The 56,969-nt window shown below is 41.1% G+C and carries 55 protein-coding genes; 23 read left to right on the forward strand and 32 right to left on the reverse strand.

Annotation, left to right across the window (positions count from 1 at the left end; genetic code table 11):
* Positions 1-480: 480 nt before the first annotated feature.
* From CWC16_RS13710 to rpmH, 23 genes are all read right to left on the reverse strand, one after another.
* Positions 481-2,274, reverse strand: coding sequence for a choice-of-anchor I family protein (locus tag CWC16_RS13710; RefSeq protein WP_138541932.1), 1,794 nt, complete (start codon positions 2,272-2,274; stop codon positions 481-483).
* A gap of 158 nt (positions 2,275-2,432) precedes the next feature.
* Positions 2,433-3,038, reverse strand: a complete 606-nt coding sequence (locus CWC16_RS20260; RefSeq protein WP_249929256.1) for a DUF1240 domain-containing protein — start codon at positions 3,036-3,038, stop codon at positions 2,433-2,435.
* Entirely contained in the window at positions 3,035-3,850 is an 816-nt protein-coding gene (locus CWC16_RS20265) for a hypothetical protein (protein ID WP_249929257.1), read from the reverse strand. The genes CWC16_RS20260 and CWC16_RS20265 overlap by 4 nt, the downstream gene beginning before the upstream one ends.
* 207 nt (positions 3,851-4,057) lie before the next feature.
* On the reverse strand, positions 4,058-5,416 hold the full coding sequence (gene glmU, locus CWC16_RS13725; RefSeq protein WP_138541933.1) for a bifunctional UDP-N-acetylglucosamine diphosphorylase/glucosamine-1-phosphate N-acetyltransferase GlmU: 1,359 nt from the start codon (positions 5,414-5,416) through the stop codon (positions 4,058-4,060).
* A gap of 248 nt (positions 5,417-5,664) precedes the next feature.
* Positions 5,665-6,084 (reverse strand): F0F1 ATP synthase subunit epsilon, encoded by a 420-nt coding sequence (locus tag CWC16_RS13730; protein WP_138541934.1) that lies wholly within the window; start codon positions 6,082-6,084, stop codon positions 5,665-5,667.
* A gap of 13 nt (positions 6,085-6,097) precedes the next feature.
* Positions 6,098-7,483 (reverse strand): F0F1 ATP synthase subunit beta, encoded by a 1,386-nt coding sequence (gene atpD / locus CWC16_RS13735; protein WP_138541935.1) that lies wholly within the window; start codon positions 7,481-7,483, stop codon positions 6,098-6,100.
* 33 nt (positions 7,484-7,516) lie between these two features.
* Entirely contained in the window at positions 7,517-8,377 is an 861-nt protein-coding gene (gene atpG, locus CWC16_RS13740) for a F0F1 ATP synthase subunit gamma (RefSeq protein WP_055016219.1), read from the reverse strand.
* Positions 8,378-8,437: 60 nt separating this feature from the next.
* Entirely contained in the window at positions 8,438-9,979 is a 1,542-nt protein-coding gene (gene atpA / locus CWC16_RS13745) for a F0F1 ATP synthase subunit alpha (protein ID WP_055016218.1), read from the reverse strand.
* Positions 9,980-9,993: 14 nt separating this feature from the next.
* Entirely contained in the window at positions 9,994-10,527 is a 534-nt protein-coding gene (gene atpH, locus CWC16_RS13750; RefSeq protein WP_138541936.1) for a F0F1 ATP synthase subunit delta, read from the reverse strand.
* Between the two features lie 16 nt (positions 10,528-10,543).
* Positions 10,544-11,014: a F0F1 ATP synthase subunit B gene (gene atpF / locus CWC16_RS13755; protein WP_004588072.1), complete on the reverse strand. Its 471-nt coding sequence runs from the start codon at positions 11,012-11,014 to the stop codon at positions 10,544-10,546.
* 42 nt (positions 11,015-11,056) lie between these two features.
* Entirely contained in the window at positions 11,057-11,290 is a 234-nt protein-coding gene (gene atpE, locus CWC16_RS13760) for a F0F1 ATP synthase subunit C (RefSeq protein WP_004588071.1), read from the reverse strand.
* Positions 11,291-11,341: 51 nt separating this feature from the next.
* Positions 11,342-12,199, reverse strand: a complete 858-nt coding sequence (gene atpB, locus CWC16_RS13765) for a F0F1 ATP synthase subunit A (RefSeq protein ID WP_055016216.1) — start codon at positions 12,197-12,199, stop codon at positions 11,342-11,344.
* 14 nt (positions 12,200-12,213) lie between these two features.
* On the reverse strand, positions 12,214-12,594 hold the full coding sequence (locus tag CWC16_RS13770) for an ATP synthase subunit I (protein WP_055016215.1): 381 nt from the start codon (positions 12,592-12,594) through the stop codon (positions 12,214-12,216).
* Positions 12,595-12,736: 142 nt separating this feature from the next.
* Positions 12,737-13,663 (reverse strand): ParB/RepB/Spo0J family partition protein, encoded by a 927-nt coding sequence (locus CWC16_RS13775; RefSeq protein ID WP_138541937.1) that lies wholly within the window; start codon positions 13,661-13,663, stop codon positions 12,737-12,739.
* 20 nt (positions 13,664-13,683) lie between these two features.
* The gene (locus CWC16_RS13780; RefSeq protein WP_004588067.1) at positions 13,684-14,469 is read right to left on the reverse strand and encodes a ParA family protein; all 786 of its coding nucleotides are present in this window, start codon (positions 14,467-14,469) and stop codon (positions 13,684-13,686) included.
* Between the two features lie 14 nt (positions 14,470-14,483).
* Positions 14,484-15,104: a 16S rRNA (guanine(527)-N(7))-methyltransferase RsmG gene (gene rsmG, locus CWC16_RS13785; protein ID WP_138541938.1), complete on the reverse strand. Its 621-nt coding sequence runs from the start codon at positions 15,102-15,104 to the stop codon at positions 14,484-14,486.
* 15 nt (positions 15,105-15,119) lie between these two features.
* Positions 15,120-17,009: a tRNA uridine-5-carboxymethylaminomethyl(34) synthesis enzyme MnmG gene (gene mnmG, locus CWC16_RS13790; protein WP_138541939.1), complete on the reverse strand. Its 1,890-nt coding sequence runs from the start codon at positions 17,007-17,009 to the stop codon at positions 15,120-15,122.
* Between the two features lie 426 nt (positions 17,010-17,435).
* Positions 17,436-17,885, reverse strand: a complete 450-nt coding sequence (mioC, locus tag CWC16_RS13795) for an FMN-binding protein MioC (protein ID WP_055016211.1) — start codon at positions 17,883-17,885, stop codon at positions 17,436-17,438.
* Between the two features lie 902 nt (positions 17,886-18,787).
* Positions 18,788-20,152: a tRNA uridine-5-carboxymethylaminomethyl(34) synthesis GTPase MnmE gene (gene mnmE / locus CWC16_RS13800; protein ID WP_055018543.1), complete on the reverse strand. Its 1,365-nt coding sequence runs from the start codon at positions 20,150-20,152 to the stop codon at positions 18,788-18,790.
* Positions 20,153-20,287: 135 nt separating this feature from the next.
* Positions 20,288-21,922, reverse strand: coding sequence for a membrane protein insertase YidC (gene yidC / locus CWC16_RS13805; RefSeq protein ID WP_138541940.1), 1,635 nt, complete (start codon positions 21,920-21,922; stop codon positions 20,288-20,290).
* A gap of 8 nt (positions 21,923-21,930) precedes the next feature.
* On the reverse strand, positions 21,931-22,206 hold the full coding sequence (yidD, locus tag CWC16_RS13810) for a membrane protein insertion efficiency factor YidD (RefSeq protein WP_004588061.1): 276 nt from the start codon (positions 22,204-22,206) through the stop codon (positions 21,931-21,933).
* 125 nt (positions 22,207-22,331) lie between these two features.
* Entirely contained in the window at positions 22,332-22,757 is a 426-nt protein-coding gene (gene rnpA / locus CWC16_RS13815; RefSeq protein WP_029772813.1) for a ribonuclease P protein component, read from the reverse strand.
* A 7-nt stretch (positions 22,758-22,764) separates the two neighbouring features.
* Positions 22,765-22,899, reverse strand: a complete 135-nt coding sequence (rpmH, locus tag CWC16_RS13820) for a 50S ribosomal protein L34 (protein ID WP_004335215.1) — start codon at positions 22,897-22,899, stop codon at positions 22,765-22,767.
* Positions 22,900-23,515: 616 nt separating this feature from the next.
* On the opposite strand from rpmH, the gene dnaA reads away from it, so the two are divergent.
* The 7 genes from dnaA (at position 23,516) to CWC16_RS13855 (ending at position 33,208) form a co-directional block, all read left to right on the forward strand.
* Positions 23,516-24,907: a chromosomal replication initiator protein DnaA gene (gene dnaA / locus CWC16_RS13825; protein WP_138541941.1), complete on the forward strand. Its 1,392-nt coding sequence runs from the start codon at positions 23,516-23,518 to the stop codon at positions 24,905-24,907.
* 13 nt (positions 24,908-24,920) lie between these two features.
* Positions 24,921-26,024, forward strand: coding sequence for a DNA polymerase III subunit beta (gene dnaN, locus CWC16_RS13830; RefSeq protein ID WP_004588058.1), 1,104 nt, complete (start codon positions 24,921-24,923; stop codon positions 26,022-26,024).
* A 14-nt stretch (positions 26,025-26,038) separates the two neighbouring features.
* Entirely contained in the window at positions 26,039-27,133 is a 1,095-nt protein-coding gene (gene recF / locus CWC16_RS13835; protein ID WP_024032132.1) for a DNA replication/repair protein RecF, read from the forward strand.
* A 12-nt stretch (positions 27,134-27,145) separates the two neighbouring features.
* Positions 27,146-29,572 (forward strand): DNA topoisomerase (ATP-hydrolyzing) subunit B, encoded by a 2,427-nt coding sequence (gene gyrB, locus CWC16_RS13840; protein ID WP_138541942.1) that lies wholly within the window; start codon positions 27,146-27,148, stop codon positions 29,570-29,572.
* 140 nt (positions 29,573-29,712) lie between these two features.
* Complete coding sequence (glyQ, locus tag CWC16_RS13845) at positions 29,713-30,615, forward strand: glycine--tRNA ligase subunit alpha (protein ID WP_138541943.1); 903 nt, start codon at positions 29,713-29,715, stop codon at positions 30,613-30,615.
* A 2-nt stretch (positions 30,616-30,617) separates the two neighbouring features.
* A complete protein-coding gene (gene glyS / locus CWC16_RS13850) occupies positions 30,618-32,687 on the forward strand; it encodes a glycine--tRNA ligase subunit beta (protein WP_138541944.1) in 2,070 nt (689 codons plus the stop codon).
* Positions 32,688-32,758: 71 nt separating this feature from the next.
* Entirely contained in the window at positions 32,759-33,208 is a 450-nt protein-coding gene (locus CWC16_RS13855) for an early set domain-containing protein (protein WP_138541945.1), read from the forward strand.
* Between the two features lie 226 nt (positions 33,209-33,434).
* Here the strand turns inward: CWC16_RS13855 and tusA are convergent, their stop codons facing one another.
* From tusA to fadB, 3 genes are all read right to left on the reverse strand, one after another.
* Entirely contained in the window at positions 33,435-33,674 is a 240-nt protein-coding gene (tusA, locus tag CWC16_RS13865; RefSeq protein WP_104641681.1) for a sulfurtransferase TusA, read from the reverse strand.
* A 249-nt stretch (positions 33,675-33,923) separates the two neighbouring features.
* Positions 33,924-35,093 carry an acetyl-CoA C-acyltransferase FadA gene (gene fadA / locus CWC16_RS13870; protein ID WP_055016201.1) on the reverse strand — a complete coding sequence of 390 codons (1,170 nt, stop codon included), beginning with the start codon at positions 35,091-35,093 and terminating at the stop codon, positions 33,924-33,926.
* Positions 35,094-35,097: 4 nt separating this feature from the next.
* Complete coding sequence (gene fadB / locus CWC16_RS13875; RefSeq protein ID WP_138541946.1) at positions 35,098-37,257, reverse strand: fatty acid oxidation complex subunit alpha FadB; 2,160 nt, start codon at positions 37,255-37,257, stop codon at positions 35,098-35,100.
* A gap of 295 nt (positions 37,258-37,552) precedes the next feature.
* Between fadB and CWC16_RS13880 the strand changes: the two genes are divergently transcribed.
* The 8 genes from CWC16_RS13880 to CWC16_RS13915 all read left to right on the forward strand — a co-directional run bounded on the left by CWC16_RS13880 (position 37,553) and on the right by CWC16_RS13915 (position 45,197).
* On the forward strand, positions 37,553-39,439 hold the full coding sequence (locus CWC16_RS13880; RefSeq protein WP_138541947.1) for a transglycosylase SLT domain-containing protein: 1,887 nt from the start codon (positions 37,553-37,555) through the stop codon (positions 39,437-39,439).
* A gap of 184 nt (positions 39,440-39,623) precedes the next feature.
* The gene (pepQ, locus tag CWC16_RS13885; RefSeq protein ID WP_138541948.1) at positions 39,624-40,946 is read left to right on the forward strand and encodes a Xaa-Pro dipeptidase; all 1,323 of its coding nucleotides are present in this window, start codon (positions 39,624-39,626) and stop codon (positions 40,944-40,946) included.
* Positions 40,947-41,032: 86 nt separating this feature from the next.
* Positions 41,033-41,647, forward strand: a complete 615-nt coding sequence (locus CWC16_RS13890; protein ID WP_138541949.1) for a YigZ family protein — start codon at positions 41,033-41,035, stop codon at positions 41,645-41,647.
* A 50-nt stretch (positions 41,648-41,697) separates the two neighbouring features.
* Positions 41,698-43,149 carry a TrkH family potassium uptake protein gene (locus CWC16_RS13895; protein WP_055016196.1) on the forward strand — a complete coding sequence of 484 codons (1,452 nt, stop codon included), beginning with the start codon at positions 41,698-41,700 and terminating at the stop codon, positions 43,147-43,149.
* Between the two features lie 29 nt (positions 43,150-43,178).
* Positions 43,179-43,841, forward strand: coding sequence for a PilZ domain-containing protein (locus CWC16_RS13900; RefSeq protein ID WP_055016195.1), 663 nt, complete (start codon positions 43,179-43,181; stop codon positions 43,839-43,841).
* 461 nt (positions 43,842-44,302) lie between these two features.
* The gene (locus CWC16_RS13905) at positions 44,303-44,515 is read left to right on the forward strand and encodes an EF-hand domain-containing protein (protein ID WP_055016194.1); all 213 of its coding nucleotides are present in this window, start codon (positions 44,303-44,305) and stop codon (positions 44,513-44,515) included.
* Between the two features lie 143 nt (positions 44,516-44,658).
* Positions 44,659-44,871, forward strand: coding sequence for an EF-hand domain-containing protein (locus tag CWC16_RS13910; RefSeq protein WP_055016193.1), 213 nt, complete (start codon positions 44,659-44,661; stop codon positions 44,869-44,871).
* 110 nt (positions 44,872-44,981) lie between these two features.
* Positions 44,982-45,197, forward strand: coding sequence for an EF-hand domain-containing protein (locus CWC16_RS13915; RefSeq protein ID WP_138541950.1), 216 nt, complete (start codon positions 44,982-44,984; stop codon positions 45,195-45,197).
* Between the two features lie 86 nt (positions 45,198-45,283).
* On the opposite strand, the gene trkA is transcribed toward CWC16_RS13915, so the two are convergent.
* From trkA to def, 4 genes are all read right to left on the reverse strand, one after another.
* The gene (gene trkA / locus CWC16_RS13920; protein WP_055016191.1) at positions 45,284-46,660 is read right to left on the reverse strand and encodes a Trk system potassium transporter TrkA; all 1,377 of its coding nucleotides are present in this window, start codon (positions 46,658-46,660) and stop codon (positions 45,284-45,286) included.
* A gap of 74 nt (positions 46,661-46,734) precedes the next feature.
* Positions 46,735-48,030 (reverse strand): 16S rRNA (cytosine(967)-C(5))-methyltransferase RsmB, encoded by a 1,296-nt coding sequence (rsmB, locus tag CWC16_RS13925; RefSeq protein ID WP_138541951.1) that lies wholly within the window; start codon positions 48,028-48,030, stop codon positions 46,735-46,737.
* Positions 48,023-48,976 (reverse strand): methionyl-tRNA formyltransferase, encoded by a 954-nt coding sequence (gene fmt, locus CWC16_RS13930; RefSeq protein ID WP_138541952.1) that lies wholly within the window; start codon positions 48,974-48,976, stop codon positions 48,023-48,025. Before fmt ends, rsmB begins: the two co-directional genes overlap by 8 nt.
* A gap of 21 nt (positions 48,977-48,997) precedes the next feature.
* Positions 48,998-49,504, reverse strand: coding sequence for a peptide deformylase (gene def / locus CWC16_RS13935; RefSeq protein ID WP_055016188.1), 507 nt, complete (start codon positions 49,502-49,504; stop codon positions 48,998-49,000).
* A gap of 119 nt (positions 49,505-49,623) precedes the next feature.
* On the opposite strand from def, the gene CWC16_RS13940 reads away from it, so the two are divergent.
* The 6 genes from CWC16_RS13940 to hemF all read left to right on the forward strand — a co-directional run bounded on the left by CWC16_RS13940 (position 49,624) and on the right by hemF (position 54,553).
* Entirely contained in the window at positions 49,624-50,745 is a 1,122-nt protein-coding gene (locus CWC16_RS13940; protein ID WP_055016187.1) for a LysM peptidoglycan-binding domain-containing protein, read from the forward strand.
* 31 nt (positions 50,746-50,776) lie between these two features.
* Positions 50,777-51,868, forward strand: a complete 1,092-nt coding sequence (gene dprA, locus CWC16_RS13945) for a DNA-processing protein DprA (RefSeq protein WP_055016186.1) — start codon at positions 50,777-50,779, stop codon at positions 51,866-51,868.
* A gap of 1 nt (position 51,869) precedes the next feature.
* Positions 51,870-52,343, forward strand: coding sequence for a DUF494 family protein (locus tag CWC16_RS13950; RefSeq protein ID WP_055016185.1), 474 nt, complete (start codon positions 51,870-51,872; stop codon positions 52,341-52,343).
* Positions 52,344-52,440: 97 nt separating this feature from the next.
* Positions 52,441-53,016 (forward strand): DNA topoisomerase family protein, encoded by a 576-nt coding sequence (locus CWC16_RS13955; RefSeq protein ID WP_055016184.1) that lies wholly within the window; start codon positions 52,441-52,443, stop codon positions 53,014-53,016.
* Positions 53,017-53,037: 21 nt separating this feature from the next.
* On the forward strand, positions 53,038-53,601 hold the full coding sequence (gene tsaC, locus CWC16_RS13960) for an L-threonylcarbamoyladenylate synthase type 1 TsaC (protein WP_138541953.1): 564 nt from the start codon (positions 53,038-53,040) through the stop codon (positions 53,599-53,601).
* Position 53,602: 1 nt separating this feature from the next.
* Positions 53,603-54,553, forward strand: coding sequence for an oxygen-dependent coproporphyrinogen oxidase (gene hemF / locus CWC16_RS13965; protein ID WP_138541954.1), 951 nt, complete (start codon positions 53,603-53,605; stop codon positions 54,551-54,553).
* Positions 54,554-54,611: 58 nt separating this feature from the next.
* Here the strand turns inward: hemF and CWC16_RS13970 are convergent, their stop codons facing one another.
* Positions 54,612-55,049, reverse strand: coding sequence for a group II truncated hemoglobin (locus tag CWC16_RS13970; RefSeq protein WP_029773006.1), 438 nt, complete (start codon positions 55,047-55,049; stop codon positions 54,612-54,614).
* A 53-nt stretch (positions 55,050-55,102) separates the two neighbouring features.
* On the opposite strand from CWC16_RS13970, the gene aroE reads away from it, so the two are divergent.
* Complete coding sequence (gene aroE, locus CWC16_RS13975) at positions 55,103-55,927, forward strand: shikimate dehydrogenase (RefSeq protein WP_138541955.1); 825 nt, start codon at positions 55,103-55,105, stop codon at positions 55,925-55,927.
* Positions 55,924-56,184, forward strand: a complete 261-nt coding sequence (locus tag CWC16_RS13980; protein ID WP_138541956.1) for a DUF1488 family protein — start codon at positions 55,924-55,926, stop codon at positions 56,182-56,184. The genes aroE and CWC16_RS13980 overlap by 4 nt, the downstream gene beginning before the upstream one ends.
* On the opposite strand, the gene CWC16_RS13985 is transcribed toward CWC16_RS13980, so the two are convergent.
* Entirely contained in the window at positions 56,167-56,703 is a 537-nt protein-coding gene (locus tag CWC16_RS13985) for a gamma carbonic anhydrase family protein (protein WP_055018531.1), read from the reverse strand. The two genes, CWC16_RS13980 and CWC16_RS13985, sit on opposite strands and share 18 nt — an antisense overlap.
* Between the last annotated feature and the right edge of the window lie 266 nt (positions 56,704-56,969).

Genomic DNA, 56,969 nt, shown 5'->3' on the forward strand with positions numbered 1-56,969 from the left:
CAGTTTCAATTGAGACTCTAATTTGTTTGCCTCGCTACCGAAGTAGGTTGGCTGTTAGAACTCAATCTGTACGAGTGCCCACACAGATGATTGCTTTATATTGTTAAAGAACGTTGCGACGTTGTCGCTAGGGATGCGTATAATACATCCTTTATTTTTCGAGTCAACACTTAATTTTAAACTTTCTTGCGATGATTTAAAACCGAAGTTTTACTTAACTCTCTGAGCAGCTCGCGCCTCGCTATGCGTTGGCGTTCCCCGTCTCAGTGGGGTCGCATTATAGGGAGATTCGAGCGGGGGTCAATGTTTTATTTCAGCTTTTTGACAAATAAATGAATTTAGTATGAAACGCATACAAATAAAGGCCTGCGGGCTGATTTTAGATTAAAAAACGCGCATGTTAAGTCGCTATTTTACAGCTAATATTTGCGCGTTAGAAAAAGCAGTACATTTAGTAATCGCTGTACTGCTTTGTTGGTTTTAATTTGCTGCAATTTGCCATACAGCTATAGAACCTGAGATCTCATTACCGATTATAAGCAGTGGCTCGCCTGTCGCACTTTGTTCGGCAGGTACAAATACCATACCTTCGGGTGCAAGGTCGCCGGTTATATCTGCCCCTTCTATTACACCACGGTTATAAAAGTAATCTTCAAATTGCACATCGTAAGGGTTGGTAATATCGTAAACCATAATCCCGCCCATGCGCTCAAGACCTATAAAGGCAAAAGTGCGTTCGTCTATCGTACCTATTGTTAGCGCTTCGGGTTCTGCGCCTTTATCATCTGAGCGTGTGTCACCTTCGTTTTCATATTCATTATTATTAAAGGCTTCGCCATGTATAGATGCAGTTATACGACCTATCTCGTCGCCTGAGTCAAACACCACCAGCCCATTACTGTCCCAAATGGTAAACGACCGTGCACCATAGGCATACAGCGATTCGTACTGGCCATCGTTATTAGTATCACCTTTTACTGTGCTTACTTTTAAACGACCAATGTCGTTATCGTCGTTATTTAAGTAATCAAAGTTTGCAGCAAGGGTTAAATCTTCAACACGGCTTTCATCTATATATGCAAGGCAACCATCGTCTTTATCGTAATCTAGACCACCTTTTGATATGCAGTCTGCCTCGTCTGTTGTATCAAAGAAGTATTCACGTGCATCACCTTCATTTGCCGACACTATAAAGTTTGCGCCTTTCCAGCTAAAACTTGAGATAGTATCTGGCTGATACACTCCATATAAGCCAGAGTATGATTTAAAATTAACACCGCCGTCTTTATCTGATGCGTCTATTTGCAAGTTAGACCAATCTTTAAACCCTAGCCCTTTTAGTTCAAGAGAGTTATCTTCTAAATTAACGATGGCTAATGCGTTATTTTCTTGAATTGATATATAGGCATATTTGTTATCTTTAGAAATGCTGACGTACTCAGGCTCTAGGTCCATAGCAACCGTTGTATTTATTTCATTTCCATTAATTGTTCGCCCTGTGGGGTTGGCAAAAACTAGCCCTTTCTCTTCAAGCTCGGTTTGTTGATTGTTATATGCAGTAAAATCAATATTGGTGGCCGTATCGGCAATTACGCCATTTTCAATACTAATAACACTGATAGAGCCCTCTGGGTCGATACTGTAATCGCCGTTAGGTTCGCCCTCATTGGCAACAACTACTTTTGCCCCATTATGACTAAAGGTCACCATGTCTGGTAAAAAGCCGGCTGTTACATTTTTAATAAACAGCGGTGCATCGCCGCTAATATTGTAAAACGCTATTTGACCCGCTTCACCCACGGTTTTTGCAGCCATTGCAACAGCCAGTAATTGGTTATTTTCATCTATTGCTATGCTGTTCGCATCGCCTGGGGTGCTATCATTTAAGTTAAGGGTAATTGCTGATGCAAGGTTAGTTGCACTCACTGTTCCTTCGTTATCTTGAACGAGTGCGGCAGTATCAAAGGCATCGGCGGGTATAATGTTCACTACTGCTTCATCACCAGAGCTATTAATAGCGTAAATCCATTTTTTAGATGCTTGATAAGCCACTATTTCAGCCGCTCCCTCAGGGCTTTGGGCATTAAGTACAGCGCGGCCTATTAAACTTATATTTAACGCAGAGTTTGCATTGGTGCCGTTAGTCCCATTTTGACCCGCTGTGCCTTGCTCCCCTTGGATACCTTGCGTGCCGTCTTGGCCGTCATCTCCATCTAGTGAGCAACCTGTTAATATTGATATGAGTGAAAGTGCTATAAGTGACCTTTTTAACATTGTTATTTTCCTTAGTGTTGTATTAGTTAAATATCAACACACAGGGATGACAACAGTATGGCATTTTTATTTATAGAATATTTAGACAATAAAAAAGCGAGTTATAAAACTCGCTTTAAATAGGGCTTGGCCTGTTACTCATTTAAGTGGACTGGCTGCTACATATTATTTATATAATCATCGCGCCTTTTTCGAGTTATTTTTATAAACTCTTTTAACTCATCAACGGAAGGTTCAATACCTTGTTGATTTTTATGTTCAAACCAATCGGTAACATCACTGATTATGACAGAGCCATCTTGTAAGCATAACTCATCGTTTTTTAACCATACATCAGGAGCACGGAATGAAGGTGCTGTATACCAACTGCAAAAACTATAGCCACGCTTTTCTATACTTGATTCTATATAGGTATTAAATGGTATAATTCCAAAAACCAAAAATAAACAACCGTAAATACCGCTTTGAATGGCTCGTTTGATAGATAACTTAAAACTAAATTTAAACAAAAATTGAATTGCTGCCATAGCAAAATAAAACCAAAACGGAATTAAGGATATTAGCAAAACTTTGCCACTGCTTTCTTTAAAGTAAAACGGGTCTTCACTGCTCATAAAAAGTAATTTATATTCATAATAAAAATTAATACCGATTAGGTAAATAATTACTAAAATAATCAACAACAATAGAATTTTAGAAAAAACTTCATTCTTGCGAGCCTCTTCGTATTGGGGCTCTAATTCTCTCCAAATTAAGAACTTCACTTGCGAGGAACCCTATTAAAAGTAGGTATAGAAAAAAAATTCTTCATAAAATCAACAGGGCTTTCTTTATAAGACTCCTCTAATTGCTGTATTTGATTATTAATTATAATTTTTTTATCTATAATATTTTTTTCAGCGATTCGAAGGCTTTTAACAACATAATCCACGTATGCTGTAGTATCTGAAAAAAACCAAGCAAATAGAAACCCTACGGATACAACGATAATTAAAGGAGCTATAGCAATACCTGCAATTAAAGTCCCACCCATGGCGATTATAGCAGAGCTTGTAGCAATAGCGGCACCAACTACTGCCATGTCGACCGCAATTCCAGCAACTAAGTCATGCCATGTTTTTTGGTCATTTAAAGCTTGGTCGATTGCATGAAATGTCACTGAAATAATTAAACTAATAACGAAGCCGGTTTTCATCGATTTGGCTGCTTCGAGCTTACCCATACCTATAGTGAATAGCTTAGGGTTACTCGCCAAATAACGGGTACCTGTAAGGTGAGCACGTATTCCAGGATAAGAGCTGATAATAATAGCAGGAGAGCCATTGTAAATTTTTATTTTAAACTTACCGAAAGCATTACCTTGGCGCTGCATTGCAGCCGCTATAATGGCTAATGCCTTCATATCATCAAATAGAGGATAAAGGCCTGCGCCTGTCTTTAAAGGATCTTTTATTCGCTCCCACATACTCGATGCTGAGTTTAATATACCATCGATCCATTCAACCGCTTCAGAACGGGATTTACCTTGTTTCATCTTTACAGAAATAATGTAATCAACAAACTCAGCTGAGTTCATTTGAATTAGAGTTACCTGATAAAATACTTTTTATTTTGCTTTGGCGTTGTCTTTCAACGATTGCCCGGCGAGCATAAGCTGACATGTAACACTTCCTTGAGTTATATTTTAATCCATTATCTAATAGTCTAATTAATTAGGAATATTTAGGCAATAAAAAAGCGAGTGTTAAACTCGCTTTAAATATTTAATAAGTAATGATCGTTACTACTTTTTAATTGGTCGTTTCCAGCCCGTTAAATTACGCTGTTTAGAACGTGCTATTGCAAGCTGCTCATCTTCAACGGTACTGGTGATCACAGAGCCTGCACCTATTGTTGCTGTTGCACCAATATTTACAGGAGCAACAAGTGATGAATTTGAACCAATAAAGGCGTTATCACCAATAATGGTTTTTGCTTTATTAACCCCATCGTAGTTACAGGTAATTGTACCTGCGCCTATATTCACTTTTTCGCCAATTTCAGCATCGCCTAAGTAACTTAAGTGGTTTGCTTTAGAACCCTTACCTAAGCGGGTTTTTTTCATCTCTACAAAGTTACCAATGTGCGAGTCTTCTTCCATTACCGCACCTGGGCGAAGACGAGCATATGGCCCAAGCGTACATTTAGCCGCTACGCTTGCATCTTCAATTAGGGTATTCGCTTTTATTACAACGTTATCGCCTATGGTACAGTTTTTAAGTACACAGTTAGGGCCTATTTGTACGTTATTACCAAGGGTTACATTACCTTCAAAAATAACGTTTATATCAATTAATACGTCTTCGCCTGTTTTAACACTGCCGCGTACATCAATGCGGGCAGGGTCGGCGAGGGTAGCACCATTTAACATTAGCTCTTCTGCTTGCCACGCTTGATAAGCTCGTTCAAGGCCTGCAAGTTGTACGCGGTTGTTTGCGCCTTCAACTTCCATTGCATGATCGGGCTGTGCTGAGGTGATTTCTACACCTTCACTGTGCGCCATAGCAACGATATCGGTAAGGTAGTACTCGCCTTGTGCATTATTGTTAGATAGATTGCCTAACCATGTTTTTAAAAGCTTGCCATTTACCGCCATAATGCCGGTGTTTACTTCGCTAATAAGTAACTGCTCGGCGCTTGCATCTTTTTGCTCAACAATACCAACAAGCTTGCCATTTTCGCGCAGCATACGGCCGTAGCCATTAGGGTTAATCAAATTAACGGTTAATACCGCTAAACCATTATTAGGTGTTGCAGCTAATAAGCGCTCAAGCGTTGATTGCTTTGTTAGCGGAACATCGCCGTATAAAACTAATACGGTATCGTCATCGTTAATATGAGGGTTTGCTTGTGCAACAGCATGGCCGGTACCAAGTTGTTCTGCTTGCAGTACCCAATTTACATCGTTATCGGCAAGTTGTTGTTGTAATAGTTCGCCGCCGTGTCCGTAAACTAAATTAGTGGTGGTTGCACCCAGTGCTTTTGTATTATCTATAACATGCTGCACCATAGGTTTACCTGCCACTTTGTGCAGTACTTTTGGTAGAGCAGAGCGCATACGGGTACCTTTACCCGCAGCAAGAATTACTGTTGTTAGAGCCATTAAAACAATTTCCTTTTTTCGTTGTTTTATTGAGTGGTTAATGAAAGTAGGTTGGTCAGATTACGCATGTCACTCCATGTATACATACTCAGCCATATTATAATAAATAATCACTGAATCTATGATAAACACACTGTTCATAATAATTACACTTATTGTAACCAGCTTTGCTAGCCGATATAAGTGTAAAGCCAAATTACAGGCACAAAAAAGCCCACATAAAGTGGGCTTTTAAAAACCGGATAGGCTTACTTACGTAATTGTTGGATTACGCGAAGTTGTGCAATAGCTTCCGCTAGTTGCATAGCTGCTTTTTGATAATCAAATTCAGCAGCTGACGCATTAGCCATTTGGCTTTCTGCATCACGTTTAGCTTGCTCTGCAGCTTGCTCGTCAAGGTCTTCACCACGAACAGCTGTATCAGCAAGTACGGTTACTATGTTCGGTTGAACTTCTAGTGTACCGCCAGCAATGTAGATGAGTTCCTCTTCACCAAACTGCTTAACTAAACGTACCATACCAGGTTTAAGGGCAGTTAGTAGTGGTGCGTGGCCGGCATTTACACCAAGCTCACCTTCACTACCAGATACTTGAATCGATTCAACTAGACCAGAGAACAAGCTCTGCTCTGCGCTTACTACGTCAAGATGTACAGTCATAGCTGCCATACTACCCTCCTAATTACATGCTTTTAGCTTTTTCTTGAGCTTCTTCGATAGAGCCAACCATGTAGAACGCTTGCTCTGGAAGAGCATCAAATTCACCGCTTAAGATGCCTTTAAAGCCAGCAATTGTATCTTTTAGTGATACGTATTTACCAGACGCGCCTGTAAATACCTCTGCCACGAAGAATGGCTGAGATAGGAAACGTTGGATTTTACGTGCACGAGATACAAGTTGCTTATCTTCGTCAGAAAGTTCGTCCATACCTAGGATTGCAATGATGTCTTTAAGTTCTTTGTAACGCTGAAGAACTGTTTGAACGCCACGTGCTGTATCGTAGTGCTCTTGACCAATTACTAATGGGTCAAGTTGACGTGAAGATGAATCAAGTGGATCTACCGCTGGGTAAATACCAAGTGATGCGATATCACGTGAAAGTACTACTGTTGCATCTAAGTGAGCAAAGGTCGTTGCTGGAGATGGATCCGTTAAATCATCCGCAGGTACGTATACCGCTTGGATTGATGTAATTGAACCCGTCTTAGTTGAAGCGATACGCTCTTGAAGCACACCCATTTCTTCAGCTAGTGTAGGCTGGTAACCTACCGCTGATGGCATACGACCAAGTAGTGCAGATACTTCTGTACCAGCAAGTGTGTAACGGTAGATGTTATCTACGAAGAAAAGTACATCGCGACCTTCGTCACGGAACTTTTCAGCCATAGTAAGACCTGTTAATGCTACGCGTAAACGGTTACCTGGAGGCTCGTTCATCTGACCGTATACAAGCGATACTTTATCAAGTACGTTTGAATCGTTCATCTCATGGTAGAAATCGTTACCCTCACGAGTACGCTCACCAACACCTGCGAATACTGAGTAGCCGCTGTGCTCGATTGCGATGTTACGGATAAGTTCCATCATGTTTACGGTTTTACCTACACCGGCACCACCGAATAAACCAACTTTACCACCTTTAGCAAATGGACATACAAGGTCGATTACCTTGATACCCGTTTCTAAAAGCTCAACTGAACTTGATTGCTCTTCGTATGAAGGCGCTGCACGGTGAATAGACATACGGTCTTCTTCGCCGATTGGGCCAGCTTCATCAATTGGCTCACCAAGTACGTTCATGATACGACCAAGCGTTGCTTTACCAACTGGAACTTGAATCGCTTCACCTGTATTTTCTACCGCTGCGCCACGACGTAAACCGTCAGTAGTACCTAGTGCGATAGTACGAACAACACCGCCACCTAGCTGTTGTTGAACTTCTAAAGTCAAACCAGCTAAATCGCCATCTGTTACTTTTAGTGCGTCATATACGGCTGGCACGTTGTCTTGAGAAAACTCAATATCTACAACGGCACCGATAATTTGGACGACCTTACCTAAACTCATGTCTATTCCTCTCGTTAATCTTTGCCTGAAGCATTAAACTGCGGCTGAACCAGAAACAATCTCACTAATTTCTTGTGTGATTGCTGCTTGGCGGGCCTTGTTATAAACAAGCTGTAACTCATCCATAAGGTCGCCGGCATTATCTGTTGCAGCTTTCATTGCAACCATACGGGCAGCCTGTTCAGAGGCAGCGTTCTCAACCACACCTTGGTACACTTGAGACTCAACAAAGCGTACAAGCAAAGACTCTAATATAGCGTCTGGGCCTGGCTCGTATAAGTAATCCCATGTGTGGGCAGATACTTCTTCTTCAGCTTTTGGCAAAGGGAGTAACTGATCTACTGTTGGCTCTTGCTTCATGGTATTAACAAAGTTGTTATATACCAGGAATAAACGGTCAATTTTACCTTCAGAAAATGCATCTAGCATAATTTTTACAGGACCAATTACGTCTTGTACTGAAGGCTTATCTCCAAGGCCTGCTTTTTTAGCAAGCACTTGACCGCCAAAACGTTGAAAGAAGCTAGCCGCTTTGCTACCTAAAGTTGCAAAATCAGCGTCTACGCCTTTTTCTTTCCACGCTTTAATGTCTAATGCAACTTTTTTAAACTCGTTTGAGTTTAAGCCGCCACATAGACCACGGTCAGTAGAGATAACAATATAACCAACTCGTTTTACTTCACGCTCTTCTAAGAACGGGTGAGTAAAATCAAGATTTGCTTGAGCAACACGACCAATTACTTTGCGTAATTTGTCAGCGTATGGACGGCTTGAAGCCACTCGTTCTTGCGCCTTTTTCATTTTAGACGCAGCAACCATTTCCATTGCGCTAGTGATCTTTTGAGTATTTTTAATACTCCCGATCTTGCTTTTAATCTCTTTTCCGCTGGCCATGACTCTCTCTCCGAATCAAGGTGTGCTTTAGTAAACTAAAGCGCACCATTAATAACTAAATTACCAAGTTTGCGTAGACTTGAACTTCTCAAGAAGTTCTTTAAGTTGCGCTTCGATCTCGGCGTTGTAGTTACCAGTTTCATTGATTTGAGCCACAAGCTCTGCGTATGTGCTACTTGCATAAGAAAGTAAAGCCGCTTCGAAATCCATAATCTTAGAGATTTCGATGTCTTGTAAGTAACCTTTCTCAGCTGCAAATAACGACAAAGACATTTCAGCAACAGACATTGGTGCGTACTGTTTCTGCTTCATTAGCTCTGTTACACGCTCACCATGCTCAAGTTGAGCACGAGTAGCATCATCAAGGTCAGACGCGAACTGCGAGAACGCAGCTAATTCACGGTACTGAGCTAGGGCTAGACGGATACCGCCACCTAGTTTCTTAACGATTTTAGTTTGTGCAGCACCACCAACACGCGATACCGAGATACCAGCATTTACTGCCGGACGGATACCTGAGTTGAATAAGTCAGTTTCTAAGAAGATCTGACCATCGGTGATAGAGATAACGTTTGTCGGTACGAACGCAGAAACGTCGCCGCCTTGAGTTTCAATGATTGGCAATGCCGTCAATGAACCAGTTTGTCCTTTCACTTCACCATTAGTGAACTTTTCAACGTAATCAGCGTTTACACGCGATGCACGCTCTAAAAGACGCGAGTGAAGGTAGAATACGTCACCTGGGTATGCTTCACGACCTGGTGGACGCTTAAGTAGTAATGAGATTTGACGGTAAGCAACTGCTTGCTTAGATAAATCATCATATACGATTAATGCGTTTTCACCACGGTCACGGAAGTATTCACCCATAGTACAGCCCGAGAACGGTGCTAAGTACTGAAGTGCCGCAGATTCAGAAGCAGATGCTACAACTACGATAGTATTTGCAAGTGCACCGTGCTCTTCTAATTTACGTACTACGTTAGCAATAGTAGATGCTTTTTGACCAACCGCTACGTACACACACTTAACGCCTGTGTTCTTTTGGTTGATGATTGCATCGATTGCTAGTGCAGTTTTACCTGTTTGGCGGTCACCGATTACAAGCTCACGCTGACCACGACCAACTGGAATCATCGCATCAATAGATTTGTAACCAGTTTGTACTGGCTCATCTACAGATTGACGCTCGATTACACCTGGTGCAATTTTTTCTACAGGTTCAAAACCGTCGTTATCTAAAGCGCCTTTACCGTCGATAGGAGCACCTAGTGTGTTTACAACACGACCAAGTAAGCCAGCACCAACAGGAACTTCTAGGATACGACCAGTTGTGTATACTTTTACGCCTTCAGTAAGGTCAGCGTATGGACCCATAACTACTGCACCAATTGAGTCACGCTCAAGGTTTAGTGCGATAGCATAACGGTTGCCTGGAAGCTCAATCATCTCACCTTGCATACAGTCAGCTAGACCGTGGATGCGGATGATACCGTCAGTAACAGATACGATAGTACCTTCGTTACGAGCTTCACTTACAACTTCGAACTGCTCAATACGTTGTTTGATCAGATCTGAAATTTCAGTGGAATTAAGTTGCATGCTCTTTTTCCCAATTACGATTGTAGTGTTGTGGCTAAGCGGTTTAATTTACCGCGTACTGAGCCGTCGATTACAGTGTCACCCGCCTTAATAATAAGGCCACCAACTACTGCAGCGTCTTCACTACAATTCAGCTTAACTTTGCGTGCGAAACGTTTTTCAAGTGTCGCTACCAGTGACTCTTGCTGCTCTGCAGCAAGAGGGGTTGCCGAAATCACATCTACATCGATTTCTTTGTCATACTCTGCTTTAAACGCAGCGAATAACTGAGCAACCTCAGGCAGTGCAATCAAACGTCTATTTTCAGCCATCACCTTAACTAGGTTCTGACCTTGTTCGTTGAGCTGCTCAGCACATAAGTTAATAAATAACTCAGCTTGTGCAGTAGCAGTAGGCAATCCAGCTAGAATGGCTGATGCTTGTTCATTGCTGGCAACTTCGCCTGCAAAAAACAACATGTCATTCCAGCTTTCAATCGTGCCTTTTTCAACGGCAAGTTCAAAAGCCGCTTTAGCGTATGGGCGAGCGATAGTAGTCAATTCAGACATGCTCATACCCTCCTAATTACAGCTCAGCGACAAGTTTTTCAACGATGTCACTATGTGCGGCTTGATTGATTTCACGCTCTAAAATTCTTTCTGCGCCAACCACTGCCAGAGTTGCTACTTGCTTACGTAGTTCTTCTGTTACACGGTTACGCTCTGATTCGATTTCAGAGTGCCCTTGAGCAATAATTTTTTCACGCTCTTCTTGTCCACGAACAGTTTCTTCGTCAACAATAAGCACGGCACGCTTTTTAGCTTGTTCAATGATATCAGCCGCTTGAGCTTTTGCATCTTTAAGCTGCTCAGCAGCTTTTTGTTGCGCAAGTTCTAAGTCTTTTTCGGCTCTATCAGAGGCAGCTAAACCATCTTCAATTTTCTTCTGGCGAGACTCAATTGCATCATTAAGTGGTGGCCATACATATTTCATACAAAATAGTACAAACACCGTAAACGCAATTAATTCACCGATAAGAGTGGCTGTTATGTTCACGACCGCTCCTCCTTAAAATAGTAAGCTGTTCAAAAAATAAAATTAAAGTACGAACAGGATTACCATTGCGATACCAACACCGATCATTGCTACCGCATCGATTAGACCAGCTAGGATGAACATCTTAACTTGTAATGAAGGTGCAAGTTCAGGCTGACGCGCACATGCTTCTAGGAATTTACCACCCATGTTACCGAAGCCGATAGCAGTACCGATTGCACCGAAGCCGATAAGTAAAGCAACTGCGATGTACTTAAGACCTAATACTAGTTCCATTTTTTTCTCCAAAGTTTCAATTGTTAAAGTTAAATATAAAAAGTGTATAAATTAGTGATTGTCAGAGCTTGCCATGCTTAGGTAAACAATGGTTAGCATCATAAATACGAATGCTTGTAACACGATTACTAAGATATGGAATACAGCCCAAACAAAGTGCAACGGAAGTTGCATTAAACCAACTGCGCCGATAAGTATGAATATCAATTCACCAGCGTATAAGTTACCGAATAAACGCAGTGCTAACGAGAAAGGCTTAGACACTAAAGCGATTGTTTCTAGTAATAGATTACAAGGAATTAAGAAAATCATAGCTACTTTGCTATTAGAGCTAAACGGGTGAAGTGTAAGCTCTTTAATGAAGCCACCAACCCCTTTAATTTTAATAGAGTAACCAATCATCAGAATAAACACACCCAATGCTAATGCAGCGGTTAAGTTTATGTCTGTGGTTGGTACAATTTTCATGTAAACGTCGTGTGAGTCCATGCCAAAGGCTTGCTCACCAACAAAACCGGCAAATGCAGGTAAGAAATCAACTGGGATTAAATCCATTAAGTTCATTAAGAACACCCAAACAAAAATTGTTAAGGCTAATGGAGCAATTAATTTGCTTTTACCATGGTAAGTGTCACGTACGTTGTCACCAACGAACTCAACAATCATTTCAATAAAACATTGAAATTTACCAGGTACTCCTGTGTGTGCTTTTTTTGCGGCGCTACGGAAGATCCATAAAAATATTAGACCTAGTCCGATTGACCATGCGAGGGTATCTATATTCCATGTCCAGAAACCACTGTCTGCACACGCTTTGTTGAAGGCAAGACCTGAGTCGGTCATACACATCTTAGCGTTTGTTAAGTGATGCTGGATATGGCTTGATATAGTAACTTCTTCTGCAGCCATGTTATATCCCAAAGTTAATGTTTAAAAAAAACGGGCGCGAACAATCCACTAAAGAGCACCAATACATAAACACAAAAAAACGGCACTAAAACGACCGTGGTTGACTTGAGTATCAGTGCAAACAATACGATTGTTAGCATAAATTTTAATCCGTTACCGCGTTTTAACGAGGTATACGCTTGATTTGCTTTGCTTGCACCCATATATCTGAATGCATAAAGCGCAAATACTAGGTGAGGAAGTATTGCAACGCTGCTACCAGCAAGTGCTGATGTACTGGCGTTAACTCCCCAACCAACAAAAATAATTACTGCAGCTACAAGTGCTACGATACCCTGAAGACAAATTAATTTAAATGCGGCAAGCCTATAAGGTCTTGCTAACTTATTAGTCACGTTTAGTTAACCTTTATGGCGTTCTAATTGTTAGGGTGTGAAAACTGGCGAAATTATACTTAATCCTACCAGTTTTGCAACTTGAGTAGACGCTTTGTAACACAAAATAGCTACAAATGTCTCTTATTGGACATGTAAAATTTTAATGGTCGGTATTGCTGTGATTTATACGATTTAAAATGCCATCAAGCTCATCTAAGTTGGTGTAAGAAATAACCAATTTACCTTTACCTTTCGCATTGTAATTTATTTCTACTTTAGCCCCTAAGTTGTCGGCTAATTTTTGCTCTAAACGCTTAACATCTGGGTCTTTTTCAGGTGCCTCTTTCGCGACTACCGGCTCTAAAATTGAGCGTACTAATTTTTCTGTTTCGCGAACAGTCAGCGCTTTAGCAACAGCTAATCGTGCAGCGTCAGATTGCGCTTCACCTTCAAGTGCTAATAAACAACGTGCGTGGCCCATTTCTATGTCGCCATGCTCTAACAAAATTTTAACATCGCTATTTAAATTGTTTAATCGTAGTAAATTAGTAACGGTAGTGCGCGATTTACCCACTGCATCGGCAACTTGCTGATGCGTTAATTCAAATTCATTTAATAATCGGTTTAACGCAATCGCTTCTTCCATTGCGTTTAAATCTTCACGCTGAATGTTTTCTATTAGCGCAATGGCAACGGCAGCTTCATCTGGCACTTCTTTTACAATACAAGGTACGCTTTCAAGCTTTGCTATTTGCGCAGCACGCCAACGACGCTCACCAGCAATGATTTCAAAGCTATTTTCTGCAACAGGGCGTACAACAATTGGTTGAATAATGCCTTGTGAGCGAATAGAGCTTGCTAGCTCCTCTAGCGCTTCTTCAGACATATCTTTACGAGGCTGGTATTTTCCTGAATGCAAAAACTCGATAGGCAGATTTTGCAATTCATTCGGAATAGGCTGAGCAACAGCTTGTACAGTTTCAGTCACATTGACTGTGTCTTGTTCCTTGCTTGAGCTTGGCGCTGGTTTTGATGAACTTAAAAGGGCATCGAGTCCTCGGCCTAAACCTCGTTTTTTAGCAGACATGTTATTTTTTTACCTTAAAGTTAGGCGACTACCGGCGCTGTTTTTTCTTTTCTGCGTAGCATTTCACCCGCAAGTGCTAAGTAGGCTTTTGCACCACTTGATGCGCGGTCGTAGTACATTGCTGGTGCACCAAAACTCGGTGCCTCGGCAAGACGTACATTACGTGGGATCACGGTGCGGTATACTTTATCGCCAAAATGTTGTTTTAATTGTTCTGATACGTCATTTGCTAATCGATTACGCGGATCGTACATAGTACGAAGAATGCCTTCGATTTGTAAGTTAGGGTTAACTAACTTAGCAAGTTGCGTAATAGTGTCCATTAATGCAGTTAACCCTTCAAGCGCGTAATATTCACATTGCATTGGTACTAAAATAGAATCAGCAGCAGCCATGGCGTTTACTGTTAACATATTTAGTGAAGGCGGGCAGTCGATAAAAATAAATTCGTATTTATCTTGTATTTTTTCAAGCGCATTACGAAGGCGAACTTCGCGTGCAAACAATTCCATTAATTTTACTTCGGCTGCGGTCACATCGCCGTTGGCCGCTATCATATGATACTCACCCGAGGTTTCAGTGATTATCACTTCATCCATTGGCTTTTCTTCAATGAGTAAATCGTAAATGGTGGCAACATCGCCATACTTGTCTACACCGCTACCCATTGTAGCGTTGCCTTGGGGGTCGAGATCTATTAACAGCACTTTACGCTTCGTTGCAGCCATAGATGCAGCGAGATTAACAGCCGTTGTTGTTTTACCAACGCCGCCTTTTTGATTTGCTAATGCGATGACTTTTGCCACTATGTCTCTGATCCCTAGTCTTTAGAAAGAATAATTAAATGTCGTTGTGCATCAAGCTCAGGCACTACTAGTGAGATTTTCTCTTCAAATTTTACACCCTCAGGTAGCGACTCTAGCTCTTCACTAGGGAACACACCTTTTAGTGCAATAAATTTGCCTGAGTGATCAATTAAGTGTGAACACCAATCAACCATATCTTGCAGTGAAGCAAACGCACGACTGAGTACGCCATCTAATTTAACACTTGGTTGATATTCTTCAACTCTTGACTGCACTGGGGTTACATTATTTAGCCCAAGCTCATGTTTAACTTGCATTAAAAAGCGAACACGCTTGCCTAAACTATCAAGCAACACAAATTGCGTATCAGGTAGTGCAATAGCTAACACAATACCCGGTAAGCCAGGACCTGTGCCTACATCAATATAATGATGACCGGGTAAATGAGATGCAACAACTAAGCTGTCCATAATGTGCTTAATCATCATTTCTTCTGGTAAGCGCACAGACGTTAAATTATACGCTTTGTTCCATTTGTTTAGTAACTCAACGTATTTAACTAATTGCTGTTGTTGTTTTTCGGTTAGCGCAATATCAGTTTGCGCTAACAATGTTGATAATTGTTGCTGTAACACAGTTTACCTTTACCGTTACGCAGTTTTGCGTAATAAGCCTTGCTTCTTCAGATACACTAATAATAGCGAAATCGCCGCTGGGGTGATACCAGAAATACGAGAAGCTTGGCCAATAGTGTCTGGACGCGCATCTGTTAACTTAGCAACAACCTCGTTTGATAAACCCGATACCGTTGAGTAATCGAACTCTTTAGGCAAAATGGTTTCTTCATGACGAAGTTGTTTATTGATCTCATCTTGCTGGCGCGCAATGTAACCTGCGTATTTAGTGTGGATCTCAACTTGTTCAAGTGCAGCTTGGTTTGTAAACTCAGATCCTAATCCATCAATAGCCATTAAATCGTCGTAACGAATTTCTGGACGGCGAAGTAGATCCTCTAAACTTGCTTCACGAGTAAGCGGTGTTTTTAATAATGCGTTTACTTGATCAACCACAGCATGATCTTTATGGATCCAGGTTTCTTTAATACGCTGTTTCTCTTTTTCGATCACTTCCATTTTTTCATTAAATGCCTGCCAGCGCTCATCGTTAACTAAACCAAGTTCACGGCCTTTTTCTGTTAAGCGAATATCAGCGTTATCTTCACGCAGTAATAAACGGTATTCTGCACGGCTAGTAAACATGCGGTACGGTTCTTTTGTACCAAGCGTTGCTAAGTCGTCAATAAGTACGCCCACATAGGCTTCATCACGACGTGGAGTCCACGCGTCTTTGCCTTGCACTTGTAAAGCGGCGTTCATGCCGGCAATTAAACCTTGTGCACCGGCTTCTTCGTAACCAGTAGTGCCATTTATTTGGCCTGCAAAGAATAATCCGTCTATAAATTTAGTTTCTAGTGACTGCTTTAAATCACGTGGGTCAAAGAAGTCGTATTCAATAGCATAACCAGGACGACAAATATGTGCGTTTTCAAAACCATCTATCGACTGCACAATTTGTAACTGCACATCAAACGGTAAGCTGGTTGAAATACCGTTAGGGTAAAGCTCATAAGAAGTTAATCCTTCTGGCTCTACAAATATTTGATGTTTGTCTTTATCAGCAAAGCGCACAATTTTATCTTCTATTGAAGGGCAGTAACGTGGTCCAATGCCTTCAATTACGCCAGAGTACATAGGCGAGCGATGTAAATTGTTACGAATAACCTCATGGGTCTTTTCATTAGTGTAGGTGATATAACACGGTATTTGCTGTGGGTGATCGCTTTGTTTACCAATAAACGAAAATACCGGTGTAGGTGCATCACCTGGTTGCTCTTGCATCTTGCTAAAATCAACTGTACGGGCATCAATACGTGGTGGAGTACCGGTTTTTAAACGGTCTACTCTAAACGGTAATTCACGTAAACGATCAGCAAGTGCAATTGAAGGGGGATCGCCTGCACGTCCACCTTTAAAATTCTCCAAACCAATATGTATTTGTCCACCAAGGAAAGTACCTACAGTTAATACAACGCTTGGTGCGCTAAAACGTAATCCCATTTGGGTTACTACACCAATAACTTTGTTACTTTCAACAATAAGATCATCACACGATTGCTGAAATATTTTTAGGTTTTCTTGGTTTTGTAAGGTGTTTTGAATTGCTGCTTTGTATAAAGCACGATCAGCTTGTGCTCGAGTTGCGCGAACAGCAGGTCCTTTTGAAGAATTTAAGGTACGAAATTGAATACCGCCTTTATCAATAGCTTGTGCCATAGCACCGCCAAGGGCATCAATTTCTTTAACCAAATGGCCTTTGCCTATGCCACCAATTGCAGGGTTGCAAGACATTTGACCAAGTGTATCCATATTATGAGTTAGCAGCAGGGTATTCATCCCCATACGTGCAGCAGCCAATGAGGCTTCAGTGCCTGCATGTCCACCACCTACTACGATAACGTCAAACTTTTCGTGAAAAATCATTAATGGGATCCTACTTAATCAAACCAGTAAACTTCAAAAGGGAGCGTATTCTACCTAGAAATTAGCAGAAGATAAATGATTAAACAGTGGCCAAGATCTAAGTCACTGATCACTTATAATATAAAGGATCTTTTAAAGAGATCTTTTAATACTATTACTACTAGTGATCGGGTTTTCTGTTGATAAGCTCTATTTATTCATTTAAAACATAAAATTAGATCAGATCTAAAGGTGTTAATATGATCGGATCATCAGGCAAATAAGCTCTGATCAAAAAGGGGGTTTATACACAGCCCAATATCGATTGGATCTTATCCCATGGATAAGCATGCTTAAAAATGCAGTTTGATCAGCGGTTATCCACAAAATCTATTAAATTATTAGTAAATTGTGGGTAACTTTGTTTATGCATTTTAACCGATCACATTACTTTAATTGTGTTTTCTCTATCCACGAGTCTAACCACTCAAGCGCGGTATCTTCGGGTAATGCCTCATCAAGAATATTTAATTCAAGCCTTGGCGCTATGCATTTTGCGCCTTTGCTGGCCATTAAACTATTTATATTGCGCCCAGCAAGGTTATAGGTGTCGTAGCTAGTATCACCTAAGCCAATGACTGAGTATTTAATTGCTGACAAGTCACTTTGCTGATTTAGCTGCTCAATAAAGGGTAAAAGGTTGTCGGGGTAATCGCCCGCGCCATAGGTCGATGTGCATATAAGCCATATTGTATTGTGTTGATCAATATCAGATAAATTAGGTTGATCATGTAGTTCAGCACTTATACCTTGGTTATTTAACTCATCACATAGTTGTTCTGCTACATATTCTGCAGATCCCATTTGACTACCCACGATTATATTTACAGAACTCATATTTAAACTGATCACACATTACTTATTTGCCCGCTATGATAACTGAGTTAGGCTTGCAGTAAAGAAAACCTTTGTAATTTTGTATAACTATTTTTGAGTTGTTTTTACTCTTTGTTGAAATTCAATATATAAGCTATTGAATTTAAATGAGTTAACAAAAACTATTTAAATGTAATCTTCTGATCAAGTTGTTGATAAGGTTGGGGAAAGTTCTGCTTAACTACTGCTTTTAGACGATCTAAATATAGCTAAGTTATTGATTTTTTATTATACGTGAGTCCACCAGCGCATGAATTTATATAGCTAGCCTATGGTTGATCATAATGTGGATAGTAATCTTGTTGATAACTCAAAAAGCGATCAAAAAATTATTTTTAAAAACGATCTCTTTAAGCTGATCAGCCTTAAAAAAGTGAAATTGAGTGTAATAAACCACACTTTAATATAGATCGTGACTATTTAAGCGTATAAATGCGCCGCTATTTTTGTTTTATAAGCCATAAAGTAGGCGATTGTGGATAATATTTTTAATTAGTTCCGTTAATTTTTTATGTTAGGCGGGGAGTTTGGCTGGTGGATCAATTAAAAATGGGAGCGTGGGCGTTAATAGTAGCGGTTACTTTTACTAATAAACTCACTAACTTTAGCTAAAATGATCTACTTAAGCTTAGCGTTTAGCGCCATATCAGCACTTTTTTTTAGCTATATAGAGCGCCAATTATACGCTTTACCTGGTGTTTTTTATATTATGAGAGATTAAATAGGTGAGTTGTAAACGCTAAAATTAGGCGCGTTTTTATTTAACTTTAGCCCTTTTTTTAGCTTTTTAAATTTTATACCGAGCATAAAAAAGGGCACAAATGTGCCCTAAAGTAAGTGTTATTTTATGCTGATTTAGCGACTTATTTACCAATACAGAACGAGCTAAATATTTTGCCTAGTAGGTCGTCTGAGGTAAATTCGCCGGTTATTTCATTTAAGTACTGCTGCGTTAAGCGTAGCTCTTCGGCTAATATTTCGCCGGCTACGTGCATTTCTAACTGTGTTTTACCAGTATCTAAGTGATAGGCCGCATGTTCGAGTGCATCTAAATGGCGACGGCGCGCCATAAAGCCACCTTCTGTAGCGCCCTGAAAACCAATACAGGCTTTTAAGTGGTCGCGTACAAGCTCTATACCTTGGGCATTTTTAGCGCTTAAGCTAATTACAGGATATTGTTGGTTTTCATCCATACCTACTGCATCGCCCGATAAATCGGCTTTATTTCTGATAACAGTAACACCCATACCTTGCGGTAATTTTGCCATAAATTCAGGCCAAATTGCGTGTGGGTCGGTGTCGGTGGTGTCGGTGCCATCAAGCATAAACAACACGCGGTCAGCTTGGTTTATTTCATCCCACGCGCGCTCTATACCTATTTGTTCAACACGGTCTGGGCTTTCACGTAGGCCTGCGGTATCGATAATATGCAGTGGCATGCCATCAATATGAATGTGCTCCCGTAGTACGTCGCGAGTAGTACCTGCTATTTCGGTTACTATGGCGGCTTCGCGTCCTGCTAGGGCATTAAGTAGGCTTGATTTACCTGCATTAGGGCGCCCAGCAATAACAACACGCATACCTTCGCGCATAATACTGCCTTGCTTAGCCTGGCTTGTTACTGTGTTTAATTGACTGATGATGGCATCTAAATCACCCGATACTTTGCCATCGGATAAAAAGTCAATTTCCTCGTCAGGGAAGTCAATGGCAGCCTCTACATACATACGTAAATGAATAACTTTTTCTACTAGGGTTTCTATGTGTTTAGAAAACTCACCCTGTAATGACTGTAGGGCGCTTTTAGCTGCTTGCTCTGAGGTTGCATTTATTAAATCGCTTATAGCCTCTGCTTGGGTTAAATCAAGCTTGTCGTTCATAAAAGCGCGCTCAGAAAACTCTCCAGGTTTAGCTAAACGAACCCCCTCTATTTGGCTAATTTCTTTTAATAGCATGTCCAGTACAACGGGGCCGCCGTGACCTTGCAGTTCAAGTACGTCTTCACCGGTAAATGAGTTTGGGCCTGCAAAATAAATAGCGATACCTTGGTCAAGTTGCTCACCACTTAAACTTTTAAAAGGCACGTAGTCGGCATAGCGAAGCTTAGGTACTTTACCTATTATTTTTTCGGCCACGCTTTTAGCAAGGCTGCCAGAAACCCGAATTATACCTACGCCACCACGCCCGGGAGCGGTTGCTTGTGCTGCAATTGTATCTTGATTGATCATGCTATTTATTTGCCAACGAGAGTAACTTTAATGGCGCTATTGTAACCTATGCATTTATTGGTAGCGAATAGCTGTGGTAAAAAATAGGCAATAAAAAAGGCGACCTAAGTCGCCTTTATATGAGTAGCCGTTAAGCTAGCCTCTTACTTTAATACCTTTCTTTTCCATGCCACGGTAGATGATAAGCATCTGGACAATAGAAATAAGGTTAGACACTAACCAGTAAAGTACTAAACCAGATGGGAACCACAAGAAGAATACAGAGAAGATAACCGGCATAAAGGTCATCATTTTTTGTTGCATTGGATCGGTAACCGTCATTGGTTGTAGCTTTTGCGTTACAAACATACTTGCACCAAACAATATTGGTAACACGTAGTATGGGTCTTTTGTTGAAAGGTCAGTTAGCCAAAGTACAAATTCAGCATGACGTAGTTCTGTCGATTCTAAGAATACGTAAAATAGCGCTAAGAAAATAGGCATTTGTAGCAAAATAGGGAAACAGCCACCCATAGGGTTAACTTTTTCTTTGCGGTACATTTCCATAGTAGCTTGGCCGAACTTTTGACGGTCATCACCATATTTTTCTTTGAGGGCAGCCATTTTAGGCTGAAGGGCACGCATTTTAGCCATTGATGTATATTGCGCTTTAGTAAGCGGGTACATCAACGTTTTGACGATAATTGTGATGGCAATAATAGCAACACCCCAGTTACCTAAAATGCTGTGTAACCATTTAAGAAGTACAAATAAAGGCTGCGAAATAAACCATAACCAACCGTAATCTACAGTAAGGTCTAAATCTGGATGAAGCGCTTCTAATAAGTCAGACTCTTTAGGGCCCATGTAGTAGGTCGCAATGAGTGTTTGCTCACTGCCGGCTTGTACATTTACAGGCGCTGCTTTTGTACCAATAATCGCAGCATTACTTTTAGTAATTAAACTGTAAAGCGTGTGTGTTTCGTCTTGCTTAGGTACCCATGCACTTACAAAGTAATGCTGAATAAATGCTACGTAACCGCCTTGGGTATTTTTATTTAGGTTTTTGTCAGCCATATCTGAAAAGCTGTATTTTTCGTACGACTCTTCATCAGTACCGTAAGCTGCACCTAAATAGTTTTGATCTACTAAACTGCCTTTTTCTTGTACGGTACGCTTAATTTGCGTGTATAGCTGTACTTGTACTGGCGCACTTGTTGTGTTGTTTACTCTGTACTCTAGGTCTACATCGTACTGACCTTTTTTGAATACATATGTTTTAGTAAAACTTACGCCGTTACTATCAACATAGGTAAGCGGTACACGTAACTCATCACCATTTAGCGTGTAAGCTTGTTGCGTTGCTTGGTAAGTAGGACGACCATTTGCTGATGCATCTGGGCCATTTAAACCAATTAAACCACTTTGTGAGAAGTATTGATTGCCATCAAACTCACCTAGAAGCATAAATGGTGTTTCTTCACCTTTTACTTCTTCGTATTGCAGTAAGTCTGCTTCAACAATGTCACCGCCTTTGGTGTCGATTTTTACGTTGAAAACGTCAGTCGTAATGTCAACAACTGAACGCTTAGCAGCAGTAGCCGAAGCTGGTAAACCTGAATCTGACGATGACGGTATATAATCATCTGACTCTGGTGACGTTGTGTTTAGTGTTTGTGTAGTGGCACTAGGATCGGCTTTAGGTGTGTTGTAGTCATTATTCCATTCTTGAAATAATAAAAACGACACTAACATTAAACCGATTAATAAAAACGTGCGTTGCGATTCCATAACAGCTCTTATTTCTCGTGTTGGTGGTTAATACGGGTTAATTTTTCAGGAACGGGGTCTTCTCCGCCTGAATGTAAAGGATGGCATTTTAATATGCGTTTAAGTGCTAACCAACTCCCTTTTACAAATCCATGCAAATTAATTGCTTGAATAGCGTAATGAGAGCAGCTTGGATTAAAACGACAATGCGGGCCTAGTAGTGGGCTTATCCACATTTGATAACCGCGGATAAATAACACTAAACACCGCTTTGGAATAGCAACAAGTGGTTTAAGTAACCTCATGATGTTTATGCCCCTGCGTATATTTAGTGAATAGATACCATGTATTTAAAGGCTCAATTAGAGGTTTTAAACGCATGATTAAAAGGTGAGCTAAAGATACCTTAATTAACCCTGTAATTCTATTGCTATCGGGTTTGTTTATTAGATTTAGCTGATTTGTTAGGGCGCTTTTTAAAAGGTGGTGGTTTTGGTGCACCCGGTTTGCAGCGTTCATTAATTTTGCGCCACAATTTTGTAAGTTGCTTGGTTATTTCTTCATTAGACTGCTCGTCAATGCCACTTTTTACCATAAGCACAATATCAATATTATCGATGGTGTGTTGATTTAAACGAAAACTTTCGCGAGCAAGTCGTTTAATACGGTTTCGTTGGCATGCCTTTTTTACACGTTTTTTAGCAACAGTAAGTCCTAACCTAGGTTTATCTTGGTCATTTGGTTTAGCTAAAAGAGTAAATAAAGGAGTTGCAGCCCGAGCGGGTTCATTAAATATGCGAGAGTAATGCGAGGGAGTTAACAGACGTAACTCCCTGCCAAAGCTAAAGTCTTCCACTTATATATTAAGCAGAAAGTACTTTGCGGCCTTTAGCGCGGCGACGTGCTAATACTTTACGGCCATTTACAGTTGCCATGCGAGCACGGAAGCCGTGTGCACGTTTGCGTTTTAAAACGCTAGGTTGAAAAGTTCTTTTCATAACAATCTCATCCGATCGGTTAAAGTTAAAACATCCTATGCAGGTCGCGATCCTGGCACAGGTGCCATTGCGAGCGCGAGATATTATAGATTAAGCACTTTAAAGTCAATGATAATTGCGCTGTAAACACCGTGTTTATTACATTTTTTGTGCGCTGGCTTGATATTTATGGATTAAATTTAAAGCAAAATGGTCTGCTTTTATGCAAAAAGGTGAATTAATAGCCTGGAGCGACTAAAAGAATGTGGATCGTAATAAAGTAGGGTGATCAACTAGGATCATCATAATAAAGAAGTTTTCCACAGCTGATGTTTAAAAAGTGAATAAAAGCATGGGAAAACTCATTTAGATCGTAAAATTGGTTCGCGATCTGCCTGTGTTCTTGTTATGATCTGTTATCTGGCTTTAAAATAAAAGTCGATATAAATCAGTCTATTAAGATATTTATACACTGATATCAACAATTTTATAAAAATCAATCTTTTACTTGTGGATAAAGTGTCTTCATAATACGCGGTCTTGGGTCGCGTAGCTGGCCAATTAAACGCAATAAATGCATGATTTTTAATCATTATTGATGTGCGGGAATAAAAATTATACCTCTGGGAGTTTAACTGTGTATCTGTCGGTTTGGCAAAGTTGTTTATATGTATTGCAAGATGAGTTGCCTTCGCAACAATTCAGTATGTGGGTAAGACCGCTACAAGCAGAAAGTACCGAAGATACCTTAACGATTTACGCACCTAATCGCTTTGTTCTTGATTGGGTAAGAGAAAAGTATTTAAACCGTATTAATGAGTTACTGGTAGAAATTTGTGGTGATGAAGCGCCCGAATTACGTTTTGATGTAGGTAGTAAACCACTACTCAATACTCAAGCGGCGGCGCCAAGTGTTGAAGCCCCTGCATCACCTAGTTCACAGGCACCTGCTAAACAGCAACCTGTAGAGCAAAAAACACCAGTAGAGCCTGCGCCTAAATCGGGCTATAAATCTAATATAAAAGAAAACTATACCTTTGACAGTTTTGTTGAGGGTAAATCTAACCAGCTAGCAAAAGCGGCTGCAACACAAGTTGCAGATAACCCTGGCTCTGCCTTTAACCCAGTATTTATTTACGGTGGCACAGGCTTAGGTAAAACTCACTTATTACATGCAGTAGGTAATGGCATTATGGCAAACAAGCCCGATGCTAAAATTGTTTACATGCATTCTGAGCGTTTTGTGCAAGACATGGTAAAAGCACTACAAAATAACGCCATCGAAGAATTTAAACGTTATTACCGTAGTGTAGATGCGCTAATGATTGATGATATTCAATTTTTTGCTAATAAAGAGCGCTCGCAAGAAGAGTTTTTTCACACCTTTAACGCATTATTAGAGGGTAATCAGCAAATTATTTTAACCTCTGATCGCTACCCAAAAGAAATTGAGGGCGTAGAAGACAGGCTTAAATCACGTTTTGGTTGGGGTTTAACGATTGCGATAGAGCCGCCAGAACTTGAAACGCGCGTTGCTATTTTAATGAAAAAAGCGCAGCAGAGTAAAATTAACTTACCGCACGAAGTTGCCTTTTTTATCGCTAAAAAATTACGTTCAAACGTACGCGAATTAGAGGGCGCCCTTAATCGTGTAATAGCTAATGCTAATTTTACCGGTCGTCCGATTTCTATCGACTTTGTGAAAGAAGCATTGCGCGATTTGTTGGCACTACAAGACAAACTTGTCACTATAGATAACATACAACGCACCGTGGCTGAGTATTACAGAATACGTGTGTCTGACTTGTTATCTAAGCGCCGCAGCCGCTCTATCGCAAGGCCGCGTCAGGTAGCTATGGCATTATCTAAAGAATTAACTAATCACAGCTTACCTGAGATTGGTGACGCATTTGGTGGGCGTGACCACACCACCGTATTACATGCGTGTCGTAAGGTTAAATCACTACGTGATGAAAGCCACGAAATAAAAGAAGATTATCAAAATTTAATAAGAACGTTGTCATCTTAGGGCTGACTTTATTATGCAAATAACCATTTCAAGAGAACAATTTTTAAAGCCATTAGTGCAAGTATCGGGTGCGATTGAACGTAAACATACGTTACCTATATTATCTAATGTATTGTTAGTGGTAGAAAACGGGCAACTTTCAATGACAGGTACAGACCTTGAAATTGAACTCGTTGCAGGTGTTTTTGTTGGTGATGATATTGCTGATACAAAATTAACGCTACCTGCTAAAAAATTACTCGATATTTGTAAAAGCCTACCAGATGGCTCTGAGCTCACATTGAGCTTACAAGAGCACCAACTGCTATTAACCAGTGGTAAAAGCCGCTTTTCATTGACTACACTTGCCGCGGAAGACTTTCCTAATTTAGAGCAATGGGATGGCGAGGTAGAGTTTCAACTAACGCGTTTAGAGCTACGCAAGTTGCTTGAAAGCACGCATTTTTCGATGGCAAATCAAGATGTGCGTTACTATTTAAATGGCATGTCGTTTGAAGTTGATAATACTGACATTAAAACAGTGGCGACCGATGGCCACCGTTTGGCAATAGCGCAAAAAGAATTAGGTCAATCGTTAAATACGCAGCGCCAATTAATCATACCGCGCAAAGGTGTGCAAGAAATTATGCGCCTTATGGTGGCCGATGAAGAATTAGTTACTATTCAATTTGGCGCTAACCATATTCGTATTATCGATGTGGAATTTACTTTTACAAGTAAGTTAGTAGATGGCCGTTTCCCGGATTACCGCCGTGTATTACCACGTGGTGGAGATAAAGTGATTACTGCTAACCGCGAGTGGTTACGTAATGCGTTTCAACGTGTGTCTATTTTATCAAACGAAAAGTTTAGAGGTGTACGCCTAAACTTAGCTAACGGCTTACTTAAAATTACGGCTAATAATCCTGAGCAAGAAGAGGCTGAGGAAATAGTAGAAGTAATGTACGAGGGTGATGAGCTAGAAATTGGTTTTAATGTGTCGTATGTATTAGATGTACTAAATACATTAAAAACAGAAGATGTACTATTTACATTAGCTGATTCTAACAGCAGTGCACTTATTGAAGGTGCGGGCGATGAAGAGGCAATGTACGTGGTTATGCCTATGCGATTATAAGATACCCATTATAAATGAGTTTAAGTCACTTGAGCCTCAAGTATTTTCGTAATATTGAGGCACTGACGCTAGAACCAGTCAACGGCGTTAATATAATTTATGGTGAAAACGGCAGCGGAAAAACCAGCCTTTTAGAGGCTATTTATTACCTTTCTCATGGCAAATCTTTTCGAACACCTAAACATAAAAGTATTATTCAACATCAGCAAGATCAGTTTGTAATACATGGCCGCAAAGCGCTACACGACTTGTCAATTCCTATTGGGATTAGTAAAACCCAAAGCGGTGAAACTAATTTAAAAATACAAGGGAAAGCCAGTAGAAAAATCTCTGAGCTTGCACAGTTAATGCCTGTGCAAATTATTACACCCGAAAGCTATTCATTGTTTTTTGGTGGCCCAAAAGAGCGACGTAAATTTTTAGATCTGGGTTTGTTCCACGTGGAACATGAGTTTTTTTATTTATGGCAATCGTTTAATAAAGTACTTAAACAACGCAATGCACTTTTAAAAAGTAAGCCAAAGAATTATTTTGACCAAATTAGGTTTTGGGACAAAGAATTTGTTAGACTGGCAGAACAAATAAATAAATTAAGAATGGCGTATATAAGTAGGTTTAAGCAGCAGTTTTTTGATAAAATGTGTGCAGAATTAACGCTTATACGCGATTTAGAAATCAACTTTAATGCAGGCTGGAAAGACAGCGAGTCTTTAAGTGATGCATTAGAGCAAAACTTTGAGCGAGACGCTCGCCAAGGTTTTACTAGTAAAGGTCCTCATAAGGCCGATTTTAGTTTTAGTGTCGCTGGCAACAGTGTAGAAAATACGTTTTCGCGCGGTCAATTGAAGTTATTGCTTTATGCGTTAAAAGTAACGCAAAATAGTTTAATTGAGTCAGAGACAGATAAGCAATCTATATTGCTAATAGATGATCTACCTTCAGAGTTAGGCGAAGATACAAAAGAGAAAGTGGGGCAATTATTGGCTCATTGCAGTTCTCAAATTTTTATCTCTTCAATTTTGTCTGAAAGTATTTCTGCTGTGGTGGAACCCATGCAACGAGAACTACAAATGTTCCACGTGAAACATGGCAACCTAATAACAAGATAAGTGGGATTAACCATGTCTGAGAATTACGATTCGTCGAGTATTAAAGTACTTAAAGGATTAGACGCAGTTAGAAAGCGTCCTGGAATGTATATAGGGGACACCGATGATGGCACAGGCTTACACCACATGGTGTTTGAGGTCGTTGATAACTCTATCGATGAAGCCTTAGCAGGTCATTGTGATGATATTTATGTAACGATTCACTTAGACGGTTCAGTCTCGGTAAGAGATAATGGCCGTGGTATCCCAACTTCTATCCATGAAGAAGAAGGTGTGTCTGCTGCCGAAGTTATCATGACGGTACTTCATGCTGGTGGTAAGTTTGACGATAACTCTTATAAAGTATCAGGTGGCTTACACGGTGTTGGTGTATCAGTAGTAAATGCATTATCAGAAAAACTAACACTTACTATTCGTCGTGAAGGCAAACTACACGAGCAAACTTACAGCATGGGCGTACCTAACGCACCATTAGCTATTATTGGCGACGCTGACACAACAGGTACAGAACTACGTTTTTGGCCGAGTGCTGAGACATTTACAAATCTAGATTTTCATTACGATATTTTAGCTAAGCGTTTACGCGAGCTATCGTTTTTGAATTCAGGTGTAAGTATCATCTTAACTGATGAACGCGAAGAAAATAAAACCGACCACTTTAAATATGATGGCGGTATCCAAGCGTTTGTTGAATACTTAAACCGCAATAAAACACCAGTACATAAAGGTGTATTCCACTTTACTCACGAGCGTGAAGAAGATGGTATTAGCGTAGAAGTTTCAATGCAGTGGAACGATGGCTTCCAGGAAAACATTTACTGTTTTACTAATAATATTCCACAACGTGATGGTGGTACTCACTTAGCCGGCTTTAGATCTGCGCTTACACGTACACTTAATAACTACATGGAAAAAGAAGGCTTTAATAAAAAAGCTAAAACAACCAGCAACGCAACGGGCGATGATGCGCGTGAAGGCTTAACAGCGGTTGTAAGTGTTAAAGTACCTGATCCTAAGTTCTCATCACAAACTAAAGACAAGCTAGTATCAAGCGAAGTTAAATCTGCGGTTGAGCAAGCAATGGCTGAAAAGTTTTCTGATTTCTTATTAGAAAACCCAATGGATGCCAAAATTGTTGTTGGTAAAATTATTGATGCAGCACGAGCACGTGAAGCCGCACGTAAAGCTCGTGAAATGACTCGTCGTAAAGGCGCTATGGATTTAGCAGGTTTACCTGGTAAATTAGCAGACTGCCAAGAAAAAGACCCTTCATTATCTGAACTATACATAGTGGAGGGTGACTCAGCTGGCGGTTCAGCCAAGCAGGGTCGTAATCGTAAAAACCAAGCAATTTTGCCACTTAAAGGTAAAATCTTGAACGTAGAGAAAGCACGCTTTGACAAAATGCTTTCTTCACAAGAAGTAGCAACGCTAATTACGGCACTAGGTTGTGGTATTGGCCGTGATGAATATGACCCAGAAAAACTGCGTTATCACAGCATCATAATCATGACCGATGCTGACGTGGATGGCTCTCACATTCGTACATTGCTATTAACGTTCTTTTACCGCCAGATGCCAGAAATTGTTGAGCGTGGATACATTTACATTGCACAACCGCCACTTTATAAAGTGAAAAAAGGTAAGCAAGAGCGTTATATTAAAGACGATCCTGCGCTTGTAGACTACCTAACATCACTTGCACTAAATAATGCAGCGCTTTACACAAGCGAAAATGCAAGTGCGATTGAAGGCGAAGCGCTTGAGCAAATAGTACAAGATTACCAAAACACAGTTAAAGTCATTGAACGTTTAAAACGTAAATACCCTAACACGGTGATGGAACGTTTGATTTACCAAAGCGAGTTAAAAGTAGAAGATTTATCTAACGAAGCTAAAGTAATTGAGTGGACTAAAGAGCTTGTTGATGACTTAATAGCACGTGATGAAGATGCAACAATTTTCCATGCTGGCACAGAGCACGATGCAGAGCGTAACTTGTACTTCCCGGTTGTGAATATTCGTCAGCACGGTGTTGATAAAGCCCATGTATTACACTATGACTTTATTGCCTCGCGCGACTACCAACGCATTGCTGTGACTGGTACTAACATTGCTAACATCCTTGATGAAGGCGCATATATTCAACGTGGTGAGAAAACAAAACCTGTTGATAACTTTGTGGATGCTTTAGAGTGGTTGATCGCAGAATCTAAGCGCGGGATCTACATTCAGCGCTATAAAGGGTTAGGTGAAATGAACCCTGATCAGCTTTGGGAAACAACCATGGATCCTTCAGCACGACGCATGCTACAGGTTACAATTGAAGATGCTGTAGCGGCGGATCAATTGTTTGCAACCTTAATGGGCGATCAAGTAGAGCCACGCCGTGACTTTATTGAAACGAACGCTCTTCGCGTAGTTAACCTAGACGTATAAAAAATTATACTTATATCTTAAAAGGAGCCTAATGGCTCCTTTTTTATTTTAACAACCGCACAAACTGCTTAAAACCTGCGTGTGCACAAGGTATACTGAGGGTAATTTTCACGCTACTTTCAGATAGTAAAAAGCCAAATATGCAAAAATATGACGTTAAAACCTTTCAAGGTTTGATCCTGGCTTTACAGGATTATTGGGCACAGCAAGGCTGTGTCATTATTCAACCACTTGATATGGAAGTGGGCGCAGGGACATTTCACCCGCAAACATTCTTAAAATCTATTGGCCCTGAGCCAATGTCGAGCGCATACGTGCAACCGTGTCGTCGTCCTACCGATGGCCGCTACGGTGAAAACCCAAACCGCTTACAACATTACTACCAATTTCAGGTAGTTTTAAAGCCATCACCAGATAACATTCAAGAGCTTTACCTAGGCTCACTAGAAGCAATGGGTATTGATACCCTAACGCACGAAATTCGCTTCGTAGAAGATAACTGGGAATCACCAACGCTAGGCGCATGGGGCTTAGGTTGGGAGATTTGGCTAAATGGTATGGAAGTAACGCAGTTTACTTACTTTCAGCAGGTAGGGGGCTTAGAGTGCTCTCCTGTAACCGGTGAAATTACTTACGGCCTAGAGCGTTTAGCAATGTACATTCAAGGTGTAGACAGTATTTACGACCTAGTATGGGCAGATGGTCCATTAGGGCGTGTAACTTACGGCGATGTATTCCATCAAAATGAAGTAGAACAATCTACTTACAACTTTGAACACGCAAACGTAGATGACTTATTTGCACAGTTTGATAAATGTGAAGCAGAAAGCCAAAAGCTAATTGAAGCAAATTTACCACTACCTGCATACGAGCAAGTAATGAAAGCATCGCATGCATTTAACTTATTAGATGCGCGCCATGCAATTTCGGTTACTGAGCGTCAACGTTATATTTTACGTGTAAGAGCGTTATCAAAAGCATGTGCACAAAGTTATTACGATGCACGTGAAGCGCTTGGTTTCCCGCTGTGTAAGGATAAGTAAGCATGTCAGCACAAAATTTATTAGTAGAAATTGGCACCGAAGAGCTGCCACCAAAAGCACTGCGTAAATTAGCAGAAGCCTTTGCCGCAAACCTAACAGCTGAGCTTGAGACACTAGAGCTTGGGCATGAAGGTGTAAGCTGGTATGCATCGCCTCGTCGTTTAGGTTTACAAGTAAAAGCGCTTGAAGCTAAGCAGCAAGATAAAGAAGTTGAAAAGCGCGGCCCTGCAACGAAAGCAGCGTTCGATAGCGAAGGTAACCCAACGAAAGCAGCAATGGGTTGGGCACGTGGTTGTGGTATTGAGGTAAGTGAAGCACAAACTCTCGAGACCGATAAAGGCGCTTGGCTTTTACATATTGCTAAAGTAGCAGGGCAAGAAACTAAAACCCTAATGAGCGATGCCATTGCAAAGTCATTAGCAAAGCTACCAATTCCTAAGCCGATGCGTTGGGGCGCGAATAAAACACAATTTATTCGTCCAGTTCATACCGTCACTATTTTATTTGGTGATGAACTTATTGAAGGCGAAATTTTAGGTAAGCAAGTAACTAACCAGTTACAAGGCCACCGTTTTCACCACCCAGAAAAAATCACCATTAACCACGCAGATGACGTGTTCGACGTATTAAAATCTGCCTACGTTATTGCTGATTACGAACAACGTAAAGCGCTAATTCGTGCACAAATAGAAGACGCTGCAAGCGCAGTGAATGCGGTTGTTGCAATGGATGAAGACTTATTAGAAGAAGTAACATCACTGGTAGAGTGGCCAGTAACGTTAACGGCAACATTTGAAGAGGCATTTTTAGATGTACCTGCCGAAGCACTAATTTACACCATGAAGGACGATCAAAAATACTTCCCGCTATTAGATCAAGACGGCAAACTTTTAAATAAGTTTTTGTTTGTATCTAACATCGAAAGTAAAGATCCAAGCGTGGTTATTTCAGGTAACGAAAAAGTAGTGCGCCCACGTTTAGCTGATGCGCAGTTCTTCTTTGAGACTGATAAAAAGAAAACCCTAGAAAGCCGACTAGAGTCACTTGATACTGTTTTATTCCAAAAGCAGTTAGGTACGCTTAAAGATAAATCTGTACGTATTAGCGAACTTGCTGGCTACATTGCAGAGCAACTAGGTGCCGACAAAGACCTTGCAAAACGTGCCGGCCTATTAAGTAAAACTGACTTAATGACCGAAATGGTAATGGAATTTACCGACGTACAAGGTGTAATGGGTATGCACTATGCACGCTTTGATGGCGAGGCAGAAGATGTAGCTATTGCACAAAACGAGCAATACATGCCACGCTTTGCAGGTGATAACCTACCTACAAACCTAATTAGCTGTGCAGTCGCTATTGCTGATAAGTTTGATACGCTGGTGGGTATTTTTGGTATAGGCCAAGCACCAAAAGGCGACAAAGACCCATTTGCGCTTCGTCGTGCAGCCATTGGTGCACTGCGTATCATGGTAGAAAAAGAACTACCACTGGATATTTTAGACCTAGTAGCAAAAGCACAAACATTGTTTGGCGATAAGTTAACTAATCTAAATGTATCAACGGATGTATTTGATTTTATGCTAGGGCGTTTCCGCGCATGGTATCAAGATGAAGGCATTGAAGTAGACGTAATTCAAGCTGTGCTTGCACGCCGCCCAACGAAACCTGTTGATTTTGACCGCCGTGTTAAAGCGGTAAGCCATTTCCGTACATTAGACGAAGCAGAAGCGCTTGCAGCGGCTAATAAGCGTGTAGGTAACATTCTGGCTAAAAACAATATTACTAACCAGGGTGATGTTGATGAGAGCTTATTAAGCGACGACGCCGAAAAAGTATTAGCATCACAAGTGGCAAAATTTGCGACTGAGCTTGCACCACTTTACGCTGATGGAAACTACCAAGAGGCATTGAGCCAATTAGCCGGTATCCGTCAAAGTGTTGATAACTTTTTTGACAACGTCATGGTTATGGCCGACGATGAAGCTGTAAAGCAAAATCGCCTTGCGCTATTAAGCCAGTTAAGCCGCTTATTTTTAGATATTGCAGATATATCTGTACTGCAAAAATAACACTGCTTAAGCCAATAGAAAGCCAGCGTTTTGCTGGCTTTTTAGTTTAACAGAACAAAGGACTTCAATTAATGATGCCAATGAAACGAATTTTAACGCTTGCTATTGCCAGCTTACTAACCGCATGTACTAGCCAGGTGTCTATTAACGATGTGCTGCCACAACAAGAATTGGATAAAACAATTTACCTAAGAGGCGACTTTACGCTTTGGGACGCAGAACCTCAGTACCAATTTATGCCTGTGGGCGGCGCGCTTTACCAAGCAGAAGTTAAATTTAGTACCCCGGGTAAAGTGTACGAATTTAAAATAGCCGACGCCGATTTTAGTGAAGGCTACAACTGCGGCTACAGCGATGCCCAACCGGCAGGGCAAAAACTAACGCTCGGCCAATCTGTACTTGCAGACTGTAATACTATTTATAATTACTTTAGCTATACACCCGCAATAAAAGGCACGTACATAGTAAGCATTGATTACAGTGATTATGATAAGCCGAAAGTGACGATAACGAAGAAATAGCTATTAGTTGGGAGCTGTCAGCTTTTAGCTGCCCGAGTGGGCATATAGATTTGTGACAAGGATGTCGTAGGTTGGTTAGAGTGAAACGAAATCCAACATATGCGGCGAATAGAACTGTGCTGGTGGTTATCAAATTCGTTGGGTTTCGTAAAACTCAACCCAACCTACATCTGGCTTATGCTCTTGACGATGCGTTAAATATTAAAAACCAACTAACTTTCAAATCTTAAAGCCCTTTCTTCACCACATACCTATACGGTGCTTCTTCAACATCTTTAGCCACCAGCGTGTGATCCATGAACGTACAAAAGCTTGGAATATCGCGAGTGGTTGAAGGGTCGTCGGCAATAATAAGCAGTGTTTCACCCTCATTAATTTTACGAATAGCAGCGCGTATCATCATTACAGGTTCTGGGCAGCGTAGGCCCATGGCGTCTAATTGGTGATCGGGGTTATCAAAGCTCATAAAAAGTTACCTGTAAAAATAGTCGCGGCTTGGTTAGGTCGGGTAGTTTAGCGCAATTAATCTGTTTGGTTAACTGTTTTGCATATAACGGGTAAGCGTAATACAGTAAAAAATAATCTGGTTTAAATTTAATACACCCGATCACATTATTCATATCAGCAATAAGCTGGTGGTATAAAAAAAGGCGAACTAACTTGCGCTAGTTCGCCTTTTTAATCACCAAGATGGTTTACATGTTTAAGTTAATACTTAGTCTTGAACACGTTCAAATACAGTCGCGATGCCTTGGCCTAAACCAATACACATAGTGGCTAAACCGTATTTTGCATTTTTATCTTCCATTAAGTGGATAAGCGAGGTGCTAATACGCGAACCCGAACAACCTAGTGGATGACCAAGTGCGATTGCGCCGCCGTTTAAATTCACTTTTTCATCAACCACGTCTGCTAAACCTAAGTCTTTAAGTACAGGCAGTGATTGTGCCGCAAATGCTTCGTTAAGCTCTGCTACGTCAATGTCATCAATAGTAAGACCTGCTTGTGCAAGTGCTTTTTTACTTGCTGGTACTGGGCCGTAACCCATGATTGATGGATCGCAACCGGCAACAGCCATTGCTTTAACGCGTGCACGAATTGGTAAGCCAAGTTCTTTTGCTTTTTCTTCGCTCATTACTAACATCGCTGATGCGCCATCAGAAAGTGCAGAAGATGTACCCGCAGTAACCGAGCCAGAAGCAGGGTTAAATACTGGGCGAAGCTGAGATAAACCTTCTACCGTTGTTTCAGGGCGAATTACTTCATCATCTTCAACTAAAATAAGTGAGCCATCAGCTGCGTGACCTTCCATTGCTAAAATTTCGCGGCGGAAACGGCCTTCAACTGTTGCAGCATGTGCACGTTGATGTGAGCGGTATGCAAATTCGTCTTGCTGCTGGCGGCTAATACCGTGGATAGTCGCAAGGTATTCTGCAGTTAAACCCATAGAGCCAGATGCTTGTGCAATTGAAGTTGCTAAGCCAGGGTGAAAGTCGTTACCGTGAGTCATAGGAACATGACCCATATGCTCAACACCACCAATTAGGTAAGTGTCGCCAGCGCCTGTCATAATAGCGCGTGCTGCGTCATGCAATGCTTGCATTGACGAGCCACATAAACGGTTAACGGTTGTAGCAGGTACAGAGTGTGGAATACCCGCAAGTAACGAGGCGTTACGTGCAACGTTAAAGCCTTGCTCTAGTGTTTGCTGTACACAGCCCCAATAAATATCGTCAATTGATGCAGGGTCAACTGCTGGGTTGCGCTCTAATAACCCTTTCATAAGGTGAGCACTTAAATCTTCCGCACGTTTGTTTTTAAATACGCCGCCTTTTGAGCGACCCATTGGTGTGCGGATACAATCTACAATTACTGGATTATTCATGATATTAACCTTCCACCTTATAGAAAACACGACCTTCTTCGGCCCATTTGCGAGTTTGCTCTGATACTTGGTAAATCGCACCTAGGTGAGCATATTTGTCTGCTGCTGCAACAAAGTTAGCTAAACCTGTTTGATCTAAGTAACGGAACGCGCCGCCTCTAAATGGAGGGAAACCAACGCCGTATACAAGGGCCATATCAGCTTCTTGAGGAGAAGCAACAATGCCTTCTTGTAAACAAAGAAGCACTTCGTTGATCATTGGAATCATACAACGGTCAATGATTTCTTGTTTATCAAATTCTTTCGGTGCATCAGTAATTGGTGCTAGTAGCTCAACTGCTGTTGCATCGCTTGATTTTTTAAGACGACCACGACGGTCTGTTTCGTACTTGTAAAAACCTGCTTTGTTCTTTTGACCAAAACGTTTTTCGTTAGCAAAAACAGTCACCGGATCTTTTTCTGCACGTGCCATACGCTCAGGGAAACCGTCTGCCATTACACCAGTACAGTGGTAAGCTGTATCAATACCTACAACATCAAGTAGGTAAGCTGGGCCCATTGGCCAGCCAAATACGTTTTCCATTACTTTATCTACTTTTGCAAAGTTAGCGCCTTCAACAACGAGTTTGCTAAAGCCTGCAAAGTAAGGGAATAAAACACGGTTTACAAAAAAGCCTGGGCAATCGTTTACAACAATTGGTGACTTGCCAAGTTTAAGGGCGTAATCAACAACAGCGTTAATTGTTTTATCAGAGGTTTTTGCACCACGGATAATTTCGACTAATGGCATTTTTGGCACTGGGTTGAAAAAGTGCATACCACAGAAGTTTTCTGGCTTATCGAGTGCTTCTGCGAGTAAATCAATACAGATAGTCGATGTGTTTGACGTAAGTACCGTACCTTCTGGCAGGTTCTTTTCAAGGTCGGCTAGTACTGCTTGCTTAACTTTAGGGTTTTCTACAACGGCCTCAACAATAATGTTGGCGTTTTGAAGGTCTGCATCATTAAGCGTTGGCTTAATTTTGCTAAGCGTTGCCAGCATTTTTTCCATTGGCATGTGGCCGCGTTTAACTTTTGCACCAAGTAGTTTAGATGCTTCACCCATACCTAAATCAAGCGCATCCTGTTGGATGTCTTTCATTACAATTGGTGTACCTTTATAAGCAGACTGGTATGCAATACCGCCGCCCATAATACCCGCGCCTAATACAGCCGCTTGTTTAATTTCTACATCGCTGTGTTTAGCAAGCTTGCGTGCTTTACCTTTAATAAACTGGTCATTTAAGAAAATGCCCGTTTGTGCAGCAGCTTCGTTAGTACGTGCAAGTTTTGCAAAGTTAGCATTTTCGATTGCCATTGCTTCGGTGCGCTCACAGTTGGCCGCTGCTTTAATAGTGCGAACTGCCATAACCGGTGCAGGATAGTGGCCTTTGGTTTTACCCATTACCATACCTTCTGCCATCGCAAAGCTCATGCCTTGCTCAACACGGTTTAATTTAAGTGGCTGAAGTTTTACGTTACGTTTTGCTTGCCAATCTAACTTGCCTGCAATTGCTAATTCAAGTGTTGCTAGACTTGACTCTAAAAGTTTGTCAGCACTAACTACCGCGTCAAACGCACCTACTTTTAAGGCTTCAGCGGCGCGATTTTCTTTACCTGAGGTAATCCAAAGCATGGCGTTATCTGCGCCAATAATGCGTGGTAAGCGCACTGTGCCACCAAAACCAGGCATTATGCCAAGTTTAACTTCTGGTAAGCCCATTTTTGCAGTTTCACTTGCAACACGATAATCGGTAGCAAGTGCCCACTCACACCCGCCACCAAGTGCTAAGCCGTTTATAGCGCTAAGAGTTGGGTATGGTAAGTCTTCGATTGCGTCAAAAACGTCGGTTGCGTTTTTAATCCACGTTACTAATTCTTCTTCTGGTTTAGTAAATGTTGGTAAAAATTCGAAGATATCTGCGCCAATTATAAAGTGGTCTTTATCACTGGTAAAAATCATGCCTTTGATATCAGAATTAGACGCTAATTCTTTTAATGCTGCTGCACAATCTGAAAGAGTTTTTTGAGATAGTGTGTTTACAGAGCCTGCAACACAAAACTTAAACTCGGCGATGTTTTCCTTTAGGAAGCTAACTTCAAAGGAATCGCTTTTATATAACATTATTATTCTCCCTAGTTGACGAACTAAGACTGGTACGATGAGTTTGCATTTCGACCAGTGTGCTTGCTTTAAAATTAAAATGCAACGAAAAATTTAACTCGGTTACAAACGGCTGGTTAAAATATAGCTGGTTTGGTGCTAAGGTGTACTGGAATGTGCGAAAGGTACTCATTAATTATCATGAGTGCGTAAATTAAATGATGTTCATATTTTATTAAAGGCACTCTCATTATTGTTTTAGTGCCCCAATCTGGAAATTATTAACCCTGACAGGTCATTAAACCTAAAGGATATTATGAAAAAAATTTTATTAAGCGCTGTGGCAGCTGCCTTTATTCTTCCTTTTAGTTCTGCCCAAGCGAGTATCGATAATGACGCGTTTTTAGATGCAGAAAAGAAAGTGCGCTATGGAAGTTACCAAGACTTTAAAGAAGCAATAAACGGGTTAGATCATCCGCTAAAGCCGTATGTCGAAAAAACATATTGGCAACGCCATCCTAATATTAAGTATCAAAGCGAAATAGAAAGTTACCTAACCATTTATGAACATACCCCGCTTGAGTGGCCGGTACGCAAAGCATGGTTGGAGTATCTTGAAAAAAATAACAAAAAAGCCGCTTATATTAAAAACTACCGAGAAACGTCTAACGCAGCGCTAACATGCACGTTTTTAGATTTTCAGCTTGATTTAGGGGCGCCAGAAAAAGCCATTTTTAATCAAGTTACCGATTTATGGACGGTGGGTAAGTCGCAACCAAATGAATGCGACTCGTTATTTTCACAATGGCGCAAAAAAGGCTATTTAAATAATGAGCGTATATGGAAGCGCATAACGCTTGCAGCGCAGGGCGGTACCCAAAGCTTACTGCCTTATTTAAAAACGTTGTTACCTAAAAACGAGCGTTACTTAGCCGATTTATATTTAAAAGTACGCCGTGACCCAAGTGCAGCAGCGGGGCTATATCGGTATAAAAATAAGTCGGCAAAAGAAGGTGAAATAGCCATTTACGGAGTTAAGCGTCTAATTTGGCGCGATAAAGCGCTGGCTTTAAGGGCCTGGCAAAAGCTAGAAAAAATGTTTAATTACAGCGACGAAGAAAAAGCAGATTTATATTACACGTTTGCTTTATCGCTTGCTTCAAGTGGGCACAAGCAAGCCAGCTTTTGGCTTAATAAAGTGCCAAAAGCGCGGCAAGACAAAAAGTTAATTCAGTGGCAACTTGGTAATATGCTAAAAACCCAAGACTGGGAAGGCATAGCAGCTTTTTTTACGGGTAAAGATAATTTAAGTTTAGGCCAGCAGTATTGGCTGGCTTATAGCTATGCTAAGCGAGGAGAGCAACAAAGAGCAGACGAAATTTGGGCTAAAGTAGCCACAAATCGTGATTATTATGGTTTTTTAGCGGCGGCACGTTTAGGGCTGCCGGTCGATTTAAACAATCACCCTTTAGAGGTTGACCAAAAACTGGTAGATAAAGTGATGAATGCGCCGGGCTTTAAACGCGCAAAAGCACTTTACGAACTAGAGCGTTTCACTTCAGCACGCCGAGAGTGGAATTACTTAACCAATACCTCTACCGACGAAGAAAAACTGGCTGCCTCAAAAGTTGCAGCGCAAAACAATTGGCACGATAACGTTATATTTACGTTAGCTAAAATAAAAGCGTGGGATTATGTCGAACTGCGTTTTCCGTTTGCATTTCAAGATATTTTTGAACGTTATAGCAAGCGTAACAAAATAGATCCCGCGTGGAGTATTGCCATTGCGCGGCGTGAAAGCTCGTTTGCACCCGATGCGCGATCCCATGCTAATGCACGCGGTTTAATGCAGCTGCTACCTAGCACGGCAGAATACGTTAATAAAGCGACGGTATCGAGTACGCGTTTGTACCAACCTAAAACCAATATACGCTTAGGTACTAGTTACTTGCAGTACTTGAAAAAGAAAAACAAAGGCAATGAAATACTCGCTACGGCATCTTATAACGCAGGGTATCATCGTATTAAACGTTGGTTACCTGACGAAGCTATACCCGCAGAGCTATGGGTTGAGCTGATCCCCTATAGAGAAACACGAGATTACGTAAAAAACGTGTTTGCTTATCGCCAAGTTTACCACACCCGAATGGGCCGAGAAGGAAACGTGCTCGCGCCGTTACTCAATATGAAAATGGGTGGGTAAATTATGTAATACTAATAGCCTTAAATATTTAGCCATTCGAGCGTGCTAAATAAAGGGCTAATAACTTAACACGATGGGTATAAGTATTAGGGGGATATTTGCATGTTAAATATCCCCCCTTTTTGAGCGCTTTACGTTTAAGTGGTAGACTCAAAGCAAGTTAAATTTAACAGATGGATTAACAATGGATAAATTAGCCGTTTTATATGCAGAGCATATTGCCACATTACAACAACGTACGCGTACAATTTGTGACCGTGAAGGGCTAGAGGGTTTAGTTATTCACTCAGGCCAAGCTAAGCGCCAGTTTTTAGACGACATGTATTACCCATTTAAAGTTAATCCACACTTTAAAGCATGGCTTCCTGTTATTGATAATCCACATTGTTGGATTGTGGTAAATGGAAGCGATAAACCTAAGCTTATTTTTTACCGCCCAGTTGATTTTTGGCACAAAGTGCCCGATGAGCCACGCGATTTTTGGGCTGAGTACTTTGATATTGAATTATTGCTACAGCCTGATCAAGTTGAAAAACTATTACCTTACGATAAGGCTAAGTATGCTTACATGGGCGAATACCTAGAGGTAGCACAAGCGCTAGGTTTTAGTATTATGAATCCAGAGCCAGTACTTAATTATTTTCACTATAACCGCGCCTATAAAACACAGTACGAGCTTGAATGTTTACGCCAAGCTAACCGTATTGCGGTAGATGGGCACAAAGCTGCACGCGATGCCTTTTACAATGGTGGTAGCGAATTTGATATTCAACAAGCGTACCTTATAGCTACACGCCAAAGCGAAAACGAAATGCCGTATGGCAATATAGTTGCACTTAACGAAAACTGCGCTATTTTGCATTACACGCATTTTGAGCCAACAGCACCACTTACTCATAATTCGTTTTTAATCGATGCTGGCGCAAACTTTAATGGTTATGCCGCAGACATTACCCGTACATACGATTTTAAAAAGCAGGGTGAGTTTGCTGAGCTAGTACAAACAATGACGCAAATACAAATTGAGCTAGGCAACGCCTTAAAGCCAGGCATGTTGTATGGCGATTTACACGTTGATTGTCATAACCGTATTGCCCAAGTACTGAGTGACTTCAATATTGTAAACTTACCTGCCACAGAAATTATTGAGCGTAAAATTACTTCAACGTTTTTTCCTCATGGTTTGGGCCACCACCTGGGTTTACAGGTGCATGATATGGGCGGTTTTATGCGTGATGATAAAGGCACGCACCAGCCATCGCCAGAAGGGCACCCATTTTTACGCTGCACGCGCTTAATAGAGAAAAACCAAGTGTTTACTATTGAGCCAGGGCTTTACTTTATAGACTCGTTATTAGGTGATTTAGCGCAAACCGACAGTAAACAGTTTATTAACTGGGATAAAATCGAGACGTTAAAACCATATGGCGGTATTCGTATTGAAGACAATATTATTGTTCACGAGGACAGCCTAGAAAATATGACTCGAGATTTAGCGCTCGACTAAGCTAATAAAGACGAGTTCGCTAATACGCGCTAAAATACGCGAATACAAAGGGGCCTTTTGGCCCCATTTTTAATTGAGCTTTAATTATGTCTGAATATAAATACCCGGCTGCTGATGTGTTTCATCAAGAAGAAATTAAAAAGAGCACCTTTATTGTTCATATTGCGCATACACCAGACCTTAAGGCAGCTAAAGCCTTTATTAAAAGCATTGAAGAAAAGTACCCCGATGCACGTCATAATTGTTGGGCCCACGTAGCGGGTAACCCAGGTGGCAGCCATGTTTATGGTTTTTCTGATGATGGCGAGCCAAATGGCACTGCAGGAAAACCCATGCTTAATGTGCTGGTGGGCTCTGGACTTGGCGAAATTACTGCAGTAGTTACCCGTTATTTTGGTGGTATAAAGCTTGGTACTGGAGGGTTAGTGCGTGCCTATGGCGGATCGCTAAATAACGCACTTTCGCAGCTAAAAACGGTAACAAAAGTACCAAGTATCGAGATTGTTGGCCAAAGTGAATACAGCATGCAGGGCGCTATAGAGCAGTTGTTAAAAACCAACTATCAAGTACTTAATATAGAAAAACAATTTACTGCTAATATTGAATGGGTTATTACTATTGATAGTCGCCAAGCTAATCAGGCCATTAAAGATATTTTTGATTTAAGCCATGGCGCAGTTGAGTTAACTATCAAAGAGTAAGACAATAACTTACACACTTATACTTACTAATAATAAAAGCGATAAGCTACATGCAATTTCGTACCATCATAAAAATCCTTGGCCAACTAGTTGCGCTGTTTAGTATTACCATGGTGCCACCTGCGGTGGTGTCTTTATTTTATAAAGATGGTGGTGGTGTTCCTTTTGTATTAGCGTTTATATTTAGTGTGGTAATTGGTTTAACAGCCTATTACCCAAACAGGCATGAAAACGGCGACTTAAAAGCGCGCGAAGGCTTTTTAATCGTTGTCCTGTTTTGGCTGGTACTAGGGGCATTTGCATCGTTACCGCTGATTTTTTTACAAGAGCCTAACTTATCTATGGCCGATGCGGTGTTTGAGGCCTTTTCGGGCCTTACAACCACAGGCGCCACTGTACTTACCGGCATTGAATACCTGCCTAAATCTGTTTTGTTTTATCGCCAGCAATTACAGTGGTTTGGCGGTATGGGTATCATTGTACTTGCTGTTGCTATACTGCCTATGCTTGGGGTCGGTGGTATGCAGTTATACCGAGCTGAGATCCCAGGTCCTGTAAAAGATTCAAAAATGACCCCCCGCATTGCCGATACCGCAAAGCACCTTTGGTACATTTATGTGTCACTAACTATTTCGTGCATGTTGGCATATTGGGCGGCAGGAATGGAGTGGTTTGATGCCATATGCCATGCGTTTTCTACCGTGGCGATTGGCGGGTTTTCTACTTACGATGCTTCAATAGGGCACTTCGACAGCCCTGTCATTAATTTTATTTGTGTATTCTTTTTAATTATTGCTGCGGTTAACTTTTCGTTGCACTACGCGGCGGTAGCAAGTCGTAATATTCAGGTGTACATTCGCGACCCCGAATTTAAAGTGTTTTTGCTTATACAGTTAGCGCTGGTGGTGATTTGTTTTACCGTGCTTTCATCAAACGAAATATTTGCCGATGGCGATGAAACACTCGACCAAGCCTTGTTTCAGGCTGTTTCTATGAGTACCACAGCCGGTTTTGCTACTGACAACTTTTCCACATGGCCGTTGTTTTTGCCTATATTACTTATTTTTTCGAGCTTTATAGGTGGCTGTGCAGGTTCAACCGGTGGCGGTATGAAAGTAGTACGCGTGTTTTTACTATACCTACAAGGCATACGTGAGCTTAACCGCTTAGTGCACCCACGCGCTATATACTCTATTAAGCTGGGTCGTAAAGCCTTACCCGATAAAGTAGTCGAAGCCGTATGGGGGTTTTTCTCAGCGTATGCATTGGTGTTTATTATTATAATGCTGGCGCTAATGGGAACCGGTATGGACAACATTACCGCGTTCTCGGCTACAGCGGCGTGTTTAAATAATTTAGGCCCGGGCTTAGGTGATGTTGCATCGCACTATGGGGCAGTGAGCGATGGTGCTAAATGGCTATTAACGATTGCCATGGTATTTGGTCGCTTAGAAATATTTACCTTACTCGTGCTATTTACGCCGACCTTTTGGCGTGGGTAATAATATATAAATGATGCTTAGGAACAGGCATGCCACATTCTAATTTAGATAAATTACACCAGTTAACAACAGGGCGAGTAGTCGACTTGGAAATTGTTACGCCTACTAGTAGTAAACGTGTAAAAACAGAGTTTATTGGTTTGCTAGAAAACAAGTTTATTATTTTAAATTACCCAAGTTCAAAACGATTACCTGCTGCTAATGATTATTTGCGTGACGGTGTAATGGTCGTAGTAAGAGCGGTTATAGAAGGCAGTGGTGGGCAAGTAATAGCATTTAGGCAGCAGGTGATGTCGATAGCCTCACATCCTACTAGGCTCATTTTTATTAATTACCCTACACAAGTTCAGTTATTTGCTTTGCGCGCGCAAACACGCATACCGACCTTATTACCTGCAAAATTAACGCTCAGTGACGATAGAGTACTTGAAGGGGTGATTAAAGATATCTCGCTTACCGGGGTGATGTTTGATGTACGCGGCGATCAAAGCGATGAAAATATAAAAGATATGCAATGTACGGTGACGGTTGATACCAACAATAAAGCATTTACTGGCGAAATATGCAGTGTAAAACCGCACGCCGCGGGGGTTAATTGCGGTATTAAGCTTTTAGCCAGTGAAGAGGAAATGAAGGCGTTTATGAAAGAGCATTTTATTGATCCCGCTATACTCGAGTTGCCATTAGATTAAGCGGTTTCGCTTAATAGCAACAAATGGTCGTTTTTTTACTTTAATGACCATAAAATTTTTTTAAAAACACAAAAATTAATTTTTATCACTATAAAATCAATCACATATCTGATTTTTTCTAGTAAGCTAATTTTATATTTTAGCGCCCCTTACACCTAAATTTTAGCCTCCTTTCTTGAAAACTTATCACTGTTGCAATTTAAGCTAAAAATTGTAGCTTTTTTATTATGCGTAACTAATTGAATTAATTGAACTTATAAATTCAGTAATTCTTCTTGTTGCTAGTTTGCAACAAAAAAATCGCCTCAATTTATTAAAAATCGCTGAAAGCTATTTTAACTATATGAAAAATATAATGTTTTAAAAGCTGGCATTTAAGTTGTAATAGTCTGGTTGTACTGAACAAACGTGATTTAAAGTAAACCACTTAATCGCACACATATACTTGAAGGAATTATATTATGAAAAGCATTAATAAAACTTTAGCACTTATCGCCTTAGCTTCATCATCAGCAGCATTTGCAGCAACAGATTTTGATACGTTAGATGTAGATGGCAGCGGCACAATCAGCAAATCAGAAGCATCTATTGATGCAAAACTGATGAGCATGTTCTCAGAATTAGATACTGACCAAAATGGTGAGTTATCAAAAGAAGAATTTTCAAAAGCTTAATATGTGATAACAATCCTGAGTTGCCAATGACAACCTAAGTAGGCAAGGGAGCTTACGAAAAAGGATAACAAGGATGTGAAAATCATTAATTTAAAAATATGACTTATTAAACTTAAGTAACTTGTATATTGAAGGATTAAATTATGAAGCATTTAAATAAAGCGCTGGCACTAATAGCAATTGCCTCTTCTTCAGCTGCAATTGCAGCAACAGATTTTGATACGTTAGACGTAGATGGCAATGGTGCAATCAGCCAAGCTGAAGCATCGGTGGATGCGGATTTAATGGCTGAATTTGTTGAACTAGATACCGATGGAAATGGTGAGCTTTCAAAACAAGAGTTCTCTAAGTACTAATCTTTAATTTGTATAAATACTTGATAATGTAAATTGTCAAAAGCACTTTTAGTTAATTTTTTAAACTCATGGATCTCAGAAAAGGACTTCCTCTTAATTAGGACACAACTATGAAAACATTCAATACAGCCCTTGCCGTTATCGTATTAGCTTCTTCATCAGCGGCGTATGCTGCAGTCGATTTTGCCTCGTTTGATGCCGACGGTGATGGTGCAATTTCAAAGCAAGAAGCGCAGGTAAATTCACAGCTAGTGAAAATTTTTGACCAGCTAGACACTGACGGTAATGGTGAAATTTCTGAGCAAGAATTTTCAAAAGTACAGTAAGTCTTAGTTGCTGAGCAAGGAAGCTTAGTAACCAAAAAAACATACTCCACTAAAGCCGCCTTAGTCAGCGGCTTTTTTGTGTTTAACTATAAAAATATAGCACTCACTTGGAATAGCTTTTCGACTACATTGATGTGCTTTTTATCAATTAAAAACATAATAACGTGATCGCCAGACATAATAACAGTGTCGTCGTGGGCAATTAGTACGTCGTCATTGCGTACAATAGCGCCAATTGTTGTACCTGCAGGTAGCTTGATATCGGCGATAGCACGACCAACTACTTTTGATGTATTTTCATCGCCATGGGCCACGGCTTCAATAGCTTCTGCTGCCCCTTTGCGTAACGAGTAAACGTTAACAATATCGCCACGGCGCACGTGCGTTAGCAGCGCTGAAATAGTCGCTTGTTGTGGTGATATAGCAATATCTATTTCACCTCCTTGCACTAAATCAACATATGCCCCACGCTGTATAAGCACCATGGTTTTTTGTGCGCCCATGCGTTTTGCAAGCATGGCCGACATTATATTAGCTTCATCGTCGTTGGTTACGGCAATAAATACATCAACTTGCTCTATGTGTTCTTCTGAAAGTAACTCTTGGTCTGAGGCGTCACCACAAAACACAACGGTGTTATCGAGCATTTCAGAAAGTTGTTCTGCACGCTCTTTACTACGCTCTAGTAACTTAACGCTGTGGTTTTTTTCGAGTGAACGAGCAAGGCCTGCACCAATGTTACCGCCACCAGCTATCATAATTTTTTTGTAGGAACGTTCAAGCTTTTGCAGCTCATTCATAACGGCGCGAATATGTTTAGTGGCAGCAATGAAAAATACCTCATCGTCCGCTTCGATTACTGTGGTCCCTTGTGGTTTTATGGCTTTACCTTGGCGGTAAATCGCTGCTACGCGAGTTTCTACATTCGGAATATGTTCTTTTAAAGCAGAAAGCGCATAACCAACTAATAAGCCGCCATAGTAGGCTTTTACTGCTACAAGTGAGAGCATGCCATCGGCAAATTGCAGTACTTGCAGTGCGCCTGGGTAATCTATTAAACGGCGAATATATTTGGTAACAAGCGCTTCGGGGGCAATATAATGATCAACCGGAAGGTCGTCGTTATGAAATAGTTTTTCGCGGTATTTTAAATATTGCTCTGATCGGATGCGGGCTATTTTAGTTGGCGTATTAAAAATACTATACGCGACTTGGCACGCCACCATATTGACTTCATCTGAGCTGGTTACTGCAATAATCATGTCGGCGTCTTCAGCACCCGCACGTCTGAGGACGTCTGGATGGGCACTGTGACCAGCAACCCCTTGTAAGTCGTACTTATCTTGCAGCTCTCGTAAGCGGTTGCCATCTATATCAACAACGGTTATTTCGTTTTGTTCGCCAACTAAGTTTTCAGCAAGCGTACCACCGACTTGTCCGGCACCGAGTATGATTATTTTCATTATTTACCCGAATTACTGTTTAATTAAAAAATAGCCATTTACTGTTTAATAAATGGCTATTGAGTGTACGGCTATTAGGCTTTTTTAACTAGCTTAGCGTAATAAAATCCGTCGCTTTCACCTGGTAGCAATTGTAAACCAGGGTTGATAACCGTGTCGTTGTCGTGCAGTGGTATATGCTCAACGTCACTATTATTAGCTAAAAATTTAGCGACTTGCTGTTGGTTCTCTTGCGGCAGTACCGAACAGGTTGCGTATATCATAGTGCCACCTGGCTTGAGTAGCGGCCAAATGCTATTGAGTATATCGCTTTGTAGTTTAGCTAAATCTTCAATGTCTGATGCGCGGCGAAGCCATTTTATATCTGGGTGGCGGCGTATAACACCGGTTGCCGAACACGGCACATCCAATAAAATACGGTCAAACTGTTGATCGTCCCACCATGTGTGCGGCTGCGAAGCATCCGCACATTGTAGGTCTGCGCCCAAGCCGATACGGGTCAAGTTTTGTTTAACACGCTCTAGACGAGTGGCGTCACTATCAAGTGCTAATACTTCTGCATCGGCAAGCTCTAATATATGACATGTTTTACCGCCAGGTGCTGCACAGGCATCTAAAATGTATTCATCAGCTTGAGGTGCCAAAAAACGTGCGGCTAATTGCGCTGCAGCATCTTGCACCGAGCAGGCGCCCACATCAAACTCTGGCAGTGAGAATACATCACGTGGCTTAGCTAGTTTAATACCATCAACAAACTCTGGATTTAATGTGTGTTCAATATCGTTAGCCGTTAACATTTCGCTGTATTGTTGCGTGCTGTATTGGGCTTGATTAACACGTAACCACATAGGGGCTTGTTGTTGGTTTTCTTCAAGAAGCGCTTCCCAGTTGTCTGGGTAGGCTTCTTTTACTTGTTTAATAAACCAGTTTGGATGGTTATATAAACATACTGGTATTTGCTTGGCTTTTTCTTCCAGCTCGCTTTGTTGGCGCTGAAAACTTCGCAAAATAGCGTTGATTAAGCCTTTTAAACCTAATGCACGCATTTGGCCTAGGGCGTTAACGGTTTCAGAAATGGCGGCATGCGGTGGCACGCGCATATGCTGCAGCTGATAAATACCTACATACAACAAAAACTGAAAAATACGGCGTTTACCCTTAAGTGGCTGCTCTACTAAATGTTGGCAGTAGTTTTCAAGGCTAGGTAGGTAGCGTAATACGCCATAACAAATTTGCTGTAATAGTGCTTTGTCTTTCGGGGGCAGCCCTTGACTGGCAAATGGCAGTTCTTGATTTAGCGATGCGCCTTTATCAACCACGTTATATAAAGTTTCTGCGGCAAGCGCACGTACGTTTTGAACATTACTCATTGTTTTCGCCTAATACGGTGCCTGGAGTTACCCAGTCACTACGACCATTTAAAAAGTCGCTAATTGCCATTGGTTTTTTACCTTGTGGTTGCAGCTGTGTAATACACAATGCCTGCTTACCACACGCCACTACAATGCCGTTTTTATCGCTTGATAAAACTTCGCCGGCATTGCCTGTTTGTTCAACGACTGAAGCTTGGTAAATTTTTACACTTTGCTCACTCATTTGAGTAAAGCACACAGGCCATGGATTGAACGCACGAATATTACGCTCAATTTGAACGGCATCCATTGTCCAATCAATATTTGCTTCTTCTTTTGAAAGCTTTTTAGCGTAATTTGCCTGCTCGTCGTTTTGTGGCTCAGCAGTAAGTTCGCCATTGGCTAACTTATTAACGGTTTGAATAAGCGCTCCGGGACCAAGTTCAGCTAGTTTAGTGTATAAGCTGGCACTGGTTTCATCTGCAGCAATAGGGCAGCGGCTAATATGTAACATGTCGCCGGTATCAAGCCCTTCATCCATTTGCATTATGGTTACGCCGGTTTCTTCATCGCCAGCCCAAATTGCCCGCTGTATTGGCGCAGCACCGCGCCAGCGCGGTAAAATAGAGCCATGCACATTTAAACACCCTAAGCGTGGCGCCTCTAAAATGGCTTTGGGTAAAATTAAGCCATAGGCCACCACAATCATGATATCGGCATTTAAGCTTTTAAGCTCTGTTAGGGCCTCTTCATTTTTTAATGATTGTGGCTGAAAAACAGGTAGTTCATGTTCAAGCGCAAGCGCTTTTACTTCACTGGCTTTTAGCTTTTTACCCCGCCCAGCAGGGCGGTCTGGTTGGCTGTAAACACCAACAATTTGGTGTTCGCTTTGAATTAACGCTTGTAGGTGACGAGCGGCAAAGTCCGGCGTACCGGCAAATATAATGCGTAGTGGTTTTGTCACTGAGTTTTCCTAAGGTGCTTATTACTTCGCGGCAAATTTAGCTTCTTTTTCAAGCTTTTTGCGAATACGTTGACGCTTTAATGGCGATAGGTAATCAATAAATAGTTTACCTTGTAAGTGATCGAGTTCGTGTTGAATACAAATAGCTAATAGCTCATCTGCATCTAGTACAAATTCTTCACCGTTTTCGTTAAGAGCAGCAACGGTTACGGTTTCAGCACGGTCTACTTTTGCGTAAGAGTTAGGTACTGATAAACAGCCTTCTTCGCTAATTGTTGAACCATCTTTTTTAATGATTTGTGGGTTAATTAAAACCAGTGGTTCGTCGCGTTCTTCTGATACGTCGATCACTACAATACGTTGATGAATATCAACCTGTGTAGCAGCTAGCCCAATGCCGTTTTCATCGTACATTGTCTCTAGCATGTCTTTTACTATTTGGCGAACGTTGTCATCAACCTGAGCCACTTCTTTTGCTACCGTACGTAAACGCTCATCTGGAAATCTTAAAACTTCTAACCTAGCCATAGTTACCTTTTTACACTTGTGCTTAATTTAGGGTATTGTATGCTCTTATTTTAGCCATTCGCGTTCCCCTTTAACAGGTTTTGGTCAATAATAATGAAAAAACAATACAAGGAAGCCCAATGAAATCCCAATTGGCTGCAATTATGTTTGCACTAAGCACTGCCTTTCCAGCAGTTGCTGATGTTTTACAAATAAAAAAAGATGCTCCAAAACAATATGTTGTAAAAAAAGGTGATACCCTTTGGGATATTTCCGGCATTTATCTAGAAGAGCCATGGCTGTGGCCAGAGCTTTGGCAAATGAACCCGCAAATAGATAACCCGCATCTGATTTATCCAGGCGATGCACTCGCGTTAGTGTATGACGCCGACGGTAACCCGCGTTTAGTTATTAATAAAGCGTACAGGAAGTTATCGCCACAGGGGCGTATTACACCAAAAGGTAACAACGCCATCACCACTTTGCCACTTGAAATAATTAAACCTTATTTAAGTTATGAGCAAGCGATTAACAGCGATGACATAGATGATAAGCCGTATATTTTAGGGGCAAACGAAAATACTAAAACGCAAACGTTAGGTCATATTTTATACGCCAAGGGCGATTTGAAAGTACACAAAGCGTATGCTATTTATCACAAAGGCGAACCTTACATAGATACACAAACTGGTGAAGAGCTAGCTACTCGCGCTACGTATGTAGGCATGGCTCGTGCATTTAGAACGGGTGATGAAAGCAATGGGGTTCCGTCCTCTTTACGTGTTGAGTCAGTAAAACAAGAGATTCAACAAGGTGATTTTTTACTTCCCGCAATGCAAGGACAAATGTTACCAGCGTACTTTAATATGCATCGTCCACAGCAAAGTGTATCAGGGCGTGTTATTGCATCTCCACGCCAAGTAAGAGAATTCAGCACAATGGATGTAGTGGTGCTAAACTTAGGTGCTGAGCAACAAATAGAAGTTGGTCATATCCTCGATTTAGAACGCCAATCACCCACTGTTATTGATGGCCCGCGAGGACCGCGTTATCCAGAGGATTCGAGCAAGTTTGAAAAGCTTTTATCTGATGCGGGTGAATTTTTTGGTAGCGAGCCAAATGAAGACACCACAACATGGACAATGCCATACGAAAAAGTGGGTGAGTTAATAGTATTTAAAGTGTATGACAAAGTGAGTTATGCATTAATAACAAAAAATCAGCACCCAATTCGCGTTGGAGATAGTGTAGTAATTCATTAAGTTGTAGCGAGTCGGTGCTCTAGGAGAGAGCATGGATCAGTCATCTGGCAAGCTAGCCCACTGGCTTGCCTTTTATATGTGTAAAGGCTTAGGTATTAAAACACTGCTAGCCTTATCACATACTCACCCCCTCGAATCATTATTTGATTTAAACCAAAGTGAATTACAACAGCTTGGCCTAACCCAAAACCAAGCCTGCAACTTACTCAATACAAACTGGCAGCAAGTAAACCATTACGAGCAACAAATTCAGCAGCTTAACATTACGGTAGTATGTATTTTTGATGCGCTTTACCCCGCTGAACTAAAACACATAGCCAGTGCCCCTTTATTACTATTTTGCAAAGGCGATATAGCGCTATTATCTAGTCCTCAAGTGGCCATAGTTGGTAGTAGAAACGCAACACCTACGGGGCTTGAAATAGCTTCGGAGCTTGCATATCAGCTTACTTTAGCCGGTATTACTGTTACCTCGGGCATGGCGCGGGGAATTGATGGTGCCGCGCACAAAGGGGCATTGGCCAATAATGGCAATACAATTGGTGTATTAGGGACAGGGGTTGATATTTACTACCCCAAGCGCCATAAATTATTAACAGACCAAGTATTAGAGCATGGCTTATTAATCAGTGAGTTTTTACCGGGGACCGCTGCTAATGCGCATAACTTTCCGCGCAGAAACCGTATCATATCGGGGTTGTCTTTAGGCGTGGTTATTGTAGAGGCTGAAATCAAAAGCGGTTCATTAATTACGGTGCGTTACGCTATTGAGCAAAATAAAGAGGTCTTTGCTGTGCCGGGCTCTATTAAAAACCCTTTATCGCAAGCGAGTCATTTTTTAATAAAGCAGGGCGCTAAGTTAGTCGAAAATGTAACAGATATTTTAGATGAGGTGAGCTTTTCTTACCAAAGCGGTCTATATAATAAAGAGGAACCTGTAAGTAAACAGCCGCAATGTGAGGTGTTAAATAGTATAGGGTATGAGGTGACAAGTGTTGATGAAATTGTAAATCGCACTAAGTGGCCAATCGATAAAGTGTTGGCAAGGTTACTCGATTTAGAATTAGACGATGAAATAGAGCGAGTATTAGACGGGTATATAAAGCTAAGCACAGGAAGGTAATATGTTTGATATTCTCATGTATCTTTTTGAAAACTACATTCACAGTGAAGCTGATATTTATATTGAAGAAAACGAGCTTACCGATGAATTACTTCGCGCGGGTTTTAATAAGACCGAAATTTATAAAGCGTTAAATTGGCTTGAGCAATTGGCTGATTTACAACGCAGCGATGAGTCGCCTTACCTAATTACAAAGCCACACCAAGCGATGCGCATATTTACCGATAGCGAATGCAAAATGTTAAACGTTGAATGCCGTGGTTTTTTAATGTTTTTAGAACAAATAAGGGTGGTTAACAGTGTAACCCGTGAAATGGTCATGGACCGGCTTGCCGCATTAGATAAACTTTATATTTCGCTTGATGACTTAAAGTGGGTGGTGCTTATGGTGTTATTTAACGTACCAGGTTCAGAAGAGGCCTACGAGCAAATGGAAGACCTCATATTTGACGAACCCACCGAACTTCTACATTAAAATTGTATGCCAAACCACTTAAACATATATGCACAGCTTGTATCTTTAAGTGGTTTGGGTATATTAGGCGAAAATTCAGCAACCCATTAGGAACCTCATGAGTAAAATCGACCATTCGCTTTTCTCGGCGGATAAACACGCCTTAGAAAAAGAATACGAAGTCTGCCCACAATGTGGTTCTGAATTAGTGATCCGTAACTCTAAAACAGGCCCGTTTTTGGGTTGTGCGAGTTACCCTAAATGCGATTTTATTCGTCCATTAGCGCATCACGACAGCAACGAAATTAAAGTTCTTGAAGATTCAGCCTGCCCACAGTGCACAAAACCGCTGGTGGTTAAAAACGGCCGTTATGGCATGTTTATTGGTTGTACAGGGTACCCTGAGTGTCATTACATCGCCCACGATGATGAGCCGAATAATAACGATGAAGTATTACCTAGCTGCCCTAAATGCAAAAAAGGGCAGCTTGTTGCACGCAGCAATAAATTTGGTAAAACGTTTTACTCATGCGACTGTTACCCGAGTTGTAAATACACGCTAAATAACAAACCCATAGCCAAGCCATGCCCTAAGTGCGATTGGCCGCTTGTTATTGAGAAAAAAATGGCCAATGGTATTGTGCTACAGTGCCCACAAAAAAGTTGCCTGCAAAAACTTACCACTACTGATTAATATAAATTTCTGGAGCATATTTTGTCAGACCTTTCTACATTGCCTACGGCTATATCTTGCTTAGAGCAAGGCGACGTTATTTTATATCCTACTGAAGCCGTTTATGGCTTAGGGTGTGATCCAGATAATCAGCAAGCTGTTGAGAAATTGCTAGAAATAAAACAGCGTCCCGTTGAAAAGGGCCTTATTTTAATCGCTGATAACTACGGTCAGTTATTAAAGTATGTTGACGATGTAAAGCTACCAATGGATAAGCGCGCTGATATTTTTTCTAGTTGGCCTGGTGCTATTACTTGGGTCATGCCTGCTGCTAAAAATACGCCTAAATGGTTAACAGGCCAGTTTGATACGATTGCCGTACGGGTAACAAATCATCCAAGTGTTAAGCGCTTATGCCAGCAATTAGGTAAGCCGCTGGTTTCTACTAGTGCTAATTTAACTGGTCAGCCCACGGTAACTAGTATTGAACAGGCCAAGCAGCAATTTGCAGAGCAAGTTGGCTTTTATGTTGACGAGCCGTTAGGCGGGAACACGCAACCCAGTACAATAAAAGATGCCATGACCGGCAAAGTGTTTAGAGGTTAATATGCAAAGCGAATTATTAGAACAAGTAAAAACCTACTTTATGGCTTTGCAAGACACTATTTGCCAAGGCTTAGAGAAGGCTGATGGCAGTGCAAAGTTTGTAGAAGACAGTTGGCAGCGCGCTGAAGGTGGCGGTGGTCGTACCCGAGTAACCACTAACGGCAATGTAATAGAGCAAGGCGGCGTAAACTACTCGCATGTGTTTGGTGCATCTATGCCGGGCTCTGCGACCGCTCATAGGCCAGAGCTTGCAGGGCGAAGCTTTCATGCATGTGGTGTTTCATTAGTTATTCATCCAAAAAACCCACATGTTCCTACAAGTCATGCCAATGTACGCTTTTTTATAGCCGAAAAAGAAGGCGAAGAGCCTATTTGGTGGTTTGGCGGCGGGTTTGACTTAACGCCGTTTTACCCCGTTTTTGAAGATGTACAACATTGGCACCAAGTTGCACACGACATTTGTGCACCTTTTGGTGAACAAGTGTATCCAAAGTACAAAACCTGGTGCGATGAATATTTTTATCTAAAACACCGCGACGAAACACGCGGTGTGGGTGGCTTATTTTTTGATGACTTAAACGAGTTAGGATTTGAGCAGAGCTTTGCATTTATGCAGTCGGTTGGTAATGGCTTTTTAGATGCTTACTTACCTATTATTGAGCGCCGTAAAAATGATGAATTTACACAGCAACAACGTGACTTTCAATTGTATCGCCGCGGTCGTTACGTAGAGTTTAACCTTGTGTGGGATAGAGGCACTTTATTTGGCTTGCAAAGCGGTGGGCGCACAGAGTCTATATTGATGTCGATGCCGCCACTGGCGCGCTGGGAATACAACTATAAGCCCGCGCCTGACAGCGCAGAGGCTAATTTGTATCAATACTATTTACGTCCACAAGAGTGGCTAAGTACTAAACAGACTGATTTAATAGCCAGAGAGTGGCAATTGTAAATAATAAAATGAGTTAAAAAAGGCGCATATCAGCGCCTTTTTGCTAAGTAGTTAATAATTAGTGCTCATTAATCATATGCGTGGCAAGTTGTCCAAAAGATTGCTTTAACCCTTCACGCAGTAGGGGGTTGTCTACTTCTATATCGAGGGTTTTATTCATACAATACATCCACTGATCGCGCAGGTCTTTATTTATAGTAAACGGCATATGGCGCTTGCGTAGCATAGGTTGGCCATGCTTTTCAGTAAATAGGTTAGGCCCGCCTAACCAACCCGATAAAAATTCAAAAAACACTTGGCGAATTCTATCTAATGGCAGAGGATGCATATCATATAATGGTTTGGCGTATTCATCGCTGGCCATTATGTCGTAGAATCTATTAGCAATAGCACGGGTACCTGCTTCTCCACCAATTATTTCATACGGTGTTTTCTCAGGAGTGGGCGCTGGTTGCTCAGGGGCTGGTTTAGATTTTGAAAAAAGTCGTTTAATCATATTACTTATCATCGTTAATAGGCAGTATATAGCTGCAAAGAGGTTGTTTTAAAATGGACAAATATGCGGTTTTTGGAAATCCAATCAAACATTCAAAATCCCCCGCGATACATAAACAATTTGCTGTATCTTTGGGTGAGCAAATCGACTACCGCGCAATATTAGCACCTATCGATGATTTTGAAAAAACAGTAACTGCCTTTTTTGAGCAAGGCGGGGTAGGCGCAAATGTAACTATGCCATTTAAAGAGCAAGCGTATGCCATGGCTGATGAACTCACCCCGCTTGCTAAAATTGTTGGTGCCGTTAATACACTTAAAAAACGCAAAGATGGCACGTTATTAGGCGATAACACCGATGGCGTAGGCTTTGTAAACGATTTACTTGCCAATGAAGTGATAATTACTAATAAGCGTATTTTGATTATTGGTGCGGGTGGCGCAGCAAGAGGGGTAATATTACCTTTACTTAAACACAACCCTTCAGAAATCATTATTGTTAATCGTACGGCAAAAAAAGCGCAAGACTTAGCTTTGCTATTTGCTGAATATGGAAAAGTTTCAGGCTATGGATTTGATGATTTACCAGTAAGCGACTACTCACTTATCGTAAACTCTACATCAAGTAGTATGAATAACGAACTTCCGGCGCTTGATAAAAAACACTTAACTCGCTGTGATGTAGCTTATGATATGTTTTACTCCCAGCAAAATACCGTATTTATGAACTGGGTTGCACAGCATAATACAAATACTAAGCTGTTAGATGGTAGTGGTATGTTGGTAGGTCAAGCCGCACAGGCATTTTTTGTATGGCGTAATAAAATGCCAGCCATACTTCCTGTTGTTAAAGCACTTAAACAAGGCATGCTTAAATGAATCAAGCTATACAGTTTATAGACAGACTCGAGTTTAGAGAACCTTCCCACCAATTAGTCTTTTATGCACAAGTAACAGGAATGCTGGTGGAGTGTGTTATAGATTTACGAAAGCTAGGGCTTAAAGATGAAAGCCACGCAACGCAGCATTTTGATAAGTACCGATTTGATTATGAAGAATGTGCCGAGCAACTTATAGAAGATGAAAGTTATAACTCGGCAGGGCAAATAGAAGTGAATTTAGCCGATCTCAGCTAGATACTCGTCTTTTAATTGCACATAGTTATCTGCCGATACTTTTAAAAAAGCAAGCTCTTGCTCTGTTAATGGGCGAGCTTGTTTAACTGGACTACCAACATATAAATAACCAGACTCCAATCGTTTATTTGGCGGTACTAATGAACCCCCACCAATAATAACGTCGTCCTCTACTATTACATTATCCATTACAATAGCACCCATACCGACAAGTATACGGTTTCCAAGTGTACATCCGTGCAGCATAACCTTGTGCCCTACTGTCACATCATCACCAATAATAAGTGGGTAACCATCTGGGTTGTTTTTAGTGGCGCGCGATAAATGAAGAACACTACCATCTTGTATATTGGTACGTTCACCAATACGTATATAGTTAACATCACCTCGTGCTGCTACTAGAGGCCACACACTAGAGTTGTCACCAATAGTAATATCGCCTACCAAAACAGACGATTCATCAACATAAACAGACGAATTGAAAGAGGGAGTTATACCTTTATAAGAACGGATAGCCATATATATACCTTTTAAATACCAGTTATAGTTGTTTGAGTGTAACAGCAACACTTAAATAGTGGCCAGAAAAGGCCTGTTTTGGTTATAAAACTACCTGTTATAGAGGGTTTAGTTTATATATTGACCGAACAGTGCTTTTTTTTAGTTTTTCTTTAAAAAAGTGCTTGCGTAAAAATCTGTTCTCCCTATAATGCGACCCCACTGAGACGGGGAACGCCAACGCATAGCGAGGCGCGAGCTGCTCAGAGAGTTAAGTAAAACTTCGG

The organism is Pseudoalteromonas sp. S3776 (assembly GCF_005886915.1).
Taxonomy (GTDB): domain Bacteria; phylum Pseudomonadota; class Gammaproteobacteria; order Enterobacterales; family Alteromonadaceae; genus Pseudoalteromonas.

What these genes read in the sequence shown, in the direction of transcription:
- CWC16_RS13710 (WP_138541932.1), bottom strand. Translation starts at nt 2,274, where the DNA reads ATGTTAAAAAGGTCACTTATAGCACTTTCACTCATATCAATATTAACA.
- CWC16_RS20265 (WP_249929257.1), bottom strand. Translation starts at nt 3,850, where the DNA reads ATGAACTCAGCTGAGTTTGTTGATTACATTATTTCTGTAAAGATGAAA.
- glmU (WP_138541933.1), bottom strand. Translation starts at nt 5,416, where the DNA reads ATGGCTCTAACAACAGTAATTCTTGCTGCGGGTAAAGGTACCCGTATG.
- CWC16_RS13730 (WP_138541934.1), bottom strand. Translation starts at nt 6,084, where the DNA reads ATGGCAGCTATGACTGTACATCTTGACGTAGTAAGCGCAGAGCAGAGC.
- atpD (WP_138541935.1), bottom strand. Translation starts at nt 7,483, where the DNA reads ATGAGTTTAGGTAAGGTCGTCCAAATTATCGGTGCCGTTGTAGATATT.
- atpG (WP_055016219.1), bottom strand. Translation starts at nt 8,377, where the DNA reads ATGGCCAGCGGAAAAGAGATTAAAAGCAAGATCGGGAGTATTAAAAAT.
- atpA (WP_055016218.1), bottom strand. Translation starts at nt 9,979, where the DNA reads ATGCAACTTAATTCCACTGAAATTTCAGATCTGATCAAACAACGTATT.
- atpH (WP_138541936.1), bottom strand. Translation starts at nt 10,527, where the DNA reads ATGTCTGAATTGACTACTATCGCTCGCCCATACGCTAAAGCGGCTTTT.
- atpE (WP_004588071.1), bottom strand. Translation starts at nt 11,290, where the DNA reads ATGGAACTAGTATTAGGTCTTAAGTACATCGCAGTTGCTTTACTTATC.
- atpB (WP_055016216.1), bottom strand. Translation starts at nt 12,199, where the DNA reads ATGGCTGCAGAAGAAGTTACTATATCAAGCCATATCCAGCATCACTTA.
- CWC16_RS13775 (WP_138541937.1), bottom strand. Translation starts at nt 13,663, where the DNA reads ATGTCTGCTAAAAAACGAGGTTTAGGCCGAGGACTCGATGCCCTTTTA.
- mnmG (WP_138541939.1), bottom strand. Translation starts at nt 17,009, where the DNA reads ATGATTTTTCACGAAAAGTTTGACGTTATCGTAGTAGGTGGTGGACAT.
- mioC (WP_055016211.1), bottom strand. Translation starts at nt 17,885, where the DNA reads ATGAGTTCTGTAAATATAATCGTGGGTAGTCAAATGGGATCTGCAGAA.
- mnmE (WP_055018543.1), bottom strand. Translation starts at nt 20,152, where the DNA reads ATGATCAATCAAGATACAATTGCAGCACAAGCAACCGCTCCCGGGCGT.
- yidC (WP_138541940.1), bottom strand. Translation starts at nt 21,922, where the DNA reads ATGGAATCGCAACGCACGTTTTTATTAATCGGTTTAATGTTAGTGTCG.
- yidD (WP_004588061.1), bottom strand. Translation starts at nt 22,206, where the DNA reads ATGAGGTTACTTAAACCACTTGTTGCTATTCCAAAGCGGTGTTTAGTG.
- rpmH (WP_004335215.1), bottom strand. Translation starts at nt 22,899, where the DNA reads ATGAAAAGAACTTTTCAACCTAGCGTTTTAAAACGCAAACGTGCACAC.
- dnaN (WP_004588058.1), top strand. Translation starts at nt 24,921, where the DNA reads ATGCAAATAACCATTTCAAGAGAACAATTTTTAAAGCCATTAGTGCAA.
- recF (WP_024032132.1), top strand. Translation starts at nt 26,039, where the DNA reads ATGAGTTTAAGTCACTTGAGCCTCAAGTATTTTCGTAATATTGAGGCA.
- gyrB (WP_138541942.1), top strand. Translation starts at nt 27,146, where the DNA reads ATGTCTGAGAATTACGATTCGTCGAGTATTAAAGTACTTAAAGGATTA.
- glyQ (WP_138541943.1), top strand. Translation starts at nt 29,713, where the DNA reads ATGCAAAAATATGACGTTAAAACCTTTCAAGGTTTGATCCTGGCTTTA.
- glyS (WP_138541944.1), top strand. Translation starts at nt 30,618, where the DNA reads ATGTCAGCACAAAATTTATTAGTAGAAATTGGCACCGAAGAGCTGCCA.
- CWC16_RS13855 (WP_138541945.1), top strand. Translation starts at nt 32,759, where the DNA reads ATGATGCCAATGAAACGAATTTTAACGCTTGCTATTGCCAGCTTACTA.
- tusA (WP_104641681.1), bottom strand. Translation starts at nt 33,674, where the DNA reads ATGAGCTTTGATAACCCCGATCACCAATTAGACGCCATGGGCCTACGC.
- fadA (WP_055016201.1), bottom strand. Translation starts at nt 35,093, where the DNA reads ATGAATAATCCAGTAATTGTAGATTGTATCCGCACACCAATGGGTCGC.
- fadB (WP_138541946.1), bottom strand. Translation starts at nt 37,257, where the DNA reads ATGTTATATAAAAGCGATTCCTTTGAAGTTAGCTTCCTAAAGGAAAAC.
- CWC16_RS13880 (WP_138541947.1), top strand. Translation starts at nt 37,553, where the DNA reads ATGAAAAAAATTTTATTAAGCGCTGTGGCAGCTGCCTTTATTCTTCCT.
- pepQ (WP_138541948.1), top strand. Translation starts at nt 39,624, where the DNA reads ATGGATAAATTAGCCGTTTTATATGCAGAGCATATTGCCACATTACAA.
- CWC16_RS13890 (WP_138541949.1), top strand. Translation starts at nt 41,033, where the DNA reads ATGTCTGAATATAAATACCCGGCTGCTGATGTGTTTCATCAAGAAGAA.
- CWC16_RS13895 (WP_055016196.1), top strand. Translation starts at nt 41,698, where the DNA reads ATGCAATTTCGTACCATCATAAAAATCCTTGGCCAACTAGTTGCGCTG.
- CWC16_RS13900 (WP_055016195.1), top strand. Translation starts at nt 43,179, where the DNA reads ATGCCACATTCTAATTTAGATAAATTACACCAGTTAACAACAGGGCGA.
- CWC16_RS13905 (WP_055016194.1), top strand. Translation starts at nt 44,303, where the DNA reads ATGAAAAGCATTAATAAAACTTTAGCACTTATCGCCTTAGCTTCATCA.
- CWC16_RS13910 (WP_055016193.1), top strand. Translation starts at nt 44,659, where the DNA reads ATGAAGCATTTAAATAAAGCGCTGGCACTAATAGCAATTGCCTCTTCT.
- CWC16_RS13915 (WP_138541950.1), top strand. Translation starts at nt 44,982, where the DNA reads ATGAAAACATTCAATACAGCCCTTGCCGTTATCGTATTAGCTTCTTCA.
- trkA (WP_055016191.1), bottom strand. Translation starts at nt 46,660, where the DNA reads ATGAAAATAATCATACTCGGTGCCGGACAAGTCGGTGGTACGCTTGCT.
- rsmB (WP_138541951.1), bottom strand. Translation starts at nt 48,030, where the DNA reads ATGAGTAATGTTCAAAACGTACGTGCGCTTGCCGCAGAAACTTTATAT.
- def (WP_055016188.1), bottom strand. Translation starts at nt 49,504, where the DNA reads ATGGCTAGGTTAGAAGTTTTAAGATTTCCAGATGAGCGTTTACGTACG.
- CWC16_RS13940 (WP_055016187.1), top strand. Translation starts at nt 49,624, where the DNA reads ATGAAATCCCAATTGGCTGCAATTATGTTTGCACTAAGCACTGCCTTT.
- dprA (WP_055016186.1), top strand. Translation starts at nt 50,777, where the DNA reads ATGGATCAGTCATCTGGCAAGCTAGCCCACTGGCTTGCCTTTTATATG.
- CWC16_RS13950 (WP_055016185.1), top strand. Translation starts at nt 51,870, where the DNA reads ATGTTTGATATTCTCATGTATCTTTTTGAAAACTACATTCACAGTGAA.
- CWC16_RS13955 (WP_055016184.1), top strand. Translation starts at nt 52,441, where the DNA reads ATGAGTAAAATCGACCATTCGCTTTTCTCGGCGGATAAACACGCCTTA.
- hemF (WP_138541954.1), top strand. Translation starts at nt 53,603, where the DNA reads ATGCAAAGCGAATTATTAGAACAAGTAAAAACCTACTTTATGGCTTTG.
- CWC16_RS13970 (WP_029773006.1), bottom strand. Translation starts at nt 55,049, where the DNA reads ATGATTAAACGACTTTTTTCAAAATCTAAACCAGCCCCTGAGCAACCA.
- aroE (WP_138541955.1), top strand. Translation starts at nt 55,103, where the DNA reads ATGGACAAATATGCGGTTTTTGGAAATCCAATCAAACATTCAAAATCC.
- CWC16_RS13980 (WP_138541956.1), top strand. Translation starts at nt 55,924, where the DNA reads ATGAATCAAGCTATACAGTTTATAGACAGACTCGAGTTTAGAGAACCT.
- CWC16_RS13985 (WP_055018531.1), bottom strand. Translation starts at nt 56,703, where the DNA reads ATGGCTATCCGTTCTTATAAAGGTATAACTCCCTCTTTCAATTCGTCT.